This window comes from Streptomyces tatrensis (assembly GCF_049310065.1).
Lineage (GTDB): Bacteria > Actinomycetota > Actinomycetes > Streptomycetales > Streptomycetaceae > Streptomyces.
Genome location: NZ_JBMDLB010000007.1, coordinates 1,646,316 through 1,703,986, shown reverse-complemented (window position 1 = coordinate 1,703,986; position 57,671 = coordinate 1,646,316). Strand labels below are relative to the sequence as shown.

At 72.5% G+C, this 57,671-nt stretch carries 43 protein-coding genes (2 of these 43 cut by a window edge); 21 read left to right on the top strand and 22 right to left on the bottom strand.

Annotation, left to right across the window (positions count from 1 at the left end; genetic code table 11):
* The 7 genes from ACODT5_RS11385 to ACODT5_RS11355 all read right to left on the bottom strand — a co-directional run.
* Positions 1-375, bottom strand: partial view of a class I SAM-dependent methyltransferase gene (locus ACODT5_RS11385; RefSeq protein WP_422519047.1) — the beginning only. 390 nt of this gene lie to the left of the window's left edge; only the first 375 of its 765 coding nucleotides appear in the window; it begins with the start codon at positions 373-375; the stop codon falls past the left edge of the window.
* A 130-nt stretch (positions 376-505) separates the two neighbouring features.
* Entirely contained in the window at positions 506-1,288 is a 783-nt protein-coding gene (locus tag ACODT5_RS11380; RefSeq protein WP_422519046.1) for a hypothetical protein, read from the bottom strand.
* A complete protein-coding gene (locus ACODT5_RS11375; protein WP_422519045.1) occupies positions 1,288-2,550 on the bottom strand; it encodes a VWA domain-containing protein in 1,263 nt (420 codons plus the stop codon). The genes ACODT5_RS11380 and ACODT5_RS11375 overlap by 1 nt, the downstream gene beginning before the upstream one ends.
* Before the next feature lie 101 nt (positions 2,551-2,651).
* Complete coding sequence (locus tag ACODT5_RS11370) at positions 2,652-4,829, bottom strand: bifunctional polysaccharide deacetylase/glycosyltransferase family 2 protein (protein ID WP_422519044.1); 2,178 nt, start codon at positions 4,827-4,829, stop codon at positions 2,652-2,654.
* Between the two features lie 60 nt (positions 4,830-4,889).
* Positions 4,890-5,831: a hypothetical protein gene (locus ACODT5_RS11365; protein ID WP_422519043.1), complete on the bottom strand. Its 942-nt coding sequence runs from the start codon at positions 5,829-5,831 to the stop codon at positions 4,890-4,892.
* Between the two features lie 98 nt (positions 5,832-5,929).
* The gene (locus ACODT5_RS11360) at positions 5,930-6,829 is read right to left on the bottom strand and encodes a hypothetical protein (protein WP_422519042.1); all 900 of its coding nucleotides are present in this window, start codon (positions 6,827-6,829) and stop codon (positions 5,930-5,932) included.
* On the bottom strand, positions 6,826-7,647 hold the full coding sequence (locus tag ACODT5_RS11355) for an RNA polymerase sigma factor (RefSeq protein ID WP_422519628.1): 822 nt from the start codon (positions 7,645-7,647) through the stop codon (positions 6,826-6,828). The genes ACODT5_RS11360 and ACODT5_RS11355 overlap by 4 nt, the downstream gene beginning before the upstream one ends.
* A gap of 231 nt (positions 7,648-7,878) precedes the next feature.
* Here ACODT5_RS11355 and ACODT5_RS11350 point away from each other — a divergent pair, with 231 nt between their 5' ends.
* Positions 7,879-8,925 carry a M4 family metallopeptidase gene (locus ACODT5_RS11350; RefSeq protein ID WP_422519041.1) on the top strand — a complete coding sequence of 349 codons (1,047 nt, stop codon included), beginning with the start codon at positions 7,879-7,881 and terminating at the stop codon, positions 8,923-8,925.
* A gap of 252 nt (positions 8,926-9,177) precedes the next feature.
* On the opposite strand, the gene ACODT5_RS11345 is transcribed toward ACODT5_RS11350, so the two are convergent.
* The 5 genes from ACODT5_RS11345 to ACODT5_RS11325 all read right to left on the bottom strand — a co-directional run bounded on the left by ACODT5_RS11345 (position 9,178) and on the right by ACODT5_RS11325 (position 15,547).
* Complete coding sequence (locus ACODT5_RS11345) at positions 9,178-11,676, bottom strand: protein kinase domain-containing protein (protein WP_422519040.1); 2,499 nt, start codon at positions 11,674-11,676, stop codon at positions 9,178-9,180.
* 100 nt (positions 11,677-11,776) lie between these two features.
* Positions 11,777-13,039: an ABC transporter permease gene (locus ACODT5_RS11340; protein ID WP_422519039.1), complete on the bottom strand. Its 1,263-nt coding sequence runs from the start codon at positions 13,037-13,039 to the stop codon at positions 11,777-11,779.
* Positions 13,036-13,773, bottom strand: coding sequence for an ABC transporter ATP-binding protein (locus ACODT5_RS11335; protein ID WP_422519038.1), 738 nt, complete (start codon positions 13,771-13,773; stop codon positions 13,036-13,038). Before ACODT5_RS11335 ends, ACODT5_RS11340 begins: the two co-directional genes overlap by 4 nt.
* Positions 13,770-14,969, bottom strand: a complete 1,200-nt coding sequence (locus ACODT5_RS11330) for a peptidoglycan-binding protein (protein WP_422519037.1) — start codon at positions 14,967-14,969, stop codon at positions 13,770-13,772. The genes ACODT5_RS11335 and ACODT5_RS11330 overlap by 4 nt, the downstream gene beginning before the upstream one ends.
* Positions 14,970-14,971: 2 nt before the next feature.
* Entirely contained in the window at positions 14,972-15,547 is a 576-nt protein-coding gene (locus tag ACODT5_RS11325; RefSeq protein WP_422519036.1) for a hypothetical protein, read from the bottom strand.
* Positions 15,548-15,715: 168 nt separating this feature from the next.
* On the opposite strand from ACODT5_RS11325, the gene ACODT5_RS11320 reads away from it, so the two are divergent.
* Together ACODT5_RS11320 and ACODT5_RS11315 are read left to right on the top strand one after the other, a co-directional pair.
* The gene (locus tag ACODT5_RS11320) at positions 15,716-16,372 is read left to right on the top strand and encodes a response regulator transcription factor (RefSeq protein WP_422519035.1); all 657 of its coding nucleotides are present in this window, start codon (positions 15,716-15,718) and stop codon (positions 16,370-16,372) included.
* Positions 16,369-17,571, top strand: coding sequence for a sensor histidine kinase (locus ACODT5_RS11315; RefSeq protein ID WP_422519034.1), 1,203 nt, complete (start codon positions 16,369-16,371; stop codon positions 17,569-17,571). The genes ACODT5_RS11320 and ACODT5_RS11315 overlap by 4 nt, the downstream gene beginning before the upstream one ends.
* 14 nt (positions 17,572-17,585) lie before the next feature.
* On the opposite strand, the gene ACODT5_RS11310 is transcribed toward ACODT5_RS11315, so the two are convergent.
* Together ACODT5_RS11310 and ACODT5_RS11305 are read right to left on the bottom strand one after the other, a co-directional pair.
* On the bottom strand, positions 17,586-18,833 hold the full coding sequence (locus tag ACODT5_RS11310) for an NAD(P)/FAD-dependent oxidoreductase (RefSeq protein WP_422519033.1): 1,248 nt from the start codon (positions 18,831-18,833) through the stop codon (positions 17,586-17,588).
* Positions 18,834-18,976: 143 nt separating this feature from the next.
* Positions 18,977-23,269: a S8 family serine peptidase gene (locus ACODT5_RS11305; protein ID WP_422519032.1), complete on the bottom strand. Its 4,293-nt coding sequence runs from the start codon at positions 23,267-23,269 to the stop codon at positions 18,977-18,979.
* Between the two features lie 112 nt (positions 23,270-23,381).
* Here ACODT5_RS11305 and ACODT5_RS11300 point away from each other — a divergent pair, with 112 nt between their 5' ends.
* Both ACODT5_RS11300 and ACODT5_RS11295 read left to right on the top strand, forming a co-directional pair.
* The gene (locus tag ACODT5_RS11300) at positions 23,382-24,362 is read left to right on the top strand and encodes a helix-turn-helix domain-containing protein (protein ID WP_422519031.1); all 981 of its coding nucleotides are present in this window, start codon (positions 23,382-23,384) and stop codon (positions 24,360-24,362) included.
* 139 nt (positions 24,363-24,501) lie between these two features.
* Complete coding sequence (locus tag ACODT5_RS11295; protein ID WP_422519030.1) at positions 24,502-29,223, top strand: HEAT repeat domain-containing protein; 4,722 nt, start codon at positions 24,502-24,504, stop codon at positions 29,221-29,223.
* 11 nt (positions 29,224-29,234) lie between these two features.
* Here ACODT5_RS11295 and ACODT5_RS11290 read toward each other — a convergent pair whose 3' ends face one another.
* Genes ACODT5_RS11290 through ACODT5_RS11270 form a run of 5 tightly spaced genes read right to left on the bottom strand, consistent with a single transcriptional unit; the run spans position 29,235 to position 33,673 of the window.
* Positions 29,235-30,632, bottom strand: a complete 1,398-nt coding sequence (locus ACODT5_RS11290; protein ID WP_422519029.1) for a cytochrome P450 family protein — start codon at positions 30,630-30,632, stop codon at positions 29,235-29,237.
* A gap of 10 nt (positions 30,633-30,642) precedes the next feature.
* Positions 30,643-31,203, bottom strand: coding sequence for a GTP-binding protein (locus tag ACODT5_RS11285; protein ID WP_422519028.1), 561 nt, complete (start codon positions 31,201-31,203; stop codon positions 30,643-30,645).
* A gap of 4 nt (positions 31,204-31,207) precedes the next feature.
* Positions 31,208-31,600, bottom strand: a complete 393-nt coding sequence (locus ACODT5_RS11280; protein WP_422519027.1) for a DUF742 domain-containing protein — start codon at positions 31,598-31,600, stop codon at positions 31,208-31,210.
* Positions 31,593-32,441: a roadblock/LC7 domain-containing protein gene (locus ACODT5_RS11275; RefSeq protein ID WP_422519026.1), complete on the bottom strand. Its 849-nt coding sequence runs from the start codon at positions 32,439-32,441 to the stop codon at positions 31,593-31,595. The genes ACODT5_RS11280 and ACODT5_RS11275 overlap by 8 nt, the downstream gene beginning before the upstream one ends.
* Positions 32,438-33,673 (bottom strand): ATP-binding protein, encoded by a 1,236-nt coding sequence (locus ACODT5_RS11270; protein ID WP_422519025.1) that lies wholly within the window; start codon positions 33,671-33,673, stop codon positions 32,438-32,440. The genes ACODT5_RS11275 and ACODT5_RS11270 overlap by 4 nt, the downstream gene beginning before the upstream one ends.
* Before the next feature lie 588 nt (positions 33,674-34,261).
* On the opposite strand from ACODT5_RS11270, the gene ACODT5_RS11265 reads away from it, so the two are divergent.
* From ACODT5_RS11265 to ACODT5_RS11255, 3 genes are all read left to right on the top strand, one after another.
* Complete coding sequence (locus ACODT5_RS11265) at positions 34,262-34,882, top strand: lipase family protein (RefSeq protein WP_422519024.1); 621 nt, start codon at positions 34,262-34,264, stop codon at positions 34,880-34,882.
* 91 nt (positions 34,883-34,973) lie between these two features.
* Complete coding sequence (locus tag ACODT5_RS11260; RefSeq protein WP_422519023.1) at positions 34,974-36,185, top strand: IS4 family transposase; 1,212 nt, start codon at positions 34,974-34,976, stop codon at positions 36,183-36,185.
* Positions 36,186-36,403: 218 nt separating this feature from the next.
* Positions 36,404-36,898, top strand: a complete 495-nt coding sequence (locus ACODT5_RS11255; protein ID WP_422519022.1) for a barstar family protein — start codon at positions 36,404-36,406, stop codon at positions 36,896-36,898.
* 67 nt (positions 36,899-36,965) lie between these two features.
* On the opposite strand, the gene ACODT5_RS11250 is transcribed toward ACODT5_RS11255, so the two are convergent.
* The gene (locus ACODT5_RS11250; RefSeq protein WP_422519021.1) at positions 36,966-37,766 is read right to left on the bottom strand and encodes a bestrophin-like domain; all 801 of its coding nucleotides are present in this window, start codon (positions 37,764-37,766) and stop codon (positions 36,966-36,968) included.
* Between the two features lie 268 nt (positions 37,767-38,034).
* Between ACODT5_RS11250 and ACODT5_RS11245 the strand changes: the two genes are divergently transcribed.
* Complete coding sequence (locus ACODT5_RS11245) at positions 38,035-38,547, top strand: hypothetical protein (RefSeq protein WP_422519020.1); 513 nt, start codon at positions 38,035-38,037, stop codon at positions 38,545-38,547.
* A 60-nt stretch (positions 38,548-38,607) separates the two neighbouring features.
* On the opposite strand, the gene ACODT5_RS11240 is transcribed toward ACODT5_RS11245, so the two are convergent.
* Complete coding sequence (locus ACODT5_RS11240; protein WP_422519019.1) at positions 38,608-38,949, bottom strand: HopJ type III effector protein; 342 nt, start codon at positions 38,947-38,949, stop codon at positions 38,608-38,610.
* 978 nt (positions 38,950-39,927) lie between these two features.
* On the opposite strand from ACODT5_RS11240, the gene ACODT5_RS11235 reads away from it, so the two are divergent.
* The 6 genes from ACODT5_RS11235 to ACODT5_RS11210 all read left to right on the top strand — a co-directional run bounded on the left by ACODT5_RS11235 (position 39,928) and on the right by ACODT5_RS11210 (position 46,882).
* Complete coding sequence (locus ACODT5_RS11235; protein ID WP_422519018.1) at positions 39,928-40,581, top strand: thermostable hemolysin; 654 nt, start codon at positions 39,928-39,930, stop codon at positions 40,579-40,581.
* Complete coding sequence (locus ACODT5_RS11230; protein ID WP_422519017.1) at positions 40,571-42,193, top strand: AMP-binding protein; 1,623 nt, start codon at positions 40,571-40,573, stop codon at positions 42,191-42,193. The genes ACODT5_RS11235 and ACODT5_RS11230 overlap by 11 nt, the downstream gene beginning before the upstream one ends.
* The gene (locus ACODT5_RS11225; protein ID WP_422519016.1) at positions 42,190-43,116 is read left to right on the top strand and encodes a TauD/TfdA family dioxygenase; all 927 of its coding nucleotides are present in this window, start codon (positions 42,190-42,192) and stop codon (positions 43,114-43,116) included. Before ACODT5_RS11230 ends, ACODT5_RS11225 begins: the two co-directional genes overlap by 4 nt.
* 23 nt (positions 43,117-43,139) lie before the next feature.
* The gene (locus ACODT5_RS11220) at positions 43,140-45,335 is read left to right on the top strand and encodes an MMPL family transporter (protein ID WP_422519015.1); all 2,196 of its coding nucleotides are present in this window, start codon (positions 43,140-43,142) and stop codon (positions 45,333-45,335) included.
* 318 nt (positions 45,336-45,653) lie between these two features.
* Complete coding sequence (locus ACODT5_RS11215; protein ID WP_422519014.1) at positions 45,654-46,328, top strand: hemerythrin domain-containing protein; 675 nt, start codon at positions 45,654-45,656, stop codon at positions 46,326-46,328.
* Positions 46,329-46,357: 29 nt separating this feature from the next.
* Positions 46,358-46,882, top strand: a complete 525-nt coding sequence (locus ACODT5_RS11210; protein ID WP_422519013.1) for a hypothetical protein — start codon at positions 46,358-46,360, stop codon at positions 46,880-46,882.
* Positions 46,883-47,036: 154 nt separating this feature from the next.
* On the opposite strand, the gene ACODT5_RS11205 is transcribed toward ACODT5_RS11210, so the two are convergent.
* Positions 47,037-47,666, bottom strand: coding sequence for an LmbU family transcriptional regulator (locus tag ACODT5_RS11205; protein WP_422519012.1), 630 nt, complete (start codon positions 47,664-47,666; stop codon positions 47,037-47,039).
* Between the two features lie 730 nt (positions 47,667-48,396).
* Here ACODT5_RS11205 and ACODT5_RS11200 point away from each other — a divergent pair.
* The 6 genes from ACODT5_RS11200 to ACODT5_RS11175 form a co-directional block, all read left to right on the top strand.
* The gene (locus ACODT5_RS11200; RefSeq protein WP_422519011.1) at positions 48,397-49,305 is read left to right on the top strand and encodes a helix-turn-helix transcriptional regulator; all 909 of its coding nucleotides are present in this window, start codon (positions 48,397-48,399) and stop codon (positions 49,303-49,305) included.
* A 606-nt stretch (positions 49,306-49,911) separates the two neighbouring features.
* Positions 49,912-50,721 carry a thioesterase II family protein gene (locus ACODT5_RS11195; protein WP_422519010.1) on the top strand — a complete coding sequence of 270 codons (810 nt, stop codon included), beginning with the start codon at positions 49,912-49,914 and terminating at the stop codon, positions 50,719-50,721.
* Position 50,722: 1 nt separating this feature from the next.
* Positions 50,723-51,547, top strand: a complete 825-nt coding sequence (locus ACODT5_RS11190) for a mycofactocin-coupled SDR family oxidoreductase (protein ID WP_422519009.1) — start codon at positions 50,723-50,725, stop codon at positions 51,545-51,547.
* Positions 51,544-54,525 (top strand): amino acid adenylation domain-containing protein, encoded by a 2,982-nt coding sequence (locus ACODT5_RS11185; RefSeq protein ID WP_422519008.1) that lies wholly within the window; start codon positions 51,544-51,546, stop codon positions 54,523-54,525. Before ACODT5_RS11190 ends, ACODT5_RS11185 begins: the two co-directional genes overlap by 4 nt.
* A complete protein-coding gene (locus tag ACODT5_RS11180) occupies positions 54,522-55,778 on the top strand; it encodes an ATP-grasp domain-containing protein (RefSeq protein ID WP_422519007.1) in 1,257 nt (418 codons plus the stop codon). Before ACODT5_RS11185 ends, ACODT5_RS11180 begins: the two co-directional genes overlap by 4 nt.
* A gap of 29 nt (positions 55,779-55,807) precedes the next feature.
* Positions 55,808-57,671, top strand: the 5' portion of a protein-coding gene (locus ACODT5_RS11175; protein ID WP_422519006.1) for an amino acid adenylation domain-containing protein. The gene runs 1,313 nt beyond the window's last position; 1,864 of the gene's 3,177 nt are visible here — the first part of the coding sequence; it begins with the start codon at positions 55,808-55,810; the stop codon falls past the right edge of the window.

The following is a 57,671-nucleotide window of genomic DNA, read 5'->3' as shown; positions in this document are numbered from 1 at the left end:
GCCGGGGTAGGGCAGGTGGTGCATGACGCGGATCATCGAGACGAGATCGGCCGAGCCGTCGTCCACCGTGAGGTGGCCGGGGAGCATGTGGTGCGCGGTGATCCCGGGCTGGTCGGCCAGCAGCCGTCCGGCGATGGCCACGTGCTTGGCGCTCGGGTCGAACATCATGACCCGGTCCGCGTACTCCTTGAGGACCGGGCTCAACCGGCCGAAACCGCCGCCCACTTCGCAGGCGAGCCCGTAACGGCGGCCGCCGATCAGCCGTTTGACCGCGGCTATCTCCGCCGCGTGCTCGTAGTCGCGCCCCTGCCAGTAGGCGACGTAGTCCTCCGACTCGTCGTCGTACTGATCGGCCCGTGTTTCACCGCTGTCCATGTGCATCCCCCCGGTGTGCGTGTGTGGCGCATCATCTCGGCGGATCTCGGGGGGAAGCAACGGCTCCGGTGTGTGGATACTGCACGCATTCCCGGGTGCGGGGCCCGCCGGCCCCGCACCCGGGCCGGGATCAGGCGGTGGGCGGTACCCGTCCCGGGCGGCCCGCGCCGCGGGTCAGGCGGTAGCCGCCGATGCCCGCGAGGGCGGCGAGCAGGCCGCCGGCCGCCGTCCAGAGCCAGCGGTCCGACCACCAGGTGCCCGACCAGCCGTCGGCCGGTGCGACGCCGGACGCCGTGCCGGCACCGGGGACGAGCGGCGCGGCCAGGGCGTTGTCGGCGGCGTAGGCGCCGCCGACGTCCCTGGCCTCGGCCCGCAGGCGTGCCCGTACGGGCTGGCCGAGGTCCTCCTGCGCGAGGTCGGTGACCGTGAGCCGGACGTAATAGGCCCCCGGCAGCGGGTCGTTGGCCCACTGGTCGGCGCCCGAGCGGACCGGGCGCAGGGTGCAGGACAGGTCGACGGTCGCGGCGTCCTTGGCGGCCGTGCCGGTCTGCGTGCCGTACATGCAGGGCTGGCGGCGGCGCAGACCGTCGTACACGTCGAGCTGCCACGTGGAGGCGGAGTGCCGGCCGGTCGCGGCGGGCAGGGTGACCGAGGCGCGCACGGTGGCGCGCTGGCCCGAGTCCAGGGGGAGCACCCAGTAGAGGTAGTCGCCGGTGGACGCGTCGGCCGTGGCCTCCTGGTCCAACTGGAGCGGGGTGGCGGTACGGAAGGCCGTGCCGGCCTCGGTCGGACCCGCCCCGGCGCCGCTCGGGCTCGGCGACGGCGAGGCCGCCACCCCGAGCAGGCCGCCGCCCACGAGGAGGGCGGCGGTCAGCGTGCGCCGCACGCTTCGGTCACGTCTCAGGGCAGTCATCAGTTGGTCCTCCAGACCGCGATACGCCAGCGGGAGACCCAGCCCCACACCAGTCCGGCGAGCAGGCCGGTGAGCGCCAGTGCGCCGAGCAGCCACCAGCCGCGGCCGAGGCCGAAGGAGGCCACGTCGGACGCCCCGTCCGGGCCGTCGACCACGTCGATGGTCAGCTCGACCGGCATGCCCGGGGTGGTCTTGACCGAGGCGGGCGCCGAGAAGGAGTTGCTGACCTGGAGACACACGGTCTCGGCCGGCTCCTCGTCGTCGGCGCTCCCGGCCTTGGGATAGCGCAGACCGGACGAGATCAGGTCGGTCCGCCCGTCACCGGCCTCCTGGCCGCGTACGATCTCCCGGCCGCTCTGCGTCGTGGCGCGCAGCAGCACGCCGTAGTCGTTGTTCACGGCGCGGTCGGCCCCGATGCTGACCGAGGCCCGCAGTTCCTGGCCCGGGGCCACGGAGACCCGGTACCAGCGGTGTTCCGCGAAGCTCTCGCGGTCGCTGTAGAGGCCGGGCTTCAACTCCGGTGCTCCCGCACACTGCTTGGCGCCTTCGGTGGCCACCGGATTGACCACCGGTGTGGCCGCCCGGCCCACCAACTGCCGCACTCTGCCCGACAGTTCGGCGGTGTGCTGCACGGAGGTGTAAGTGCCGCCGGTGGCTTCGGCGATGCAGATCAGCTGGTCGCGGGTCTTGGCGTCGGGGACGAGCCCGAGCGTGTCGATGACCAGGTGGATCCCCTTGGCCGCGATGTCCCGTGCCACTTCGCAGGGGTCGAGCGGGGCGCAGGTGTCCTCGCCGTCGGTGATGAGCACGATCCGCCGGGTGGCGTCGCCGCCCTTCAGGTCCTCGGCCGCACCGAGGAGCGCCGGTCCGATGGGAGTCCACCCGGTGGGGGCCAGCGTGGCCACCGCGGTCTTGGCCTCGGTGCGGTCCAGGGGGCCCACCGGGTAGAGCTGCTTGGTGTCCTTGCAGCCGAGGTTCTTGTCGGGGCCGGGGTAGTTGGCGCCCAGGGTCCGTATGCCGAGCTGTACTTCGTCGGGCACGGCGTCCAGTACCTCGTTGAACGCCTGTTTCGCGGCGGACATCCGGGTCTGCCCGTCGATGTCCCGCGCGCGCATCGAGCCGCTGACGTCCAGCACCAACTCGACCTTGGGAGCTTCCTTCGCCACCGGTTCATCGGCGGCGGCACCTGACGGGAACAACCCGACAGCGAGGGTGAGGAACAGGCCGTACGCACTGGCCCTCACCCGTCTTCTAGTGATCATCGCCGGATCGTATTGAGATTCCCCGCACCCGCCAAACCGAGCACCTGTTCCCGGCCCGGTCCGGGAGCGCGCGGCCGTACGTCAACGGTGACCGGCCGCGCTCACCCCGACCAGTCGGCGTCCTGCCGGCCGGGGTTGCGGGGCGCCGGCGGGGCGACGGGGACCTGGAGGCTTCCGTAGCGCTCCATGCGCTGCCAGCGCAGGCGCGATCCCGCGATGGCGGTGAACACGGACTGGATGACGACCAGGTACATCAACTGGCGGTAGACGAACTGCTGGAGCGGCAGGCTCCACAGCGTGCCGGGGTGTTCCTTGTCGAGGCGGAAGGCGTAGAGGCCCATCAGGAGTTGGAGCAGCAGGAAGGCGCTCCACAGGCCCAGGATCCGGAGCGGGTCGAGGAAGATCAGGCCGAAGACCGCGGTGACGTCGACCACGGGGGCGAGCAGCGGCAGCAACACCTGGAACATCAGCAGGTACAGCAGGCCCCGGCGGCCGAGCTTTCCGGCCTGGCCCCGCTGGGTGAGGGCGCCGCGGTGCTTCCACATGGCCTGCAGGGTCCCGTAACACCAGCGGTAGCGCTGCTTCCACAGGGCGCCGAGGGTGGCCGGGGCCTCGGTCCAGGCCTTGGCCCGCTCCTCGTAGACGACGCGCCAGCCGTCACGGCACAGGGCCATGGTGAGGTCGGTGTCCTCGGCGAGGGTGGTGTCGCTGACACCGCCGACGCGCAGGAGGGCCTCGCGGCGGAAGGCTCCCACCGCGCCCGGCACGGTGGGCATGCATTCGGCGAGGTCGAAGAGACGGCGGTCGAGGTTGAAGCCGACGACGTACTCGATGTGCTGCCAGCGGCCCAGCAGTCCACCGCGGTTGACGACCTTGGCATTGCCGGAGACGGCGCCGACGCGGCGGTGGGCGAACGGCTGGATGATCATGCGGACGGCGTCCGGTTCGAAGACGGTGTCGCCGTCGACCATGACGAGCAGGTTGCAGGAGGCCGCGGCGATACCGGTGTTGAGGGCCGCGGGCTTGCCGGCGTTGCGCTGGCGGATGACGCGTACGCCCGGCAGCCGCAGGCGCTCGACGATGTCGGCGGTGCCGTCGGTGGACCCGTCGTCCACGACGATGATCTCCACCGGATGGTCCGAGGCCAGCAGGGACCGGACGGCCGCTTCGATGCCCGCGCTCTCGTTGTAGGCGGGGACGATGATGCTGACCGGTTCGGTGACGGGGGCTCCCCACGGCACCCGGCGCTTGCGCACGTGGCGGCGTGCCGCGGTGAAGACGGCCACGGCGCGCAGCACGCTGATGGCGCCCGCCGCCCACAGCAGCCAGGACAGCGCGCTCAGGATCCAGTCGCCGGCACGCAGGGCGTAGATGAGGGAGACGCCCTGCCACTCGTCCACCGTCGCCGCCCCGTGCGTGGCGGCGGGCAGGCCGGTCGCCTCGGTGACGGTGGTGAGCCGGAAGCCCGCGGCCTTCAGCCGGGGGACGAGGCGTTCGAGGGCGGCGACGGTCTGCGAGCGGTCGCCGCCCGCGTCGTGCAGGAGCAGGATCTGGCCGTCGGTGCCCTCGGGCAGGGAATTGGCCACGATCCGGTCGACGCCGGGGCGGCGCCAGTCCTCGCTGTCCTGGGTGCTGAGGACGGTGAGGTACTCCTCGGTGCCGGCCTGGACGACGGAGTCCCAGGCACTGTCGTTCAGCGCCGCGTTGGTCGAGGAGTAGGGCGGACGCAGCAGGGGGGTGGTGACTCCGGTGGCACCGGCGATGACCAGCTGGCTCTCGCGCAGCTCCAGGGAGCGGCGCCAGGGGGAGGCCGCGCCGAGATCGGTGTGGGTGAAGGTGTGGACCCCGATCTGGTGGCCCTCCTCGACGATCCGGCGCGCCAGGTCGGGGTGGGCGGCGACCTGCGCGCCGACGGTGAAGAAGGTGGCGCGGACGTCGTTGCGCCGCAGGACGTCCAGGACCTGCGGGGTCCAGCGGGGGTCCGGACCGTCGTCGAAGGTCAGGGCGATGGTGCGGGGCTTGACCGCCGCGGTCCGGCCCACGGACCCCTCGATCACCGGGCCGCCCGTCCGGATCTGCTCCGGGACGGTGCCCGACGGACCCGGATCGCGGTGGGCCCCGTCGGCGGTGGAGTCGAACATGTGCGTGGCGTAGCCCTGGAGCAGCAGGGCCGCCGAGAGGGTCAGGACCAGGGTGGTCAGCAGCAGCCAGTGGGTGCGCAGGGGGACGTTGCGCACGGTGCTGTGCCGGCCGCGGGGGAGGCGGCGGTTCTTCGACAAGGGGAGGTGCTTCCTGCTGGTGCTGGTGCTGGTGCGGGGCGGGGCGGGGGTGGGGGCCGGTCACGGGTGAGCGGTCGGTTTGCCGCCCTGGCCGGGCGCGGACGTGGACCGGCCGCGGTTGGTCTGGCCGGGGGACGGGGTGGCCCCGGTGGTGGCGGAGGGGGCCGGGTTCGCGGAAGGCGTGGAGGTGGCGTCCGCCGTGGTCCTCGGAGTGGGGCCGCGGCCGGGACTCGCTGCGGACGGGGCCGCCGGTGCCTGGGTGGCGCCGCTCACGGGGCCGCCGGTGCGCTTCGGGGAGGCGCCGGGGGTCGGGGATGTGCCCGGCGCCTTGGTCTGTGCGGAGTCCGGGGCCTTCGAGACGTGGGGGAGCGGCAGGAGCGGGGAGGAGAGCGTGGGCCCGCCGAAGAGGGAGCTCAGCAGGAGGGCGATGTAGCCGACGGCCGGAACGACGAGCAGCCACCCCAGACGCCGTACGCGGCGCTGCCGCCGGCCCGAGGAGTCGACGAAGACGGGACTCGGGTCGGGGGTGGGGGCGGCCGCCGCCGCAGCAGCAGCGGGTTCGGGGGAGGCTGCGGCCCAGGGGGCGGCGGCTTCGGCGGCGTCCGCGGGCCAGGCTGCGGGGGGTTCGCCGGCGGGGGCGGGCCAGGGAGCGGTGGGTTCGGAGGAGGGCGCGGTCCAGGGAGCGGCGGCCGGTTCGGTAGAGGTCGCGGTCCAGGGAGCGGCGGGGGCTTCGACGGAGGGTGCGGGCCAGGGCGTGGTCGCGGTCGCGGGCGAGGGCCAGGGAGTGGCGGCTTCGGCGGCGTGCGCGGGCCAGGCGGCGGCGGGTTCGCCGGCGGGGGCGGGCCAGGCGGCGGCGGGGGCGGAGGAGGGCGTGGTCCAGGGAGCGGTGGCGGGGTCGGAGGGCGGCGCGGGCGCCGGCCAGGGCGCGGCAGGGGGCACGGGCGCGTACGCGGCGTGCGGATACGGTTCCGGTTCCGCCGTGGAACCCGGTGGTCGGTGCATCGGTGGACAGCCTCTACAGGTGGTGGACGGGACCCGGGCGGAGGTACGTACGGACACGGGGACGACCCGCACTCCGCCGGACCGGATCCCGTCCGGGGTCAGGGGTTCGCCCCCGGGGGGCGCCCGGTCGGGACGTCCCGGCGGGGCGGGGACGGGACGGTGCTCGGGGAGCCCGGCGGACGGGTGCCGGGCCCGTGCTCTCCGGCGCTCGGCCCGGGGGTGACGGGACGCCGGCTCGGATCGGGCTTGCCGGGATGCGTGGGGTTGCCGCCCCGCGGGTTGCGCGTCGGTGTGGCGGCCGGCGCGGAGGCGCTCGGTTCCGGCTCGCCGCTCCGGACGGGAGCGCAGTAGCCCGGAACACCGGACCGGCCCCCCGCAGCGGCGACCAGCGCGGCGAACCGCTGCTCGTCGAGGACCTCTTCGGGGCGGGGGCCAGGGGCGCGGCTGAAGGCCCGGCACAGCTCGGCCAGGTCGGCGGGGACCGCCGCGGACGAGCGCCCGGACGCCGAGGGGGACGGCGCGGCCGCGACCAGGGTGCCGGGCGTGGGGGAGGCGGTCGGGCGGTCGTCCGCGGGGGCGCCGCCGAGGACGGTGGGGAGGTTGCCGGTGCCGGCCGCGACGGCCACACCGCCGAGGGCGGCCGCCAGTACGGCGGCTGCGACCTTCGCGCCGAGGAGCGTCGCCGGGGTGAGCAGCGACCGCCCCGGGGAGGCCGGTACGGGAACGGCCGCGGAATCGGGTGCGGCCGAGGGGGCGAGGCGAGCGGCCCGGAACATGGCGAGGGCTTCCGGCTCGCCGGACAGTTCGCTCTTCCCCGCCGGAGCGGCGGCGGCGGCGAGCAGGTCCGCCAGGGCCTCGTGACGGTCCGGGGTGCCGTGCAAATCCGTCAACTCGGATGTATCGGACGCACCCGGCGTGCCCGAGGCCTGCGACCGGGCGCCGGCGAGCAACTGCTCGGCCGTGGCGCGGTCGATCCGGCGGGATCGGTGGGTGCTCATTTCGTGCCCTTCAGCGTCGGAGCCGTCGTCGGTGTCACTCCTGGGGCAGAAGTTTTTTCGGACGGCCCTGGATCAACCGTTTCGCCCGGTATGCCCCCGCTCTTCGCGACTCCGGCGACTCCGGCGACTCCGGCGACTCCGGCGACTCCGGCGCTCCCCGTGACCTCCGCGCCCCCCGCGCCCTCCGCCCCCTGCTGTTCGAGGAGCTTGGCGAGCTTGCGCAGCCCGCGGTGCGATGCCATCCGTACGGCCCCGGCCCGTTTACCCAGCACCCGTGCGGCGCCTGCCGCGTCCAGGTCCATGACCACCCGCAGGAGCACGGCCTCGGCCTGATCGCGGGGCAGGAGGGAGATCAGGGCGAGCGCCGCACCGGTCCCCATCGTGGTCAGCGCGGCCCCCTCGGTGTCCTCCGCGGCCGGCCGGTCGTGGAGGTACTCGACCGGTACGCTCACGGCCGGCCTGCGGCGACGCCGCCGCAGCAGGTCCATGGCCCGGTTCCGGCCGATCGTCGACACCCAGCCGCGGAACCCGTCGAAGTCCCCGGTGAACGAGCCCAGGTCCCGGGATATCTGGAGCCACGACTCGGAAGCCACGTCCTCCGCGTCCTCGCCGACCAGGACGGTCAGGTAGCGCAGGAGTACGGGCTGCACCGCGCGGAACAGCGCCTGGAAGGCCGCCTCGTCCCCCTGTTGCGCCGCCTGGACGGCGTCCGTCATGTCTCCCGGGGCGCCCTGGGTCCAGGGGGCACCCCGGGTCCCCGGTATGTCCGCTCCGCTGTCGGCTCCGCCGAACTCCTCCGCACTGTGCACGCGGGACATCATGCGCCACCGGGGCCCGAGGGCTCACCCCGGCCGACGTCCGGGCCGTCGCCCGGCTGCCGTACCGGCCGTCGCACCAGCCGTCGTCGCGGCCGTCGTCGCGCGGAGCCCCCGCAGCTCAGTTGCTTCGCTCCGGGGCTGGTCAAACGCGGGCATGTTGAGCAAAGATCGCGTCCGCACCTCACCGCGCACGTTCTTCCGGCACCACACGTCCCTCACAGGAGGATGTCCATGCCCCGCCGTACCTCCCGCGGCCGTACCGCTGCCGTGATCGCGTCCCTGACCCTGCTCGGCCTGGCCGTACCGGCCGCGGCCGAGGCCTCGGCGCCCGCGCCCGGCCTGCCCCAGGGCCGCGTCTTCATGGTCAACCCCGTTCAGTCCACCGGTGACCAGACGCTCGTCGACGCCAAGGACTCGGCCGGCGCCGTACCCGACTCCGCCTACGCCTCGGTCGCGCTCCGCAACCTGGACGGCAGTGGCGGCCTTTCCGGCCGGTGGGCGTACATCCGGTCGGAGACCGGCGCACCCGCGGCCGCCGCGGACGCCGCCCGCTACACCCGCGCCGACGACCAGTTCGAGCAGGTCATGGCCTACTTCTGGGTCAACGAGGCGCAGGAGTACCTGCAAGGCCTCGGCTTCGGCAGCGAACTGCCCGGGGTCAACGACCGCCCCCAGTCCGTCCGCATCAACCAGTGGGGCGCCGACAACTCCTTCTTCACCGACAAGAAGCCCGAGATCCGCTTCGGCAAGGGCGGCGTCGACGACGCCGAGGACGCGGAGGTCATCGTCCACGAGTACGGGCACGCGGTGCACCACGCGCAGGTCCCCGGCTTCGGCACCTCCCCGGAGGCCGGGTCGATAGGCGAGGCCTTCGGCGACTACCTGGCCGTCTCGGTCGGCGACCACGCCGCCGCCACCCGCGGCTGGCCGCGCGGGACGGACCCCGCGTGCGTGGCCGACTGGGACTCGGTCGGCTACAGCGCGGCCCCGCACTGCCTGCGCCGCATCGACGGGACCAAGGTCTACGCGGACCGCACCGGCGAGGTGCACGCGGACGGCGAGATCTGGTCCCGCGCCCTCCTCGACATCCGCGGGGCCCTGGGCGCGAGGACGGCCGACCGCATCATCGTCAACGCACAGTTCGACTTCGCCCCCGACACCAGCTTCCGGGACGCGGCGCTCGCCACGATCGCCACCGCCCGCAGCATGTACGGCGCGAGCGCCGCGGACGCGGTCCGAACGGCGTTCAAGGCCCGCCAGATCCCCGGCATCGACTAGAGGGTCTCGGGGAACCGCGCCCCGGGTACCGCCTCGCCCCGTGCCGCTCCCGGCGCGGGGCGACCCGGCTCACCGTGAGGCTTCGTAGGCCTCACGGATGGCCGCGGGGACGCGGCCCCGGCTGCGCCGATGGCAGCCCGGCTCCCCGGGCCGCCGAGGCCGGCGGACACGTCGGGGGCGTGCTGCTCGATCCAGGCGGTCACCCGGCGCCAGGCCTGCCGTACGTCTTCTGCTTCGGGCATGGAACGGGCCCTATACCGGGGTGGGTTCGACGGAGGACCAGCCCTTGGCGGTCGGGGTGAAGACGATGCCGCCCACCACCAGGAAGCCGGACGGGCCGTCCGTCCCGGGGCGGACGCCGCCCGGGACGGTGAACCGGGCCGTCTGCTTGCGGGAGGCCAGGTCGATGACCACGCCCGAGGTGCGGCACCGTACGTACGCCAGCCCGTCGGTCACCACCACCGCGTTCGCGGCCTCCGGGCGCTCCGGGTCGGTGCACTCCTTCGCCAGCGGAATCCGCCACACGGCGCCGCCGGACTCCTGGTTGAGCTCCATGAAGCCCGGTTCGCCGCCCGAGGCGGTCGCCATCAGGTACACCTTGTCGCCGGCCGCGGCGGGCCCGGACAGGGTGGTTCCGGCGTACGGCAGGTCGGCGCTCCGCTGCTGGGACGGCTCGCCGCGCAGTACGCCCGCCCCGTTCTCCTTGCTGCACAGGAAGACGGTCGCCTCGTACAAGTCCCTGGCCAGCGTCAGTCCGCGGGTCTCGCAGGTCCCGGGCATCGCGAAGCGGGTGCCGTCCTGGGGGGTCCCGAACGGCTGCTTCTTGCCCGTGGCCCCGTCGAGGGCGGTCACGAAGGTCTGGAACCCCATGTCGGCCTTCTGGGTGCGCCCTTGTACGTACACCCGGTCCCCGTCGACCCGCAGCGCCGGGTAGCCGTCCTCGGAGCCCGACACCTCCTGCTGCCACAGGAGCTTCCCGTACCGGGTCTCCAGGGCGGTGACCGTGCCGGACGCGGAGACCGCGAACACCCGGCTGCCGGCCTGGTCCAGGACCGCCCGCTTCAGCTTCTCCTTGGTGGGGAACTCCCAGCGGGGGATGCCCTCGTCGAGGTCCAGCGCGGTGAACCCCTTGCTGCCGGGCACGATCACCGTGTGGGTTCCCGCGGCCGTTCCGGGGACCACCAGCGGGGCCTGCCCGTCCACGACGTCCTCCAGCAGCTGCCCCCACAGCATCTCGCCGGTCGCCGCGTCGAAGCGGCTGAGGCCGTCGCCCGAAGAGCCCCTGTCGGTGCACACCAGCGAGGAGTCCGCGTACACGCAGGCACCCATGTCCGCCCCGCCGTCCCAGGCCTTCCACCCGGCCGGGCGCCGGGCGGGGGAGTCCGCGTAGGCGCGGCTGCCGCCCGGGCTGCCGCCTTCGGTGGCCAGGTACGGGGCGAGGGTCCCGGTGGCCGTCGGCCGGGAGGGCGTACGCGTGGCGGCGCCGGAGGAGCCGGGGGTCACGGAGGGCCCGGTGGACGACGCGGGGGCCTTGGTGTCGTCCCGAGTACCGCCGACCCGCGGGGCGAACCCCAGGAAGTAGCCGCCGCCGACCAGCAGCGAAGCCACGAGCACCCCGGTGAGCAGGGTGCGTCTGCGCGGCCCGGACATCCGCCGGGGCCGCAGGCCCGCCAGGTCCCCGGCGGGGCCGGTCGGCGGCCCCGACGGCCGGGTGGGCAGTCCTTCGACGTCCTCGGCCCCGTCCGCCCCTTCCCGGGACGGGGCGGTCGGGCCCGCAGGGCCCCCGGTGCCGTCCGCGTCTGCCCGTGGGTCCGCATGCGCGCCGGCACCGGCCGTCGGCTCCGCTCCGGCGCCGGCCCGCGAGCCGGTCCAGGTCCCGGCTCCGAGGGGTTTACGGTCCTCCCCGCCCGGGTCCCCGTCCTCGCGGAGCGGGTTCTCCCAGTCGGCCGCCGGGATCCGCGCCAGCGCGGCCAACAGCTCGTCCGGTCCCGGCCGGGCGGCCGCCTCCTTGGCCAGGCACGCCCCGACCACGGCCCGTAGCGAATCGGCCAGCCCCGCGATGTCCGGGGCCTCCGAGACCACGCGGTAGGCCGTCATGTAGTGGGACTCCGCGTCGAAGGGCCCCCGCCCGGTCGCCGCGAACGCCAGCACCGACCCCAGCGAGAACACGTCCGAGGAGGCCCGCACCCGCGCCGGAGCCGACAGCTGCTCCGGCGACATGTACGGCGGAGTCCCCAGGATCTGCCCCGTCGAGGTCAGCGTCTGCTGGCCCGCCGCCCGGGAGATCCCGAAGTCGATGACCCGCGGCCCGTCGTCGGTCAGCATGACGTTGTTGGGCTTCAGGTCGCGGTGGATCACCCCGGTGGTGTGCAGCTCGCGCAGCGCCTCCACCAGCCCCAGCGCGAGCACGCGCAGCGCGCTGCCGCGCAGCGGCCCGTCCGACTTCACCCGCGCGCCCAGGGTCCACCCCGGCACCAGTTGGGTGGCCATCCAGGGCCGCTCCGCGTCCGGGTCGGCATCCACCACCGCGGCGGTGAAGGCCCCGCTCACCCGCCGGGCGGCCGCCACCTCCTGCCGGAACCGGGTCCGGAACTCCGGGTCGTCCGCGAACTGCTGGTGCACCAGCTTCACCGCGACGAGCCGCCCCGAAGCGGCCCGCCCCGAGTACACCGTCCCCATCCCGCCGGAACCCAGCCGGGCGATCAGGACATACCCGCCGATCGCGCGCGGATCCCCGTCCCGCAGTGTCATGTCCCGCCCCGCCCACCCGAGTACGTCCGTCGGCGGCACCCTATCCCGGACCTGCGCCGTCACGAGGCGAAGGCCACGGGCCCCCGCCGAACCGCGGGCGTCACGCCGAGCGCAGAGCGTCCGTCGGGGAGGCCCGGGCGGCCCGCAGCGCCGGATAGAGCCCGGCGAGCGCGGCCACCACCACCGAGACCGAGGGTCCGGCGACCAGGGTGTGGAGCGGGATGGCCGCCGGCCAGCCCTGGACCAGTGCGTAGCCGTACACGGTGAGGCCGCCGAGGACCAGTCCGCCCATCCCGCCGATGAAGCCCATCAGCACGGCCTCCAGCAGGAACTGCGCCGAGATCTGGCCGCCCCGGGCACCCAGGGCGCGGCGCAGCCCGATCTCGCCGCGGCGTTCCATCACGCCGACGACCATGGTGTTGGCGATTCCGACGCCGCCCACCAGCAACGCCACGCCGGCCAGGGCGAGTACGAGTGCGGTGAGGCTGTTCTCCGTCTCGGTGCGGGCCAGGAGGAGGTCGGAGGGCCGGCTCACCGCGACCATGGTCGGGCTGCCGGGGTTCGCACTGGCCGCGGCCACCGACTGGACCTGGGGCACGCGTTCGGAGTACGACCGCAGGTAGACGGTCGCGGCGCTCCCGTCGGCCCCCAGGTGGGCGACCGCCCGGGGCCAGCCGACCAGGGCCGCGGTGCCCAGTTCCGGGGCGAGTTCGTTCGGGGCGAGGATGCCGAGGACCTGGTACCACTGTCCGCCCAGCCACACCCGCTCGCCCGGTCCGGTGACGCCGAGGCGCTGAGCGGCCTGGCCGCCGAGGACGGTCACCGGGAGGTTCTCGCTCGCGGCGTCCAGCCACCGGCCGCCGTGCAGTTCGGCGCGCAGCACCTCCAGCAGGTTGAGGCGCGCGGCCAGCACGGTCAGGCTGCCGGTCTGCTGCACCGGCACCAGGTCGTTGCGGTACACCTGGGCCTTGGTGGCCCCGGTGGCGGTGGTCCGCTGCACGGGTGCGATGGCGGAGAGCATCTTCTCCGCGGTGAGCGGGAGCGGCACCGGCTGCTGGTCGGGCCCCTTGCCGGGGGCCACGGTGATCAGGTTGGAGCCGAGCTGGTCCAGCCGTGCCAGCAGGTGCTGCTGGTTGGAGTTCGAGATGCCGGTGACCGCGACCACGGCGGCGATGCCCAGCGAGATGCCGAGCGCGGACAGTGCGGTACGCATGGTGCGGGTACGCGGCCCGATCATGCCCAGGCGCAGCAGGTCCATGGGGCGCAGCCGGGTACGAGGTGCCTTCATCGGACGGCCCTTCATCGGCCGGCTGTCCACCATGCGGCTGTCCACCATGCGGCTCTCCACCGTGCGGCCCTTCATCGACGGGCTCCCGCAGGCTCCGGGAGACGTTCGTCGAACTCGATGCGGCCGTCCTGGATGCCGACCCGCCGGGGGAACGAGGAGGCCAGCGCACGGTCGTGAGTGATGACCACCACCGTGGTGCCGTCCGCGTTCAGGGTGCGCAGCAGCTCGACCACGGAGGCGCCGGAAACACTGTCCAGTGCTCCGGTGGGCTCGTCGGCGAGCAGCAGCGCCGGGCGGCCGATCAGCGCGCGGGCGATCGCCACGCGCTGCTTCTCGCCGCCGGAGAGCTGGTCGGGACGGTGGTCCAGCCGGTGCCCGAGACCCACGGACCGCAGCGCTTCGACGGCCCGGGCGCGCCGCTCGGAGACCGGCGACCCTGCGTACAGCAACCCGGTCGCGACGTTCTCGACGGTGGTGAGTCCGGACAGCAGGAAGAACTGCTGGAACACGAAACCGATCCGGTGCGCCCGCAGCGCGGCCAGCTCCCGGTCGGACAGACCGGCCAGATCGCGGCCCTCGAAGCGGAGCCGGCCCGAGGTGGCGCGGTCGAGCGAGCCGAGCAGGGCGAGGAGGGTGGACTTGCCGGAGCCGGACGGCCCGACGACGGCGAGGAGTTCACCGGCTTCGACGGTGAGGTCGATGTCGTGCAGGATACGCAGCGGGGGCGCGCCGGGCGCGCCCGGATACTCCTTGACGACGGCGGACAACTCCAGGACGGGTGCGGCGTTCGCCGCCGGGGGAGCCGTCACTTGGGGACCACCACGTGCGCGCCGGGCCGCACGTCGCCGGTGATCTGCGCCTTGGCGTCGGCGATCAGGCCGAGCCGGACCTTGACCAGCCGTGGGGTGGGTCCGTCGGAGACCCGCACGCCGTAGCCGCCGCCGTCCAGGGCGAGCAGCGCGGTGACCGGAACGATGAGCGCGTGCTCGGCGGTGTCGCCCACCACGGCGACGGTCACGGCGGACTGCCCCGCCCGTCGGGCCTGGTCCTGGCCGTCCAGCACGATCGTCACGGTGGTCCTGGCTCCACCCGGGCCCTCGCCGGAGCCGCCGCCCGGTCCGCCGGACCCGTCCTCCCCGCCGGAGCCGGAGCCGGAGCCGCGGATCAGCGAACGGATGTGTCCCTCGACGGCGGAGCCGTCGGCCAGCTTGATCCGGACCCGCCCGTCCGGCTTGAACCGGGAGAGCTGGTTCTCGGCGGGCTTCGCGGTGACCACGAGGTCCTCGCGGGTGACGGTCATGACCGGGGAACCGCCCAGGGCCGCGCCGAGCTGCGCGCCGACCTGCTGCACGCGTACGGACTCCTGCGGCAGCATGGTCACGGAGCCCAGGGGTACCGAGCCGGTCTCCTTCAGACCCAGGGACTTCTGCCAGCGCTTCACGGCGGTGGCGGTGTCCGGGGTGAACCTCCGGTCGGCGGTCAGGCCGAGTCCCTTGGCGTGGCCGAGCCGGAGCAGGTTGCGCTCGAGCTGCTCCACGTCGGGGCCGGCGGGAACACCAGGGCCCAGGTCGCGCCACATCGGGCGGTCGCCGACCATCAGCACCACCGGCTGTCCGTCCACCTCGTAGAGCTTCTGCCCGGTCCTGACGACGGCGCCGACGGCCGGGAGCCCCGTGAGGGTGCCCCTGCCGGAAGCGACGACGGGGGTGGGCGCGTCGTACACGAGCGAGCCGGTGAGCTGGATGCTGCTGGACAGCGAGCCCTGTTCCACCGGGGCGAGGCCGTACTCCACGCCCTCCCGCTCGGTCCCCCCGGTGCCGCGGTCCCACGGGCGGGCGACGGCGGCGGTCCCGGCCCCGGCCACCACGGCGACCAGCAGCAGCGGGACGAGCACCCTGCGGCGCTTCTTCCCGCCCGTCCGGCCGCCCTCCTCGGCGAGGGGTCCTACGGGTCCTGCGGGTGCTTCGGGTGCTTCGGTTCCTGTGGGTTCCACGGTGCGGGTCACGCTCACTCACCGATCCGGTAGCCGGGCAGCGGGAACCGGGCTTCGCAGGCACTCGAAGCGGCATCCCACTTGGCCGCGTCGAACAGGGCGCGCGGGACGACGACCGTGCCCTCCTCGGGGTCCGGGTCCGGCATGTCGGGGTAGCCGTTCTTGCGCGCGCATTCGACCCACTTGCGGGCCATCTCCGTGAACTTGGCGCTGTCGGCCCGCTGGACCTGGTGGATGCCCGGCACCTTCTCGTCGCACAGCCGGGCGGCCGTCTCGTACCCGGACGGCATGCCGGAGTCCGTGCTCGCCGCCGGGAAGCCGATGTTGCCGTCCTTGTCCTGCTCGACGCTCGTCTGCCCCTGCTTGTGCATGCAGTCCACCCAGGCCCGGCGGACCGCGTTGTCGTCCTGCGGCTTGACCTGCCCCCCGCCCCCGCCCCCGGCGACCTCGGGCGCCGGGGTGGCTGCCGAGCAGCCGGCCAGGGCCAGGACCGCCGCCGCCGAGGCCGCGGAGGCCGCGGCGGGCAGTGCGCGCAGGCTCCGTAGACCTCGTACGGACCGTTCGCGTATCGCGGCGGATGAGCTTCGCATGTCCCACACTCCCTGTGGCGTTGCCGGTGAACGCCCAAGTTCTACGGTCCGCGCGGTGAGCCACCGGTGATCGCGCGCCTAACCACCGGCTAACCCGCCTGCGGGCAGGCTGGTCCCCGGCGCCGGCCCGCGGGGAAGCGGCGGCACGGGCGAACGGAGCGGGACGCGATGCGGGTGCTGATTGTCGAAGACGAGCGGGAACTGGCGGTGATGCTCGCCGAGGGGCTCCACGACGAGGGGATGCTCTGCGACCTCGCCCACGACGGCCTGGAGGCGCTGCGTCGGACCGGCGAGGCCGACTACGACGTGGTGATCCTGGACCGGGACCTGCCCGGACTGGGCGGCGATGCCGTGTGCCGCGCGCTCGTCGCGATGGGCCATCCCGCCCGGATCCTGATGCTCACCGCCGCGGACACCCTGTCCGACCTCGTCGACGGCCTCGGGCAGGGCGCCGACGACTACATGACCAAGCCCTTCTCCTACCTGGAGCTCGTCGCCCGGCTGCGCGCGCTCGGCCGCCGCTCCGCGGCCGGCCGGGCCGACGTCGTGCTCAGCCGGCACGGAATCAGCCTCGACACGGTGCGCCGCGTCGCCGAACGCGACGGCCGCCCGCTGCACCTGACGCCGAAGGAACTGGGCGTCCTGGAACTGCTGCTGGCCGCGGACGGCGCCCCGGTCACCACCGAGGAACTGCGGGAGCGGCTGTGGGACACGGGGCTCGACCCGGCCACCACGGCGGTCCGGGTCACCGTGCACGCGCTGCGCCGCAAGATCGGCGACCCGCCGCTCATCGTGCACGACACCGGCTACGGATACCGGCTGTGAGCCGCCCCGGCCCCGGCCGCCTGCCCCTGCGCGGCCGGCTGACCCTGGTGACCACGGCCGTCTTCGCCGTACTCGGCTGCGGGGTGCTGGCGCTGAACTGGCTCAGCTCGCGCCAGCTCATCGAAGCCAACCGAGACCTCATCACGCGGGCCGCCGCCGGGACCCCGGAGCCACCGCTCCCCGACCCGGCGCCCGCCGACCTGCCCCCGGGCTCCACCGAGGCCGTGCTCACGACCCCGGCCCGGGCCTTCGACCACTTCCAGAACGCCATCCTGGGCGACCTGCTGACCCGCTCCGTGCTGCTGCTCACCGTCTTCACGGCGCTCGCCGCCCTGCTGGCCTGGTGGGCGGGCAACCGCTCCCTGCGCCGGCTCCACCAGGTGACCGCGGCCGCACGGCGGATCAGCACCGGCAGCAGCCTGGACGAGCGGCTCGCGCTGGACGGTCCGTACGACGAGATCCGCGAACTCGGCGACACCTTCGACGCCATGCTGGACCGGCTCGACCGCAGCTTCACGGCCCAGCGCAGCTTCACCGCGCACGCCTCGCACGAGCTGCGCACCCCGCTGACCGTACTGCGCACCGCGCTGGAGATTCCCCTGGCCCGGGGCCGGGTCCCGGACGACCTGCGGCCCTCGGTCCTGCGCGCGCTGGACGCCAACGCACGGATCGAGCGGCTGATCACGGCCCTGCTGACCCTGGCGCGCGCGGAGACCGCCGCGCTGGCGCTGCGGCCGGCGGACCTGGCGGACGCCGCCCGGGCAGCGGCGCAGGAGCTGGCCGAGGAGGCCGGTGACTGCGGGGTCCGGGTCACGCTCGACGTGGCGCCCGCGCCGCTGGACGGGGATCCCGCACTGCTCCGGCAGATCGCGCTCAACCTGCTGGCCAACGCGGTACGCCACAACCACCGCGACGGCACCGCCGTGATCACGACCGGGGCCGCGGGTGCCGCGGTGTTCCTGGAGGTCTCCAACACCGGCCCCGTCCTGCCGCCGGAGGAGGTTCCCGCCCTGTTCGCGCCGTTCCACCGGGGCCGGGGCCGGGAGCGCGGCAGTGGGTTCGGGCTCGGGCTCGCCGTGGTCCAGGCGATCACCGCCACGCACCACGGCGAGGTCGTGGCCACGCCCCGCGCGGGCGGGGGACTCACGGTCCGCGTCCTGCTACCCGGCCGCAACGGCGGCGCGGACCGATCGGGTTGATCCGGCCGAGCGCGTCAGACCTCGCGGTGTCTGATGTTGATGACCGCCGCCCTGGCCATCACCACGGGGTTCAGGAACCGCCCGGGGCCGATCAGGCGGGACGCGAACCGGTGCATGTGCCGCGCCATCCGCGCATCGCGGGCCGCCGCCGAGAACACGAGCTCCTCCACGGGGTTGAACGGACGGGCCTTGGCGAAGTCGATGGCCAGCTGCTGGTGACCGCGAAGCCGCCACTGGTGCCGCTGCTTGTACCGCCAGAGGGACCTGTCGAGGCTGCCCCGCCCGGTCAGGGCCGGGGCGACCGCTTCGGCCAGCCACTGCGCGGACTGCAGGGCCCACCCGCACCCCACGCCCCACAGGGGGTCGCCGGTGAGGGCGGCGTCGCCGATGAGCGCGATGCCGGGTGCGGTCGGCTTGCGGCTGAGGAGGGGGTAGTCGACCGTGCCGATGATCTTCGAAACGCGCTCGGCGGAGTCGATGGGCGGGGCTTCGGGCAGGGCGCGGACGAACGCGGAGAAGCTGCCCTCCAGGTCCTCCCGGAAGGCCGGGAGCCGCTTCTTGTCCGGGAGCACGGCGAGGACCGTCACCCCGTCGTCGTTCGGGAACGCGTAGGCCATGTCGGGTTCGAGGAACCAGGTCTGGCCGATGCCGTCGGGCAGCGGGAGGTTGCGGTAGTGGGCGAGGTAGCCGAAGCGCGTGTTCTCGTGCTTCCAGGTGCGCATCCCGGCGAGCTCCGCGACGGACGAGTCCTTGCCGTCGGCGCCGACCACCAGGCGGGCCCGGACCTCGCGTTCGCCGTGCGGGGTCGACGCGCGGACCCCGACGGTGCGCCCGGCTTCCCGGACCACCCCGGTCACGCGGTGGCCGGGCAGCAGGTCGACGCCGGGGGTCTGCTCCGCGCGGGACCTGATCAACGGGTCGAGGGTGCTGCGCCGGACGTTGTACCCGTGGGGCAACTCGGGCCCGCCCGGAGCCGACTTCGGCTCGATCCATCCCCAACGGGTGTACCAGCGGGCCGTGTTGTGCAGGGCTCCCGTCTCCTCCAGGGCGGGTACGAGGCCGAGCTCGTCCAGCACCGGGTGGGCGTTGGCGGTGATGGAGTGGGTGCACAGCACCTTGTACGCCTCGGGGTCCGAGCGGCGTTCCAGCAGTGCGACGCGGACGCCGCGCCGGGCGAGCAGGATCGCCGCGGCGCTGCCTGCGAGGCCGGCTCCGCTGATGGCCACGTCGTAGTCGTGTTCCGTGCTCTCAGGGCTGGGCATGCGCTGATCGCCCCCTTCGGGGTGGGGTGCCGCTGGCGGGAGTGGGTGTGGTGCGGCCTCCACTGGTGTCATGCTCATGAAGACTTGTCAAGATCGCGCCGACCGCGGAGTCCGGGCCGGCCCGGACTCCGCGGAGCCTGACCTCAGTCGTCCAGCTCCAGGCGGTGGACGCCGCCCTGGTCGACGCCGGCGAAGAGGTACCGGCCGTCGGGCGAGGCCGCCAGGGACAGCACGTCCTTGTTCGGCATCGAGCGGGAGATGTTGTGCCAGCTCATCCCGCCGTCGGTGGAGCGCAGTACGCCGCGCCCGCCGGTGGGGGTGAAGTCCATCCAGCGGGTGTTGGTGCCCGCGTAGAGGGTGTCGCCGACCCGGAGGAGGTCGGAGACGCTGATCCGCAGGGCGCCGGTGTCGGCCTTGGTGAAGGTCTTGCCGCCGTCCTTGCTGACCCGGATCGCCTGGCCGCCCGTGACCATGGCGCCCGCCGTGAACTCGATGGCGTGCACCTCGGCTTCGGACACCCGCGTCATGGTGGCCCCGAAGTCGTCCGAGTAGGACAGCCCCCACCAGCCGCCGAACCAGATCCGCCCCGGCTTGCCGGGATCGGCCACGATGGTGTCGTAGTAGCGGCCCTGGTCGAAGGTCTTCCAGTGGGCGCCGCCGTCGGTCGTGGTGGAGAGCCCGGCCGTGCTGGATCCCTTGTACGAGACCATCATCCGGTCCGGGTTCACGGGGTCGACCAGGAACGCCGTCCCGTTCGCCTCGCGCCGGGCGACGTCCGACCAGGTCCGGCCGGCGTCCGTGGTCTTCTGCAGCACCAGGTCGTACAGGTAATTGACCAGCTGCCAACCGGACTTCGGGTCGGCCGCGGACGGCTGGAAACCGACGACACCGGTACCCGTCGTGCCCTCGCGCTCCGCCGCACCCCACTCGGGGCTCGCGGCGGGCACCGTGGTGCGGTAGGTGCCGACCGAGGTCCCGGCGAGGAGCTGGTCCCCGAAGGTCGCCAGCGCCGGCACGGACTCGCCCTGGACGCCGATCCGCCGGTAGCCGCCCTCCCGGGTGGAGCGGAAGAGGCCCGCGGCGCCGGAGCCGATCGTGTGGGAACCGTCGGCCCAGCGGTCGTAGTCGTAGACCACCGAACCCGGCACCGGCTGCGCCGCCGTGGTCCACGTACGGCCGCCGTCGCGGCTCAGGGCGCCGTTGCCGGTCAGGTCGTCCTGGTAGATGTCGCCGCCGGAGACGTCGACCAGACCGCTGAAGGTGCGGCTGGTCTTCTCCACGCTGCGCCCGCCGTCACGGCTCACGTACAGGCCCGAGTTCTGGCCCTGCACCTTGATGGCGAGCAGGGAGCCGTCGGCGTCGAAGCCGCCGAGGATCTGCACGCGCGGCGTGGCCTGGAAGACCTTCTGCGCGGGCTTGGGGGAGCCGGTGACGAAGTCGCGGATCACCCAGATCGCCTGGCCGGCCCAGAGGTACAGGTCGTCCCCGCCGATCACGCTCTTGGCGACGTACCCGGTGATCCCCGTGAGGTCGACCGGCGTCCAGGTGGCACCCCGGTCCCGGCTGACGAACCGCTCGCCGGTGTAGTCGGACGTGGCGAGGAGTACGCGCGTGCGTGCGTCGGCGCTCAGCGCGGTGATCGGGACCGGCGGACCGGCCATCCGCTCCCAGCTGCGGCCGCTGTCCTCGGTGCGCATCAGCGCGCCGCCCTGCGGGAACGCGGAGGGGTGCGCGCTGACCACGGCCTCCCACCAGCGGCTCGGATCGCGGGAGTCGATGACCAGGGAGGGCTCGGTCAGCGCGTTGCTGACCGGGGTGTGGCCGCGCTGCTGCCAGTTCTTGCCGCCGTCGGTGGTGAGCCAGGCGCCCGGGCGGGTGCCCAGGGTCATCACGGCCTGCTCCGGTGCGCCCGGGGCCAACTGGGTGGTGCCCACCGCGCTGTTGGGGCCGGCGGCCTTCCAGTTCCTGGCCTTGGAAGCCGTGAGGGTCACCTCGAAGGCGCCCGTACCGTACTGGCGCACCGCGGCGGACGTGCCGGACGCGGCGGAGGTGGTGGTGGCGCGGGCGGTCATCGTGTGGACGCCCGAGCCGAGCCCGGTGAAATCGGCCCGGTAGTAGGACGGGTCCGAGGTGGGCGCCGTCGCCTTGGTGTAGGCCTTGCCCTTGGGCGGGGTGACCGTCAGTACCGGCGGGCCGGTGAGGGGCGTCGGGCTGTAGACGTACACGGTGGTGGAGCCGTCGTTGGACGGGTCCTCGGCCGGGTCCACGTACAGCGGGATCGCCGCCATGAGGTACGGGACGGTGAGCGCCCGGCCCTCCCCGGGGGTGAGGGTGACGCGGCCGCTCAGGTAGTTGGTGGCGTAGTCCGTGATGTCCGGCCGGTCGCGCTCGACGGTCAGCGTGACCTTCGCGGTGCCGCCCGCCGGGATCTCGACGTGGTCCGGCGTGACGGTGGCGGGGCCGGTGACGGTCACCTTGCCGCCGACCGGCGCGCTGCCGGTGTTGTGGAAGGTGACCTCGCGGCTGCCGGTGACCTCTCGCTGGTCCATGTGGGCCAGGCCGAAGGAGACGGTGGCGGGGGAGGCGTACAGCCCGGTCCGGGCCGCCGCGGCGGTGTCGAGCCGGCCGCTGCCCTGCGCCTGCAGGTCGGGGCCGTCGAGCGGCTTGGCGGAACCGATCACCTCGGCGCGCAGCCGGTCCGCGGGGCGGTCCGGGTGCAGCTGGCGCAGCAGCGCCGCGGAGCCCGCGGCGAGCGGCGAGGCCATCGAGGTGCCGGACATCCGCCGGTAGCCCGTGGGCTCGATGCCGCGGGGGACCGTGGAGAGGATCTCCACGCCGGGGGCGACGATCTCGGGCTTCAGGCCGAGCCGTTCGGAGTCCGGACCGCGCGAGGAGAACGAGGCCATCTCGTCGGTGGAGTCGCGGCCGCCGAGCACCAGCTCGCCGCCCGCCTCGGCCAGCGAGGCGAGCCGCTGCCCCGTCTCGTGGTCCACGCCGGTCACCACCAGCCGGTCCAGGCGCAGGGAGTCGCCGGACTCCGCGGGCGTGGCGCCGAGCAGCACCTCGCTCCGGGCGGCGGCCCCGGTGCGGGCGGGTGCCTGCTCGCGCTGCGGCTGGAGCGGGTTCGCGCGGCTCTTGCCGCCGAACACGACCGGGCCGCCGCCCCCGCCGCCGACGCCGCCCACCAGGGCGGCGGCGCCCCGGCGTTCGGCCTCGCGCCAGGTCTCCAGCTCCTCGGGCCACACGTCGTACGGGTTCACGGCCGGCGGGATCGCGTACAGCACGACCTTGCCGCCGACGTCGCCCGCCTTCGCCCACTCCTCCGCGGTGCCCATGCCGATGCTGACGACCCCGGCGGTCACCGGCGCGGCCGGCGGGTTCGCGGATCGTCCGCCGCGGTAGCTCTGCAGGGTGTCGCCCGCCACCGTGAGCACGGGCAGCCGGATCCCGCTGGTGGAGGCGCCGACGGCGATGACGCCGGGAGCGGCGGCCGGGGAGCCGACGGTCCAGTAGCCGGGACCGGAGTTGCCGGCCGCGGCGAAGACCAGGGCGCCGGCGTCCACGGCCGCGGACGCGGCCCGGGAGAGCGGGTCGCTCGCGGTGCCCGCGGCGTTGCCGAGACTCATGTTGATGATGTCGGCGCGGTGCGGATTGGCCGGGTCCACCGCCGCCTCGATGGCCGCGATGATGCCCGAGTCGTCGCCGCTGCCGTTCGCGCCGAGCACCTTGTACGCGAGCAGTTCGGCGTCCGGCGCGGCGCCGGTGACGCCTGTGGCGGCGGCCGCCCTGCCCGCGACGATGCCCGCGACATGGGTGCCGTGGCCGTTGTCGTCCATGGGGTTGGCATCGTTGTCAACGAAGTCCCAGCCACCGACGACCTTGTGGCCCTCACCGAAGCCGCCGCCCAGATCGGGGTGGGTGTAGTCGACCCCGGTGTCGATCACGGCGACCGTGACGCCCTTGCCGGTGACCTTGACGCCTTCGGGATCCTCCTGGGCCCACAGGGCCGGATTGCCCACGACCCTGTTGGCATCGGTGTCCAGGGCGCGCGAGGTGCCGGCGGGGCTGACGGATTTCACGCCCGGCAGCTTCCGCAGCTTCGCCAGGTCGTCGGCGCCGACGGTCATGGCCACGGCGTTGAGCAGCAGCGTGTGCCGGCGTACGGACCGGGCGTTGATGCCGGCGCCCTTCGCCCCGGCCAGGAACGCGTCGTGCCTGCCGGTCAGGTTCTTGCGGGCGGCCGTCACCTCGGCGGCCTTCGCGTTCCTGGCGTTCTCGGCGGAGCCGGCCGCGGCTTCCAGCCCCGCGGCGCCCTCGAACTCGACGATGACCCGTTGCGCGGCGCGGCTCGCGGGATCGGGATCGGAATCGGGGGCGGCTACGGCCGGCGGGACCGAGGCGAGCAGTCCGCCGAGCACCGCGGCCACCAGGCCCATGTGCGCAGTTCTTCGGTGTGAGTGACCCATAGGCGGTACCTAATGCGGCCCGGTCCGGATAGGGCAACGATTCCCTGTGGCCCATTGCTGCCGCTGGCACAGGTGGGCCACGATGACCCGCATGTCCCAGGAACTGGCAGCCGTCGGGATCGACGCCTTCGACGAACAGGTCTACCGCGCGCTGCTCGCCCGGCAGGCGGCCGCGCCCGCCGAGCTGGCGGGCGAGCTCGGCGCGTCCGCGGACCGGGTGGCACGGGCCCTCGACCGGATGCACGACCGAGGGCTGGTCGGGCGGCTGTCCGGCCCCCGGCGGCGCTATGCGGCCATCGACCCGCAGCATGCCGTGGAGGCGCTGATCCAGGAGCGCACCGTGGAACTGGGCCGGGTACGGTCGGCCGCGGGCGAGCTGGCCGGACTCTTCGAGGCAGCCCGGCGCGGCGACGCCAAGGAGGTCGAGATCGTCTCCGGCCGGGAGGCGCTGGGCCGTTGGTTCGTACGGCTCCAGCAGGAGGCGAAGCAGCAGGTCCGCACCCTGGACCGGCCGCCCTACGCCCTGACCACCGCCAACCCGGTGGAGGAGACGGCGATGCGCGGCGGGCTGACGTACCGCGCGGTGTACGCCCCGGAGGCGCTGGAATGGCCGGGCGTACTGGACGACATCCGGCGGCTGGTGGCCCAGGGGGAGCAGGCGCGGGTGCTGCCCGGCCTGCGCATCAAGCTGGCGATCGCGGACGACGCGCTGGCACTGATGCCCCTGTCGCTGGACCTGACGGACGTACGGGCGGCGGTGATCCGCCCGTCCTCCCTGCTCGACGCGCTGACGGACTACTGGCGGCTGTGCTGGACCCTGGCGACCCCGCTGCTCGCCCCGCCGGAGCCGGCGGGCCCCGGCGAGGAGTCCGCGGAGCCCGGCGAGGAGGACCGGCTGTTGCTCGCCCTGCTGGTCAGCGGCTTGAAGGACGAGGCGATAGCCCGCCAGCTGGGCTGGTCGGTACGGACCATGCGCCGCCGCATGAGCCGCCTGCACGACCAACTGGGCGCGGCGAACCGCTTCCAGGCGGGAGCGATCGCGGCACGGCGGGGCTGGATCTGACCGCCCCGGGCTCGGGGGCGTCGTCTGCGTGCCCGCCGTAGTCGGAGTCGGAGTCGGAGTCGTAGTGCGGCCTCGGCGCCGGCGCCCGAAATCACGTTGGTGGCGCCGGGAACGTCCCGGTTAGAGTCCGATGGTGACGGTGACGACAGCGACGACCACGACGATTCCGGCGGACCAGTCCTTCCTCGACGCGGTGCGTCGGGCCGACGTCGGCGGGCTCGCCGACCTTCTCGACGCGCAGTTCTGCCCGCCGGCCGTCTTCGGGCTCCTCGTCCGGCACGAGGATTCCCGCGTGCGGTACCTGGGGCTGGTCCTGCTGTCCGAGCGCGTCACCGCGGGCCGGACCGGCGACGAGCAGGAGATGGCCGAACTCGCCCGGCTGCTGCCGGTATCGGTGGCGGGGACCCCGGAGGAGGCACTCGTCCTGGCACGGCTCCACGAACGACTGGGGCCCTACCTCCGGGGGTCCCACCGGCCGTCGTGGCGTACGGCCGCGCTGCCGGTACGAGTACGGATCGCCTGGCTGCGCGCCGAGCTCCTGAACGATCCGGCAGTGCTCCGTCGGGAGCCTCCGGGTGAACTGCTGTACCAGGCCGTGCGGGAAACGACCGCCGGCTCCGCGCACCGGCCCGAGCACCTCGTGAAGGAGCTGGCGGACAGCGGCGACCCGGTGCTCCAGGCCGATGCGCTGCGGCTGGCCAGGGAGGGGCTGCACGCCGGCCTGCTGGCTCCCGTACTGGTCCGCGCACATGTGATCGGCCTGCTCGGCGCCGACAGCGCGGACGTCGTCACCGCCGCCCTGGGTGAACTCGCCGAACCCTGGGCGGCCTTGGAGCCCCTCCCCTCGGGGCGGCTCGCGCCCTTCCTCACCGCGGGGTCGGTGACCGCACGGCCCGGGGCCGCCGGTGCCGCACTCGCGGCCGCGGCCCAGCACGGACACCACGGGCTGCTGCGGCAGGTCATCGGCGATCCGGACCTGCCGCCGGGTCTTCGCCGGCGCGCGATGGAACTGCTCGGTGAGCTGGCCGACCGCGGGGACGTCGGCGCGTTGACGGCCGTCGCCGCGCGCGACCCGCTGCTGTTCGGCGGTCCGGCGGTGACCTGCCTGCGCGCGCTCCACCGGCGCGGACACTTCCCGGACGGTGCGCACGTCCCGTCCCTCATCGGCCTGGCGCTGGCCGACCACACGATCGCACCCCACGAGGTCGCGACGATCCTGTTCACCTGCCGACAGGAGATGCTCCGCGTCCTGGTGGACGCGCCCGCCGACGATCCGAGCTGGCCGCGCCGGCTCGCGCTGCTGGTCGCCCTGGCCGGACAAGGAGCGGGGGAGCTTCCGATCGGGGCCGCGATCACCCGGATCCTTCCCGAGGCCCGGGTGCCGGGGCCGTTCCTCGACGCGATCCGCGCGGTGCGCCACGCGGATGCCGAGGACGCGGTGATCGCCCTCCTGCCATCGGCGCCCGCGGCGGCCCTGGACGCTCTGGAGGCCATCGGCGGGCACCGGACGAGGACGGCGCTGCGGGAAGGGCTCGGTCTCGCCGCGGACCAGGGGCAGGAGCAGGAGACCGGGGGAGGGATCGCGCCGCACCTGCGCGCGGTGCGGAACCGGGCCCTCGAGGTGCTGTGGCATCTGACCGACGATCCGGCGCAGCGGCGCGGCCTCCTCGTGCGCCTCGATCCCGCCGACCTGCCGGCGCGCATCGCGACGGACCTTGGTGGGCCGGACGAGCGGGAACTGGCCCTGCTGAGTTCCCACCTGGACCCGGACCAGCCGGTGGCGGCCCTGTGCAGACTGGCCGCCCACGGCGGCCCCGGCACGCTGCCGGTGATCGCGGACCTGCTGCTGCGCGTCGTGGCCGAGCTGGCGGCGCCCCGGGAGCCGGGCGCAGCCGCCCCGCGGCCCGACGGCGGACAGCCGGCCGGGGAGCCCGTGGTGCCCCAGGAGATCCTGGACGCCGTACACGGCCTGGGCCGCCGGCTCCACGAGCGGGGCCGGATCAGGCCGTCCTGCCTGCTCGACGCGCGGAGCGCACAGGAGGCGGGGCACACCCTCGTCGCGACCATGGCGCTGGACCTGCTGGAGCGGCCCGGACTGTCGAACGCCGAGCAGGTGATCCTCCTCGAACTCCTGCTCCGAGCCCCCTACGCGGGCACCCGTGCGCGAGCGCACCGCCTGCTGCGCCACCGCGACCGGCACGTGCGCAAGCACGTGATCGCGCTGCTCGCCCGGGACGCCACGGGGGACGACGCGCAGGCGCTGTCGGCGACGCTGATCACGCTGACGACCGCCCAGGACATCCAGACCGTCCGGCAGGCGTTGCTCGCCCTCGGTCACGCGCGGGCCCGCTGGGCCTCCCGCGCGATCGCCGCATGTCTCGGCCATCCGAACATGAACGTCAAGAAGACCGCCGCAGCGGTCCTGGTCGGTGCGGGCACCTCCGCGGCGGTACCGGAGCTGCTCCGCCAACTCGGGCGCCACGACAATCCGGGGCTGCGCGGCACGCTCGTCGAAGCGCTGCGCGCGATCCTCGGCGACGCCTACCCGGCGACCGTCCTCGCAGCCGCCGAACACACCGAGGACGGCCGCGCCCGCGCACTGCTGCTGGAAGGCCTCGACGGCATGCTGCCCGCGCGCTCGGTCCTCGCCCTGGACGACCAGGCCTCACGGGTCGCGCCGACCCTGCTCGCGCTGGTGGCGACCGGTCGGGTCGGCTTCGCTTCCGGGACGGCCGAGGACCTGTCGGCGGCCATGGCCCGGCACGGGATCACCCCACCCGCCGTACCGCGGTCGGCGGTGGACACCGGAGCGGGCCTCGACGTCAGCTCGCTGGCGACGCGGGGCTGGCACGCGCCGACCGCCCTGCGCCTCGCCGCCCGGCACGAACTGCCGCATCCCACCCGGCTGCGGGAGCTCCGGCCCATGCTGCCGGACTGGCTGGGCCTGGCCGCCACGGAGGGACCCGCAGGGCGGGCCCGCGTCCTGCGGCTCACGCTCCGGCTCTGCCCCGCACCGCGGACGCCCGAGGAACTGACGGCCTTCGCCCGGTGCACCGGAGTCCTGCTCGACGGCCTCGCCGAGGCCTCCGCGGAAGACCGGCACGGGCTCATGGCGGTACTCGAAGCGGTCGCGCCGAGCCTGCCCGAGGCCGGGGGGCAGGGCGTCGCCGAGGCGGTACGCGCACTGCCCCGCGCCCCCTCGGACAGCCCGTCCACACTGACGCTGCTCCGCAGCCTCGGCGCGGTGCTGGTCCGCGCCGACCTCGACCGCGCACTGGCCTCGGCCCGGCTGGCGACGAGCCCCGGGCAGGCCGAAACCGCCGTACTGCGGGCCGCCTTCGCTCCTCCGCCGGCCCCTGAGGCCACCACGCCATCGACTGCGTCGACCACCGCGTCGGCCACGGCGTCGGCCGAGGCCGAGGAGTGGCGGGCCGCGCTGGACGCCGCGGTGCGCACACCGGGCGCCCTGGAGGAACTCCGCCGACGCGACCGGCCAGGCCGGCCCGATCTGCCCGATCTGCCCGATCTGCAGTACGACGGCACCGTCCCGGACTCCCGGGACCGCCTGGCCGCGCTGATCGACGCATACCCCTCGACCGGCACGGAGGTCCGCGCCGCCCTCGTCGACTGGATGACGGACATCCAGCCCCTCGACGCACCACCCTGGACCCTCGCCGAAACCGCCCGCACGCCGGCGCCGCGGCCGAGGACCGTACGCATCGACGACCTCGACCAGCCCCGGTCGACCGCACTGCGGGACCGCCTGCTGGCCATGTTGCGGGCACCCGCCGAGGACCGCCGGCACACCGCGGCCCTCGCACTCCTGGAATGGCCCGAGCCCGAGTGCCGGCTTCCCGTGCTCCGAGCATTCCTACGGGGCCGCATCGACGTACCCGTCGGCGACGACCTGGCCCGCGCACTGAGCGCCATCGACGAGAGGGAACTGCGCGGGGACGACATCCAGCACGACAGGGTCGCCCTCACGGCAAGCCGACTCGAGCCGTGGGACCTGCAACCGCTGGTCCCGCTGCTGCTGGAATGGTGGGAACACGACCCGCCGTCCGACAGGGCCGCCGTCGGGCGGGCACTGTTCCGGGTCCCCGCCGACGTACTGGCGCAGCGCCTCGGGGACCGCCTCCACGCCGGTACCTGGGGGTTCCTCGACCTGCTGCGCGGGCGTCCCCTGCTGCGCACCCCCGCGCTCACGGAGACCTGCCGCCGGCTGCGAGCCGAAGGACGCGACGGCCTCGCGGACTGCCTGCTCCTCGTGGAAGGCCCGCTGCGCCGGCCGGACGCCGTGGACCAGGACGCCGCCGCGCTGGCAGCGCTCCGCGACCGTGGCCCGGCCGCGTCGGCAGGAGCCCAGCAACCCCGTTCCCGGCAGGAGCTGTTGGACCTGGCCCGTACGGGTGACCCGGTGCGGATACGCCAAGCACTCACGCGACTGTCCGAGGGACACACCGGCCCGGACGCCGACCAGGACCCCGGCCTGCGGGACCTGATCGGAGAGTTGCTGCGTCACCCCAGGCCCAAGGTCCGCCTGCACGCCCACCGCACCTCGCGGGCCATGCTGGACCGGCAGACCCACCTGCACCACACGTCGATCCTGCTGGACGACCCCCAGCCGGACCTGGTGCGCACGGCGATCCGTACGCTCTGCCGCGCGGGCTGGGTCCCCGCGATCCCCACGGTGACGGGACTGCTGGAACACCCGCACCCCGTCGTCCGCAGGGCCGCGGCCGAAGGACTCGTCACCCTGGGCGCAGGGGCGGTCCAGGCACTCACACACGCCGCGGACCACGCCCGCCCCGACAAGCGGTCCCTCTACTCGGAGATCCTCGAACAGATCACGCTCCACTAGGCGGGGTGCGTCTACTCGCCCCTGGTCCAGGCCAGGAAGCGGCTGAACAGCCCGCCCTTGGACTGCGGTGCGGCACCGGAACCCGTATGCGAGGGACCGGAGTTGGCGGGAGCGGCGGGGGCCGTCTGCTGCTGGGGTGCCCAGCCCGCGGTCGATCCGGCCGCCGCGGCCGCCCCGGCCGAGCCCGCCGCCTGGGGAACGCTCCTCGGGGTGAAGCGGATCGGGAGGGTGACCAGCGAGCGGCTCCACGGAATCGGCGCCCAGGTGAGCGACTTGAACGGGACGCGCAGCTCGACGTCGTGCAGCTGGTTGAGCAGCGTCTCGACCGCGGTCACGGCCATCATGAAGGCCGGGTCCTTGGCGGGGCAGGCGTGCGGGCCCGCTCCGAACGCCAAGTGGGCCTTGGAGCTGAGCTGTTCGCTGTGCGCCGTCAACTTCGGGTCGGTGTTGGCCGCGGCGAACGAGATCAGGACCGGGTCGTTGGCCCGGACCATCCTGCCGCCGAGCTCCACGTCGTGCGTCGGGTAGTGCGCGGCGTAGTTGGCGATCGGAGCGAAGTTCCAGAGCGTCTGGGAGACCGCGTCCTCGACGGGAAGGCCGGCCTGCCAGTCCTCGCCGAGGTACAGGGCACTACTGGTGCCGATGGCCGCGGCCAGCGGCGCGGTGCCGCCGGAGAGCAGGGTCACCAGCTGGTGCAGCACCTCCTCGTCGGTCAGCTGGGCCGAGTGCTCCATCAGGCGCGTCGTCAGGTCGTCCGTCGGGCGCCGCCGCTTGAGGGCGATCAGCTCGGTGAGCGCCCCGCCGAGCACCTCGTCGGCGCCGGGGGTTCCCTCGAAGAGGCCGCTGATGCCGGCGATCACGCGGTCGCCGATCTCGGGCGGGCAGCCGAACAGGTCGCTGAAGACCAGCAGGGGCAGCGGCTGGGCGTACTCGGCCATCAGCTCCGCCTGCCCGCGGATGTCCGTGCTGAACTGACTGATCAGGTAGTTGGCGGACTGCTGGGTCTGCCTGATGAGCTGGTGCTCGTCGACCGTGGCGAGACTGTCCGTGACGGCCAGCCGCAGTCGGGCGTGTGCCGCGCCGTCGCTGAGGAGCGCGTTGGGGCGGTATCCCATCATGGGCAGTGCCGGGCTGTCGGCCGGGACGCGGCCCTCGTTGAGGGCGTTCCAGCGGCGCGAGTCGCGCACGAAGGAGGCGGGGTTCTGCAGGACGTACAGAGCTGCGTCGTAGCTCGTGACGAGCTCGACCTGGACGTCCGGCGCGATGTCCACGGGCGCGCTGGGACCGTAGTGGCGCAGCTCCGCGTAGTGGCTTTCGGGGTCGGCTCCGAACGAGGGGCCGTACATCTGGACGTTCCCGTGCGCAGGGCAGCCGGGGGGTATCTCGTGCGGGTCGTGTGGCTGTTGCATTCCTGCGCTCCTAGCCGAGTTGGGACATGAGGTGTTTCACGAGGGTGATGAGGGCCCGCGCGGAGGAGTTCTCGTCCCGCACGTCGCATTCCACGACAGGGGTCTCGGGGGTGAGGTTGAGGGCCTCGTGGATCTCGTCGAGCGGGTAGTGCGTGGTGCCCTCGAAGTGGTTCACGGCGATGGCGTACGTCAGGCCGAAACGTTCGACGAGGTCCAGGACGGGGAAGGACTCGTGCAGCCGCTCCGGGTCGACGAGCACCAGCGCGCCCAGAGCGCCCCGCGAGAGTTCCTCCCACATCTCCTTGAAGCGCTCCTGGCCGGGCGTTCCGAAGAGGTAGAGCACCAGGGTGTCGCTCAGGGTGAGCCGGCCGAAGTCCATGGCGACGGTGGTGGTCGTCTTGTCGGGCGTGCCCGACAAGTCGTCGAAGCCCACGCTGGCTTCGGTGATCTCTTCCTCGGTCCTCAGGGGCTCGATCTCGGAGAGACTGCCGATGCAGGTGGTCTTGCCGACCCCGAAGTGACCCACTATGAGGATCTTCACCGCGTGGGAGACGTCTGGATCCAGGTACACGCGTTTACGCTCCGAATCGATTCTTCAGGCCCTCGAGGACGGCGCTGACCAGTTCTCTGTCGACACGTTCGGCGCGCGGTATCGGTGTCCTCGCGAGGATGAGGCCGTCATCCTCCAACTGCGCCAGCAGGATGCGGACGATGCCCAGGGGCAGGTGCGTGTGCCCTGCCACCTCGGCCACGGACAGGAAGCCCTTCGCGATCAGGTCCATGACCTGCCCGGCTTCCGGCGACAGCGTGCGCGCCGCGACCTGTCCGTTCTCCACCGCCGCCGTCACGAGCGTCGTGTGCTCGTACTCGTGCTCCGGGGGCAGTGCTCGTCCGTTCGTGATCACGAACAGGGGGACTAACGGGGAAGTCAGTTCAAGCTCGTCGTCCTGTTCGAACCCATCAGGCACGGCCTGTCCCCTTCCCTGTTGTCGCCGTCGCCGTCGCCGTCAGCCGGGGAACCACCTCGTGCAGACGCGTCGTGAACTGCTCGATGTCGCAGTCGTGTTCGGCTGCGGCGGCGAGGAAGGCATCGGGGCCGGCCGCCATCAGGAAGATCCATCCGTGCTGGAACTCGATGACCGTCTGGCGCCATTGCGCGTCCTCGGCGGTCCCCGCGAACTGGGAGGTGACCCGGCTGTAGGCGTGGATGCCCGTCATGGCCGCGGAGATCGTGTCCGCGAGGTCGCGGCTCATCCCGTCGGTCGCTCCGCGGGGAAGGCCGTCCGACCCCAGCAGCACGGCGTGGCGGGCGCCCTTGACCTCCGACATCACCCGGTCGAGCTCGCCGAGGACGAATCCCGCGTCACCGGCGCTCTGCTTCCGCGGGGCGCTCCCGCGCGGACCTCCGGCGTCCTCGCTGCTCACCCGGGGAGGCGAGGTGAGGTTGTTGCCCAGGCGGGCGACGAGACGGTGCATGCGGAAGGAGATCTGCTGCATGTCCACATCGGGCGCTGCCGCGGCGGCGAGGTAGGAGCCCTGCCCCGCCCCGATCAGGAAGCTCCAGCCGTGCGAGAACTCGATGATGGTCTGGTTCCACTGCCGGTCCTCCTCCGGACCGGCGAAGTGGGCCGTCGCCCGGCTGAGCGACTGCATCCCGGCCATGGCCGCGGAGATGGTGCGTACGTCCTTCTCGGCCAGGCCTTCGGTCGCGCCGCGAGGAAGGCCGTCAGCGGAGAGCAGGACGGCGTGCCGTGCGCGGGGCACGTTGTGCACGATGTCCTCGAGCATCCACGAGAGGTCTGCGGTCATGCCTCTTCGGGCCCTTCGAACGAGGTGGCGTCAAGGTTGCGACCGGACAGCGTGCCCCGCTGGAAGGCGCCCAGACTGCGTCCGGAAGCGCGGCCCGATTCCCCCGAGGTCCGCGGCGCCGGTGCGGCGGCGTCCGGATCGGGGACGCTCGCGATGGGCGCCTGGCGTGCGCCGCGCTTGGGCAGACCGTGCATCGTGCGCGACGTCGCGCTCTGCGACAGCGTGGGCTCGGGCGTGGTGGGCTGCGGCGCGACGGGCTGTGGCGGCCGGCTCTCGGTGGCGCGCCGGATCTCACTGACCGGAGCCTCCTGGACGGGCGCCGTCTCCTCCATGGTCCACAGCTCCTCGGGCAGGAGGACGACGGCCCTGACGCCGCCGTACCGGGAGACTCCGGTGACGTCGACCTTGAAGCCGTGCTGACGTGCGATCAGGCCGACGACGGGGAAGCCGAACTTCGGCTGGGTCCCGAGCTGCGACAGGCGGGGGGCGACTTCCCCGGAGAGCAGCGCGGTCGCCCGCTGCCGCTCCTCGTCGTTCATGCTGACACCGGCGTCGTCGATGACGATGCACAGGTTGTTCTGGACGCGCTGGAACGTCACCTCGATCGGCGCGTCGTGCTGCGAGAAGCTGGCAGCGTTGTCAAGCAGCTCCGCCACGGCGAGGGCCACGGGCGCGACCGCGGACGCCTTCAGGGCGAGGCTGGTCTGCTGCATGATGGCGACCCGGTGGAAGTTGCGGATCTGGCCCTGGGCACTGCGCACCACGTCGTAGACGCTGGCGGGCCTGCTGCGGCGGCCGAGCGGCGCACCGCACATGACGGCGATGCCCTGAGCCTTGCGCGCCATCTGGGCGTTGGCGTGGTTCACGTCCAACAGGTCGCTCAGGACGTTGTGTCCGCCGTACTTGCGCTGGATGCCGTCCAGGAGCGTCGTCTGCTCGGCCGCGAGGCTCTGCAGGAGACTGGCGGCACCCTTGAGGACGGCCTTGGTGTTCTCCTCCGCCGCTTCCTTGGCCTGGCGGAGCGTGGCGTCCTGCTCGCTGCGGAACCTCTGCAGCTCGGCGTGCGACGCGTGCAGGTAACTGTCCGCCGCGAGCAGCTGATGCCTCAACTCGGCCTCGGTGTGCTCCTTCTTCGCCCCCAGTGCTCTGTTGCGGGCGACGAGTGCCACGACCGCGGCGACGGCTATCGCCGCCACCACGACCAGGCACCACACAAGTGCGTCTCGATTCATGGAAACCTTTCCCGGCGCGTGCCATGCGGACGGCTGCAGATACACCTCGCGAGGCCCCGCAACACAGCTGATCGGCACGGTTCACCTGCTGTTACGCGGAGAGCATGCCGCCGATCCAAATCAGCATCTGCGTCGAAACGGAACAAGATCACAGATGCCGGGATGCTATCACCGGATGTTCGGCCCGCCGGACGCCCACTATCGCACCGCATCCCCCCAACCAAGGCGCCACGACGGCGGGTTGACATGGACTTTCGACCCCCTGTACCGGTCGCCGGCCCGCCCGTACCGCAATCGATCTGTTAAGCAGTTCTTCACGAGAGGAGCGGTGATCTCTCACATCTATCTGACGCACCGCCAACCGAGCGCCGGACGGGCGGGCCCCGCCGGCAGGTTGTGGCGCCCGTCTCATTGGGGGGAGTTCGAGCGGGGCGCGGCGGATCCGGCGCGATCGACTCGGCGTTCACGATCGACTCTCGGCCTGGCGGCGGAATTTCGCTCTTTCGCCGGCCGCGGCCGGGCAGCTTCTCTTGGTCAGTGCGCCGACGCGGCGGACCGCACCGCCAAAGCCAGCCCCCTGGAGGACTCGTGACTGCACATCAGGAGTGGAGACTCGACGCCGGAACGGCACGGATACTTCCCGCGAGCGACAAGGGAATCGTCAAGCCGCTCATTCTGGCCAGCAAGGCGGGGCCGGGCGAGACGAACCTCGAGGCACTCCAAGCCCGCCTCTACACCACCACGTACTCCTTCGGTGACGCACTGCACGCCCGGGGCCACGATCTGATCCTGGTCGGCTTCGACGATGGCGCCGCCCCCCTGGCCGACCTGGCGGACACGGTCACGGAAGCCCTCCGGCGAGCGGCGGCCGAGCAGATCGGCGGCGCACCCCTGGCGGTGGGCGGCATCGGCAGGGGAGCCCTGGTGGTCCGCTACGCCCTCGCCCGGATGGAGTCCCGGCAGGAAGACCACCGAGCCGCCGGCTACTTCTCCTTCAACGGAACGGCGCCGTCCCCGGAGGAGAACGCCGAGCTGGACAGGCTGGGCAGTTGGCCGCGGAGGCCGAAGAAGGTCAAGCTGGTCGTCGGCGACCACACCAGCGGCCTGAGCGACGACGACTTCGACGACAGCGCCACCGCCCCCGCGGACCCGGAAGGCCTGCTGATCCCCAGCGCGGAAGGCTCCTGGCTGCTGGACCACCTCGCCTAGGTCCCACCCCCGCGTAGAGGGTGGGTTAAAGTCAATGCCGTTGACATAGAGGTGATTTGGCGGTTCAACGGATACCAGGGGGTGGCGTCCGATGACTGCTCGACTGGTGGACCGGATCGGGCTGGGGGATCTGACCGAGGTGTTCCCGCCGGAGCTGGTGGACGCGGTGCTTGCGAAGTCCCGGAGCCGTGAGGTGCGGGTGCGGCTGCTGCCGCCGAGGCTGATGGTGTACTTCGTGCTCGCGCGGGCGTTGTTCTCCGGTGAGCCGTACCGGGAGGTCCTGCGGACGCTGGCCGAGGCGGTCCGGCGTGAGGATGGGTGGGGTGCCTGGCGGGTCCCGGACAAGGCGGCCGTTTTCCGTGCCCGCCAGAATCTCGGGGTGGAGGTGCTGCGTGAGCTGCTGGTTCATGCCGGGGCGGCGGTGGCCGACGAGCGGACGCCGGGGGCGTTCTGGCGGGGTTTCCGGCTGATGGCGATGGACGGGACGACGCTGCAGGCTGCGGACACGGAGGCCAATGAGGCCGGGCTGGGGCGACTTCGGACCAAGGCCGGCAAGGGACCCACCGGATATCCGCTGGCCCGGGTCATGGTTCTGGTCGAGTCCGGAACCCACGTGGTCTGCGACGCCGCGGTCGATTCCTACCGGGTCAAGGAACGGGTCCTGGCCGAACGGCTTGCCGGCTCGCTCCGGCCGGGCATGCTGGTCCTGGCCGATCGAGGCCTGCCCGGAGCCCATATCTGGCAGCACCTGGCCGCCACCGGAGCTGACCTGCTGTGGCGGATCCCCGGTATCTGGAAACTGCCCGTCGAGGAGGTTCTTCCCGACGGTTCGTGGACCTCCACCGTCCGCGGCGGGCGGGGGCGAAGCGTCCGGCTGCCCCAGGACATCCGAGTCCGCGTGATCGAGTACAGCCTGGACATCCCGGGCCGTGACCAGGCTGAACGCTACCGGCTCATCACCACCCTCATGGATCCCGAAACGGCGCCCGCCGCCGAACTGGCCGCCCTCTACGGCGAGCGGTGGGAGGTGGAGAACACCCTCGCCGAACTGAAAACCACCCAGATCGGCACCCGCACCGTCATGCCGAGCAAGAGCCCTGACCTGGTGTTCCAGGAGATCTACGCACACCTGGTGCTCTACACCGGCCTGAGAGTCCTGATGCACAGAGCAGCGGTGAACCGCAGTGAACCACTTGATCCGGACCGGCTCTCCTTCTCCGCGGCCCTGCGGGCAGCCCGCCGGAGCATCACCTCGCTGAACAGGGATTTTTCCCCCTCAGTACCTGTCCACGGTGGCCCGTGAACTCGAGGAAGAGATCAACCCGCCCCGCAGACTCCGGGCCGTGATCCGTCAGGCGAAGCGCAAGATGTCCCGCTTCCTTTCCTGGAACCCCGACCGGCCACGACCGCTACAGCCAACCCGTCGTCCGGCAGAAACACTGCAGGTCATCGCGGCCGTCACACCTCCACCAGACCCCTAAATCAACGGCATTGGGGTTAAAGTCCCAGCTGGGTGAACTGATGACAGAAGCAGAAGCAGAAGCAGAATCGGTGCCCGGCATCGCCCCGTGGATGCACGTCATCACAGCAGGCGGCGGTGTGGGTCTGGACGAACTCCTGCCCACGTCCGGCAGCGTCTACGTGGCACGCCTGGACGGTCGGCGAATGACCGACGAGCTCTCGACGTTCCAGCACTTCGACGAACTGCTGAAGTTCCCCGCGTATTTCGGATGGAACTGGAATTCGTTCCACGATTGCCTCCGCGACCTCCAATGGCTTTCGTCGGACCGCCACGTCCTCATCGTCGACGCCGCCGAGAGCGTCCTTTCCGAGGACGACGTCGCGCGCGCGGAGCTTTTCAGGACCCTATGGCGCGCCGGCCGGCGGTGGTCCTACACCAAGAGGCCCGAGGGCGTCACGCTCAGCAGGCTCTCCGTCGTCCTGTCCTGCGGCAAGGAGACCGCGTCCGAGGTCGCGAGACAGCTCGAAGCGCTTCACGCCCCACCGCGCGCCTAGCCGACATGTCACGTGCCGTCCGCCCCGCCGGCCACGCCTTCCGTGTCCGTTCGGGTCGTCATGGGGCTCACACCTTGGCCCGGGTCCTGTTCCCCTGAGCGTCGCAGGGCAGGACGGCCTGGGGATGCGAGGCGCGCAGGGTGCGCAGGGTCTGCGACTCGACGGCCGCGATCGCCTTGGGCGGTACGTTGATCAGCCAGCCGAAGGGGCGGTCCACGTCGCGGATGATGAACAGCGCGCTGCCCAGCAGGACCGTGATGACGACCAGGGCGGCGAGCTGTCCGCGGTTGTCCCGGTGCGGAACGGCGATGCCGAGGGAGATCACGGTCACCGTCAGCGCGCACAGCAGGAACCAGAACATGGGCGCCGGGATGCTGGGGGAGGCCTGGGCCACCCGCTCCTCACGGGCCAGCGCCCGCTGGTCGTCGGCGGCGATCAGCATTCCGAAGGCCTGCTCGGCACGCAACTGCCGGAACACCTCGGGGAAATCGCCGCTCCACTCGTCGGAGGCGGAGGAGGCGCGGACCTCGGCCATGGCCGGCCACTCCGCGAACCGCACCGTCCGCGCGTAGCAGACGGTGTCCTCGAGCAGCCGAGTCCGCTGGGGCTCGGGGGCGTACCCCGCCATCGACGCGAGGTGGCCCAGCTCGTGCGCCTCGCGCCGGGCGGCGCTGTCGGCCAGCCCGTACGAGGACGAGGCGGTCACCAGCACGAAGGCCAGCAGCAGGATGGTCAGGGTCTGCATCGGGCCGATCAGGTCCTGGACGCCCATCCCCGGCTCGCTGTCGCGGACCAGCCGCGGGCGCAGGTACCGGTTCGCGGCGAAGGACGCCACCAGCGCGAGCACCAGCACCACGATGATCACCACCGGCCACACCTCCCGTCAGGGCATCCTCCAGCCCTGCCCCGCCCCCACTCCCGCCGCCGCGCCCGGCCCGCCACCCGAACGGCCCCCGCACGGCTCCGGGCCCCGTTCCAGAGCCCGGAGCGGACCCCGACGGCGCACGGAGACGGCCCCGGCCGAAGGGGGGAGTACGCGGATGGACTTTGGCGAACCGGCCGACGCCCTTCGGTGAACCAGGGCTCCGGGAACGTACGCTCGTACGTGCAGACCTGCTGACATGGGAGAACCGGCCGTGACCGGCACCGAATTCCTCGCTTCCGTCATCGCGACCGGACGCCTGCACGGCATCGGCATCGGCTCCACCCTCGACGAGGTCGACCGAGCCTTCGCACACCACTTCGTCGATGTCGTCGATGTCGTCGGCGAGGGCGGCGCATCACTGCGCCGTGATTACGGATTCGTGGAGTTCTACTTCAACCGCGGCGAGGAGTGGGTGGCGTCCGGCGGGTCGATCGAGCTGCACCGGCTCGCATCCGACCACGGCACGGGAGAGGAATGGGCCCGGAACACGGGTGTCGGGTTCCCCCGCTACGTGGCCTGGGAGGACGTGCGGAACGCGCTCGCCCGCGTCCCCGGAGGCCCGGAATTCAAGGTGACCGACCAGGGCGGCTTCCTCGAATACCGGGCGGCCGCGTCCAGCGTCTCCGTCCTCGTCGTGGACGACGAGGAGGAGGAGCGGGGCTGCCACCCGGGGCACGAGGACATCTGGAGCGTCAGCCTGTGGGCGCCGGTACGCGCGAGGTGACGGCCGGCCGCGCACTTCCCGGAGTGGCGGCTTCCCGGGGTCCGGATCCGTCGGCCGGGTTCAGCTCTTGCGGGCCAACGGCTGCCCGGCGAAGCTCACCCCTGCCAGGCCGTGGGCCATGAGGTTGCGAATGTTGGCGTGATCAGTGCCGTTCGGCGTCGCCACCACACTGCGGTAGTGCTCACCGAACGCCAGCAGCGCCTCTTGGTCGCTCAGCCCTTCCAGCACGGCCAGTCCCAGCGTCTTGCAGGAGCCCTCGTTCTCGCCTGCGGCGTTCTCCACGTCCCCGTTGCGGAACGCCTGCGGCTGGTACGCGTAGTGCGCGGCGACGAAGGCCAAGGTGTCGGCGAACTCGTGCCCACCCGACGCAAGGCTCGCCCGCAGCGAGTTCAGATCAGTCATGTTGCTTCCCCGGGGTATGACGGACGATCCGATCGCCGTCCGTGACCGGACGACATTACCCCCTCGCGGCCGGCCCCCCGGAATCGCGCGACACGTCCGAAGGATCGGCATCTCAGCAGGTCACGAGGGCGCCGGCCCCGGCCGGAGGTGTCGACGGGCGCCCTGTGACGGCGGCCCGCGCAGGAGCTCCGGAGCGGGTTGGCCCCACGTCGCGTTCCGCACTTCGATCAACCGTCCCTCAAGGGGGGCGCTACCGGTCCCGGCCACAGTGTTTGGCGTAGGAACCACTTGCGGTCAGGCCCGGTGTGTCCCCCGGAAGGGAGATCCGAATGAATGCTGCACCACACATGGCCGACGTGTGGAAGCGAAGCGGGACCGATCAGAACACCGCAAGGATCTCCCGGGTTTCCATGCGGCGGCACCCTCGTGCCGCGCTGGGCCGGGAAGTCGGCAGCGGTTCTTAGCTCACTGCCCGGGACGACGTGCCGGGCCGTCAACGGGGTACGGGGATGGGACTTCTACGCATGAACATCGGCCAGGCCATGCTCGACCGGCCTTTACGCCGGCTGCCCTGAGGGGTCGGGAGCCAGGTCATGACGCGCCATCTGCCGCAGCCGGCCCTGTTCGGCTGCGAGCGACCTGTTCTGTCCGCCCTGCGCCGGCAGCGCCGTGGCACCCGGCTGCCAGAGGCGCTGATCCCGAGCTCCCGGGCTCCCACCGCGATCCCGAGCTCCCACCGCGCCCCGCACATTGCGCCGAACCGGATCCTCGACCCGAGGTGGACGACGAGAAGCCGGCCGTGGGCCCGGCCGAGCCCCTGCGATGTCCGGCGGGCATCTCCCCGTGCGCTCCGGCGAGAGCGAGACAGCTGCCGCGACCGGCAGCGGCAACCGGCAGCGGCAACCGGCTGCGGCGACCTGCAGCGGTGACTTCCCCATACAGCGCCCTACCAACGGAGTACGGCCGATTCGAGAGGACATGAACGTGAAGATTGTGCTCGCCCGACGCGGAACCCAGGACTGGCAGGAATCGGCAGACCTGGTCAGCAAGGTGTTCGCACGCAGCTTCGGGGCCGAAATCACCCCGGATCCAGAAGAGTTCATCGCCTATGTGGCGCCCGGCGACGACGGCCGGGACGCGGTCCAGGCCTGCATCGGTGTCTCCTTTCCGGAGAACGGACCCGTCTTCCTCGAGAGATACCTGGAGGGTTCCCTCGAGGAGACGCTGTCCCGCGAGACCGGCCGGCCCATCGAGCGCCACCAGATAGTCCAGCTCGGCAGCGTCGCCTCGGTCCAGCCGCTGGCCGGCGCGGAGATCTACCGGGCCTTCCCGCTGATCTCGACGTGCCTGGGCCGCTCGTACGCGGTGATGACCATGACGGACCGGTCCGCGCGGCTCGCCGCCCGGATCGGCCTGATCACCCACCGCCTCTGCGAGGCCGACGGCTCCCGGCTGGAGCCCGAGGAACTGGCCACCTGGGGCACCTTCTACGACCAGAAGCCCGCCGTGCGCTGGGGCACCCTGGCCGACCACACCCAGCAGCTGTTCACCGGCTTCGAGCGGTACGCGCTCGACTCGGTGGACATCCGGCTGCTCTCCATCAAGCGGGAGGAACTCAACCGTGCTGCCTGACATCGCGTCCGCGACCACGCGGAGCTCGCTGCCCGCCGCTCTGCTGGCGCAGGCCGAGAGCGACCGTCCGATGGTCAAGGTCCTGACCTCCAACGGCGCCCCGGGCGCCGAACACAGCTACCGGACGATCATCCGGGCCGCCCGCGTGCTGGCCGCGCGCCTGCGCCGGCGCAGCGCCGAGCTCGGCCGCCCGGTCCGGGTGGGGCTGCTCGCCGAGAACTCCGCCGAGTGGGTCGTCGCCGACCTGGCCGCGCTGTTCGCACGGGCGGTGGAGATCCCGGTCCCCACCGCCTTCACACCGGACCAGGCCGCCTCGCTGCTCGCGGGGGCCGACGTATGCCTGGTCGATCCCCAGGGCGCGCACTGGCTGGATGCCGCCGGCAGCACCTCGGTGCTGCCCGCGGGCTGCCCGGTGCAGGACATCGACATGGACGCACTGGGCCGGGCCGCCGACAGCACCCTGCTGGCGCCGCTCGCCGAGGAGATCGCCGAGGCCGAGGCCGCCGCGGACACCGTCGTCAAGGTGGTGCACACCTCGGGAACCACCTCCGCGCCCAAGGGCGTGAAGATCCGGCTGCACGGGATGGAGGCGCTGCTGGCCTCGCTGGGCGGCCGCGTCGACGAAGCCGCCTTCGCCCGCTACCTGTCCGTGGTGCCCCTCAGCCTGCTCATCGAGCAGGTCGCGGGGCTGTACATGCCCTTCCTCAACGGCGGCAGCGTCACCTTCCTGCCGCCGGGCACGGCCCTGATCGGCACCTCCGCCTCGGCGGGCCCGCGCATGCTCTCGCTGCTGCGCCAGGCACGGCCCACGGCCATGGTCGTCCCTCCCACCGTCGCCGGGCTGCTGCTGTCCCTGTGCGAGCAGAACCCGGACGAGGACCGTGACCAGCGCAGCATGCGGCTCTTCGGCCACACCGACCCGGTCTTCATCGCCTGCGGAGGGGCACCGGTCTCGCCGGAGGTGCTGGACCGGCTGACGGACTTCGGGATCACCCTGTACGAGGGCTACGGGCTGAGCGAGAACAGCTCGGTGGTCGCCTGGAACTTCCCGGGCCGGCAGCGGCTGGGCACGGTGGGCCGCCCGCTGGACCACGTCCACGTGGAGCTGGCCGAGGACGGTGAACTGCTCATCCGCAGCAGCTCGCTGTTCGCCGGCTACACCCAGGAGGACCCCTCCAGCGTCCACGTGGACGAGAACGGGCTGCTGCACACCGGCGACCTGGCCACCATCGACGAGGACGGCTACATCCGGATCACGGGCCGCAAGAAGAGCCTGGTCATCACGGCCGGCGGCCGCAACCTGTCGCCCGAGTGGGTCGAGGCCCGCTACCGCGAGCTGGTCTTCGTACGCGAGGCCGCCATCGTCGCGGACGGCCTCGACGAGGTGCTCGGCCTCTTCGTGATCGACTCCGGCACCGACCGGGACCAGGCCCGCGCCCTGATCGAGGAGTTCGGTCCCGGCCGGCTCTCCGACATCGAACGGGTCACCTCGATCAGCCTGCTGGCCGAGGACGACCCCGAGTACGCCTCCTGCTTCACCGTGACCGGCCGTCCGCGCCGGGACGCCGTCCGCACCTTCCTGACCCGTACCCGCGAGGAGATCACCGTATGACCACGGCCCAGCTCACCAGCACCCTGCGCACCACGTCCTACGGCACCGGCAGCGGGCTGCTGGTGGAGCCCGGAGAAGGGCAGGACCTGACCGCGATCGACCCGGCGGAGCTGCGGGAACTGCTCTCCGGGGCGGGATTCCTGCTGCTGCGCGGATTCGGCGCGGACATGGCCTCCTTCACCACCCTCGTGCAGAACACCTCCTCCTCCACGACGCTCGACCCGGCCCGCGACTTCTACTCGGAAGTGGCCCAGAAGGTCGACGCGGGTCTGGACGAGGTCGGCCTGCACACGGAGAACGGGAACAGCCCGTTCCGGGCCCATCTCGCCTGGTTCTTCTGCGAGAAGGCCGCCGCGACCGGTTCGCAGACCACCGTGTGCGACGGCTACCGGGTCTGGGACGCCCTGTCGGACGAGGCGCGGACCGCCTTCGGCTCCGAGGACCTGGTCTACAGCCGCTACGTGGCCGAGCCCCAGTGGCGGGCCATGGCCCACCACCTGACCGGCAAGCCCGCCGAGGACATCCACGTCTCGGAGCTGGAGGCGCTCGCCACCTCGGTTCCGGGCACGGTGGTGACACCGGACCCGGACGGCGGGGTGCACTACGCCTTCCGTACGCCGGCCGTCGACTCCACCCTCTTCGGCGAGCGGCTCTCCTTCGCCAACAGCATCCTCGGCCCCTCCTTCAACTACGAGAAGCCGCGCATCACCTTCGCCGACAGCGGCGAGATCCCGGCGGACCTGCTCGACGAGATCACCCGCACCACCGCGTCCCTCACCGAGAACCTCGACTGGCGAGACGGCGACGTGGCGGTCATAGACAACACCCGCGTGATGCACGGCCGCAGGGCGATCACCGACCCGGACCGAACCATCTACAACGCGCTCAGCTTCATCGAGCCCGCCCGGCCCGCAGTTGCCTGACTCCTCTCGAAGGTAGATCCCTGATGTTCACCACCCTGGGTTCCGTGCTGCACGCGAAGCGGAAACTCGCCCTCCTGGTCGCCGTCGTCTGCGCGGTCCTCGCCGCCGTCTTCGGCGGCGCCGTCCAGACCATGGTCACCAACGGCCTCTCCGACTACGACGACCCGACCGGCCCGCACACCGTGGCCCGCTCGGTCATCCAGGACGCCACCGGCGTCGATCCGCAGCAGGGCTACGCCCTGCTGATCCGCACCGACGAGCCGATCCGGGCCGGCCTCGAACCGCCGCGGGCGGTCTCCGCGGGCATCGCCCTGCTGAAGGAGCGGCCCGAGGTGCAGCGGGTGGTGGACTACGCCACCGACCGGAACCCGGCGCTCATCTCCAAGGACGGCCGGAGCACGGTCGTCCTCGGCGCGGTCCGGCCGATGACGGAGAAGGAGACCAAGGAGGCCGAGAAGGCACTGATGGCGGCGATCGACGCCGATCCCGTCCTGAAGGGCCACGCGCACCTGGGCGGGCCGACCATCGGCATGGTCCAGGTCGGCCAGGTCACCGCCAAGGACCTGGCGATGGCCGAGGGCCTGGCCATGCCGGTCATCCTGATCCTGCTGTTCCTCGTCTTCCGGGGCCTGGTCGCGGCGCTGTTGCCGTTGGTCGGCGCGATCTTCACGCTCCTGTTCACACTGGCCGGGCTGCGCCTCGCCATGCTGTTCGGCAACGTGTCCTCCGGGGCGCTCAACCTGGCCTTCGCGCTCGCGCTGGGTCTGGCCGTCGACTTCGGGCTGCTGATCATTTCCCGGTACCGGGACGAGATCGCCGTGCACGGCGCCGGAGTCCTCGCCCTGCGCCGGACCATGGAGACGGCCGGGCGCACCGTGCTGTTCAGTGGTCTGACGGTGGCGGCGGCACTGGCCGCGCTGCTGGTCTTCCCCCAGCCGTACCTGCGGTCCATGGGCCTGGCCGGGGTGATCACCTCGCTGGCCGCCGTGCTCTTCGCGGTCCTCGGGCTCCCGGCGATCCTCGCCCTGCTGGGCGAGCGGGTCAACTCGCTGGCCCCGCGCCGCCGGCAGCGGGACACCCGGGTCGAGGACCCGGCCGTACGGCGCTGGCGCGCCATCGCCTCCGGCGTGATGCGCCGGCCCGTCACGGTGGCCGTCGCGGCGATCGTGGTACTGCTGGCCGTCGCCTCGCCGGTGCTCGGCATCCGCTTCACCGGGGCCGACGCCTCCGCCCTGCCTTCGGACATCAGCGCCGGCAAGGTCGCCGCCGCGATGGCCGAGGACTTCGAGAAGCCGCCGTCCTCGCCGCTGCGGATCGTCGTGGAGGACGCTGCGGGCGCCGGTCTCCAGGCCTACGCCGACGAGGTCGCCCGGATTCCCGGAGTGGTGGCGGTGGCTCCGCCGGCCCGCCTGGACGCCGGGCACTGGGAGATCGACGCGGTGCTCGCGGGCAAGCCGCTGGACGGCGCGGCCCGGGACGCCGTCGAGGGAGTGCGGGCCCTGGAAGCGCCCGCACCCGTCAAGTTCACCGGCCAGACCGCGGACTTCCTGTCCCAGAAGGACGGGATCCGCGACCGGCTGCCGCTGGCCATCGGGGTGCTGGCCGTGGTGACACTGCTGCTGCTGTTCGCCTTCACCGGCTCGGTGGTGCTGCCCTTCAAGGCGCTGCTGATGAACACCCTGTCCACCGGGGCCGCGCTCGGCTTCCTGGTCTGGGTCTTCCAGGACGGCAACCTCGGCTTCGAGGCACAGAGCGGGATCGAGAGCACCACCCCGGTGCTGGTCTTCGCGCTCGCCTTCGGCCTGTCCACCGACTACAACGTCTTCCTGCTCGGCCGGATCAAGGAGGCCAAGGCCTCCGGCCTGGACGACCGCGACGCCGTCACCGAGGGACTGGCCCGCACCGGCCGCACCGTCACCTCGGCGGCGCTGCTGTTCTGCGTGGCGGTCGGCGCGCTGGCACTGTCGCGGCTCGTCTTCGTCAAGGAACTGGGACTCGGCACCGCCTTCGCCGTCATCCTCGACGCCACCCTGGTACGAGCCCTGCTCGTACCCGCGCTCATGGTCCTGCTCGGCAGCGCCAACTGGTGGGCCCCCGCTCCGCTGCGCAGGCTGCACCGAGCACTGCGACTGGACCGCATGGAGGCAACGGAACCAACGGAACCAACGGAACCCACCCCCGCCCCCCGCACCCAGGAGCTGGTCAAGCCCTCGGCGTGAGCCCGCGCCCGGCACCGTAGAAAAGGAGCTGCTGACAGGACCGCGTTCGAGCGTGCGCCCCGGGGACCGTCCCACCAGCCCCGGGGCGGCCCCCGCCGGATGCCCGCCCGAGTTCCACTCGACCCGGAATCCACCCGGCCTGGATTCCATGCGGGCAGGATTGCCACAGCCAGCCAGCCAGCCAGCCAGCCAGCCAGCCAGCCAGCCAGCCAGCCAGCCAGCCAGCAGGCTGGCTGGCTGGCCAGTTCTTCGCCCGGGGAGGTACTTCCGTTGCGCGCCGCACCCCGCCGCGACCGAGCCGTTTCCCGAGGAGTCCTGATGAATCCGTCCGCCACCACGCCGCTGCTGCCGGCGCACCAGACGATGCTCCTGGCCCACCGAGCCATGGTGCACGACCTGGGCCGGATAGCCCGTACCGCAGAACAGCTCGCCACGACCCCGGACCCCGAGCGGGCGGCCGCGCTGCGGGCCTACGTCGACAAGCTCTTCCAGGTCATCGAACACCACCACGAGGGCGAGGACGATTTCCTCTGGCCCCGGCTGCGCGAACTCGGCGCGGACGAGGCGGCGCTGGACCTGATGACCGAGGAACACGAGATGCTCGCCAAGCTGCTCCACGCCTGGCACGTGGCGAGCACGAGGCTGGGCACGGCCGACGATTCCGCCGCCGAACTGGCACAGCTCACCGCGGGCGTACACGATCACCTCGCCGAGCACGCCGGTGACGAGGAGCGGGAGCTGCTGGGCCGGCTCTCCCCGGCCCTCGGCGAGCAGATCTGGAAGGAGCACGCCACGCACATGCGCAAGACCGCCCCCGGCTGGACGATGAGCTTCCTGCCGTCCTGGTTGCTGTCCGTGGCCGCGCCGGGCGAGCAGCACGGCGTACCCGCCGTCCTCATCGCACGCCTGTTCAGCGCCCGCCTGAAGAGGACCCGGCGAGCAGCCTTCGGCGAGAACTACTCCCTTCCCATCGACAAGCCCCAGCACCCGTAGCGCGCACGTGGAGAACCGAGGTCAGGCCCGTGATTCAGATGGACGCCACCTCGTGGAAAAGTTCCCTGCGGGCCCTTTTCGGAGAGGGAATGTTCGCGGCCGTGGGGCCGCGGCGGCGCGATGACTGGCGCCTGGACGCCCTCGACGTCATGCAGCATCGGACGGACGATCCGCGTGCCTGGCCGAAGGCTGTCGCGGACAGCCCGTTCCTTACTGTCACGCCAGGAGACTTCAGCACGGCCTTCCCTATATCCAGGAGGGGCGCCGAACAAATCCTGGTCACTCTCCAGGGTGAGTGGTTCCAAACCGAGGACATTCCGGATTTTGACGAGCGAGAGGCCGAGCTGACCTCGCAGGCGAGAACGATCCTGGAAAGATTCGGAGAAGACGCGCTGCTTTTCACCAACGCGTCAACGGCGCGAGAGAACCCCCACGCCGATATGTTCCGCCGCGAGGGCGCCTATGAGGGCTTCACGGGCCACGCGATGGATTGCGGTGTAATCGCCGTCTCCACCAAAGAAGTCGGCATCTTCTGGGCCTTCACCATCGACTGAGGACTTCACTCGTCCTCACGGCCTTCGCGCTGGACGTGTGTGTTCCTTGGTCGGAGAACAGGATCCAGGCGAAGGCCGCTTCTGTGTGCGGCGATTGTCGAACCGGGTGGTCACGTTCGATCCGACCCTTCGGCGCCGAACGTTGAGGATCAGGCTAACCGCGCGCAGGATCCGTATCCCGCTTCGCGGCACGGTCGAGGCTGTTGATGATCCACTCGGCCAGATCGCGGCCGTCGCGCTCGGCGGCGCCCGCCCACAGGGTCTCCCGTTCCGCGGTCGTGCGCACCTGGAGTTGGACCTGCTTGTCCTCGCGCTCGTCGGCCGTGTCGGCCGGTCCTGTCAGGGCCGCCTGCCGCAGGTGCTGTCGGAGCGTGTTGCGGGACCATCCCTCCTGAGCGGCGCGTTCCAGCCACATCGCACGCTTCGCCGGCTCCAGCGAGGCGACCTCGGCATGGTGCTGGAAGCTGACCTTCGGGTGCCGTTCGGCGGCCGGGAACCGCCTGGCGATCCAGGCGTAGTTCCGCAATGTCTTGTAGTCCAGGGATGTTTCTTCCATGGCCTGCCGGTAGCGTCCGGGGTACATGTCCTGGCCGAAAATGAGCCAGTCGCCGAGCCACCAGCTCGAAGAGTCCGCTATCAGGTAGAGGTGCTTGCCGAACCGCTTCCACTCGGCCAGGGGGAAGTCTGGTGGCAGGGACAGGCCTGTGCGGCGTGTGAGGGCCGCCGCACCGGGAGAGGATCGGGGCGCGGTGCGCAGGGTGGTCGTGCTGGCGGACGTCTCCATGCTGATCGCTTCTCTGGTCAAGGTCGGTCGGTGGAGGGAAAGCCGGTGAAAGCCGGAGGAGAGCCGTCGGTGTGCCGACCGCTCCGCCCCGTAACGCATCGTCGAACGCGGTTCAGCGCCCTGGTCATGGGGCGAAGAGCCGTAGTGGTGCGGGTACATGGGTCGAAGCTGACGGGGTGGGGAGTTTCCGTCGAGGGGTTCGTGCGCTTCTCGCCACGAGAGGGGCGTGGCGGGTCGTGAACGAGTCACCGGGAGTTCATGAGGGTCCTCTTGGTGGTCAGGTGCTACGGTCCGGCCGCAGTGCCTGACCACCGTCCCGGGAGTAGCTGATGAACCGTGCCGCGCGCGGCACTTTGGCGCGAAAGTGTCGCCGGCTCGACGAGTGACGGCGGCTCGACGAGTGACGGCGGTCGGCCACGCCGAGTCCTGGAGCACGGGTGGCCGGTATGTGGAGTTTCACGTGGATCTACCGCTTCCCGGGCGGTGAGCAACTGCGCTGGTCAACAGGGAGTCTGGCATCGCATTCGGGCCGTGGTCCAGATCAATCGACTGGCATTAATCAGCCTGGCAGCGGGAGGCCAAGGCTGGGGGCGGGTGGTACCCGTATCAAAGGGTGCAGCCATGGCGCTATCGGGCAATCGACCATCCCGCGATGGAACCTGCTGCAAACAGGACGATGATCTGGGTGATCTGAAGACCGGACCATTGGGGGGAGACCTTGCAAGACAGGGTGAACGGTACGGGGCAGGCGTGGCGCGGCCCTTCGGGGCTGCCGTGGGACGCGCAGACTGCGGCGGAGCCCGGGGCGGTGGCCGAATGGTCGCCGTCAGGCTCGGACGCGCACATGGCGCTGGGCCAGGAAGCCGCCATGCGCCGCATGATCGAGCAGGCCGCCAAGGCGCTGCGCGAGATGGCCGGGGGGTTCGAGAGTCTCGGCGATTCCGTCGGCCGCCACCCGGCCCGGCCGGAGGACGGCAGTGGGCCCCGCCGGGCCGTGTACACCGCCGAGTTCCTGACCGATCCGGCGGAGATCGTGGAGGCGCTGCTCGATGCCGGGGCGGTCGCGACGAACCAGATCCTGAGCATGTTCCCCGGGCCCGTGGCCAAGAGTGCGGAGCTCGCCGAGGAAGTGGCCCGTACGGGCCACGTGCGCTCGCGGGGCGTCGCCGTGCGCAGCATCTACGCGGAGTCGTTCTTCAGATCGCCCAACGGGGCCAAGCACTTGCGCGAACTGACCGAGCTCGGCGTGGAGATCCGGCTCCTGGGATCCGTGCCGTTCCGGCTGATCGTGAGCGACACGGTGACCATCATGTCGGGGCCACAGCAGGAAGGCGCCCCCTCGCTGGCCGTCCTGCGTCCCGAATTCCTGGCCAGGGCCGCGCGGCAGGCCTTGGAGTACTGGTGGATCACCGCCACTCCGCTGGAGGACCTCGTCCGGGACCTGGACAACGGGCCCACTCCTCAAGAGCGGGCGATTCTGCGGCTGATGCTGGCCGGAGTGCGGGATGAGGCGATCGCGCGCGATATGGGCGTCTCGATTCGCACGTTCCGCCGGAACCTCGCGACGCTCATGAGCAAACTCGGCGCGGAGAACCGCTTCCAGGCGGGCGTCAAAGCATCCGCAAAAGGCTGGCTCTAGCTTTCCTTCTGCCTTTGGCCTTCTGTCTTTGGCCAATTCCCCTGGCAGTTCCCCTGGTAATTCCCCGTTTTTCGCGCCCTGTTCGAGTGATCCTGTGGGCGGGGATGGCCCCTGTCAAGTGCGATCCGGGGCCTCCATGAAACCTTCGCAGTTTTGGCCGAAAGGATTCACCTCACGCAGGCGGCGGGCGGGTCCGCGTGTCCCGCCGGCGGGACACGCGGACCCGCCCGCAAGGCGGAACCGGCCCCGGCTTCACGGGCATTCGGTGGCCGGTTCCCGATGCGGTCGATGGCTGGAAACCTCGCGAATCCGTCAGGGAGCCTCGGTGTAGGCGGTGCTCTGCGGCTGATTTCGCCTGGTCCGCCCGATTCGGCAGCCGAAGGGATTTCCGTTGCTGCGGCTTTGCGTCAGGGGGCCGTCACGTCTCTGGGCCATCGGAATCGCGGCTCGACAACCGTTGCGGCCTGCTGCATGATCCGGATCGTCGAGCGGCACGGGGGCTGAGTGATGGCGCCGCTGTCTTCTTTTGTGTGAGGCGAACTTGACGCTCTGTCCAATTTCCTGCCCTTGTGGTTCGGGCTGCCTGCCGTCCTAAGGCATTCACCCATGCCGGCGGCTTCTGTCAGCGGCCCGCGCACATCCCTCGTGACGGACCGATCCCGTCCTTGTTCGAACTTCCTTCACGGAGCCATGAGCCCCATGTTTCATGCCATACCTCTGCTGTGCCTGCCCTTCGCCGGAGCCGGCGCCAGCTTCTACATGCCCTGGCGTTCCCTCGGCGTCGAGGGCGTCGAGGTCAAGCCGATCCAACTGCCCGGCCGTGAGCGCCTGGTCGACCAGGACCCGTACACCAACGTGCAGGCCGCGGCCGACGGACTGCTCGACGCCGCCCTCGCAGCGACCGGAGAAGGGCCGGTGGCCGTCTTCGGCCACAGCCTCGGCGCGATCCTCGCGTACGAGCTGGCCCACCGGATCGCCGACCACGGTGCCCATGAGCTGGTTCACCTGTTCGTGAGCGGATCGCAGGGGCCGTGGAACGGACGTACGGAGCGGGCGACCGGACTGGACGACGACGCGTTCCTCGCCAGGGTCCAGGAGTTCGCCGGCTACACGCACCCGGCCTTCGACATCCCGGAGATGCGCGAGCTGCTGCTCCCCACGCTCCGCGCCGACGTGGAGATGCACGAGGCCTACGCGCCCACCTCCGAGCGCAAGCTCGCGGCGCCCATCACCTCGATCCGCGGCGTCGACGACCACCTCGTCTCGGCCGACGCGGCCGATCACTGGCGCGACGCGACCAGCGCGACGTTCACCGCCGTGGATGTATCCGGTGACCACATGTACCTCGACGCGGATGCCAAGTCGCTGCTCGAGCTGATCGCCTCGCGGCTGCGGTCCGGGCGTACGGAGAACTGACGTGCGACTTTCCCAGAAGACCGTCCTCATCACCGGCGCGGCCCGCGGCCTCGGCCGTGCCTGCGCCCTGAGGTTCGCCGAGGAGGGCGCCGACCTCGCGCTGCTCGACGTGGCCGCGGACATCGCCGACGTGCCGTACCCGCTCGGCACGGCCGACCAGTTGGAGGCCACCGCCCGGATGTGCCGCGAGCGCGGTGCCTCCGTGCTGACCGCCCGGGCGGACGTGCGGCAGCAGAAGGAGATCGACGCCGCCGTCGCCGATGCCCTCGACCGGTTCGGCCGGATCGACGTCCTGGTCAACAACGCCGGCATCGCCTCCCCTTCCGGCAAGGCCAGCCACGAGATCACCGAGGACGAGTGGCGCGTCATGCTGGACGTCGACCTGTCCGGCGCCTGGCGGATGATCAAGGCCGTGGCGCCCTCCATGGCGAAGCAGCGGTCCGGCAGCATCGTGAACGTCTCCTCCACGGCGGGGCTCGTGGGCTACCGCTACTTCGCCGGCTACGTCGCCGCGAAGCACGGCCTGATCGGGCTGACCAAGGCGGCGGCGCTCGACTACGCGGCCCTGCACATCCGCGTCAACGCCCTGTGCCCCGGACAGGTCCGCGAGGAGCCCGCCCTCGAAGGCCGGATGCTCTCGGAGGTCGCCCGCTCGCTCGGTGTCGCACCGGAGGACCAGGAGACCGCGTTCCTGGAGTCCCAGCCGATGAACGCCCTGGTCAACCCCGAGGACGTCTCCTCGGCGGCCCTGTGGCTCGCCAGTGACGACACCCGACAGGTGACCGGAAGCGTCGTCACCGTCGACGGCGGATTCAGCACGCGATGAGCGGACCCGACCACACGACCGCGCCCACCGCCCGCACCAGCCAGGAGACCAGCATGTCAACCCGGATCAGCCCGCCCCCGACGGCCGGACCCATGGGCAGCGCTGCCGACTTCTTCGCGGGGACGGCCTTCGACGCGCGGCCCGCGCGTGCGTGCCACAGCCTCGTCCGCCGGATGCCCGAAGGCCTCACCGCAGACCGCATCACCGGGCTGCTGACCGCCGCCCAGGAGGCCGGCGCGCTGCCCGCGGACCTCCGGCTGTGGGTCGAGGACGTGGTCACCGCCGCCGCCGACCCCGCCTCCGAGGCGCTGCGCGCCCGTGAGGGCTCCCGGACCGTCGGCCACGGCGCCCGGCTGCGCATGGTCCTGCTCTCCTACGCCGACGGCCCGGCCGACCTGGTCCTGGTGGCACACCGCCGCGCCGCGGACAGCGCCGGACTCGACCTCGTCGGCCGGATCCTGTCCGGCGCCGCGGACGATGCGGCCCGGCTCGCCGCCCCCGGCGAACCGACGCGCCACAGCGCCGTGGACGCCGCGCCGCCGGCCTGGGGTCTGGGCAACGCGCGCCGCGCCGGCGCCACGGGCGTCGTGCGGATCGGCCCCGTGGAGGTCGCCCCGGAGCCCGTCACCCCCGTCCTGATCGCCGCCACCGCCCTGGTGCTGTCCCGCTACGCGGACCGCGGGCGGACGGTCGGCCTGCTCACCGCCGACCGCGCGGGCCGTGACCGGTTCGCCGCGGTGAGCCTGACCGTCGACGAGAACACCCCGGTCACCGACCTGGTCCAGCAGGCCGAGCGCGCCATCGCCTCCGCCACGCCCGTCGGCGCCGACCAGCCCGTCCCCGCCGTGGGAATCGTGGAGCTGTCGGGCCAGGACGAGGCGTACCGGCCCTTCCTGGAGCTGCCGTTCCCGGTGACCTTCACCTGGGAGCCGCGACGCGACGGCTCCCTCGGCGGCCGCCTCGACTACGACGAGTCGGTGCTGGACCCCGAGGTGGCCGAGCAACTGGCCCGGCACGTCGGCCGCCTGGCGGCGCTCGTCGGTGCCAAGCCGGACGACGCCCGGATCCTGCTGGGCGCGGACGTCGAGCTGATCGCCGAGGAGGAGCGCGCGGCCCTGCTGGACCTCGGACGCTCGCAGCCCGCCCCCGCGCGGCAGGCCACGACCGCGCAGCCGGCCACCACCCTGCACGCCGCCTTCACCCGGCTCGCCGCCGAACGGCCCGGCGCGACCGCGCTGTCCGACGCCGAGCGCGAGCTGACGTACGCGCAGCTCGACGAGGCGGCGACGCGGATGTCCGCCGCACTGGGCGAACGGGGCGTCGGCCCGGGCGACTTCGTGGGTGTCTGCCTGGACCGCGACACCGACCTGGTGGTCACCCTCCTCGCGGTGCTCAAGACCGGGGCCGCCTACGTCCCGATGGACCCGCGCTACCCCGTCGAGCGGCTGCGCTACACCACCGAGGACGCGGGGCTGCGCCTCGTGGTCACGACCCTCGGCGGGTTCCCCGCCATCGACGGCGTCACCGTGGTCCACCCGAGCGCGCTGGCCGGATCCACGGCCGCGGCGCCCGAGCCCGCGGACGACCCCGACGCGCCGGCCTACGTCATCTACACCTCCGGATCCACCGGTAAGCCCAAGGGCGTCGTCGTCCCCCACCGCAACGTCGGTGCGCTCATGGCGGCGACCACCCGGGACATGCGGCTGGGCCCGGACGACGTGTGGACGCTGTTCCACTCCAGCTCCTTCGACTTCTCCGTATGGGAGATCTGGGGCTGCCTGCTCACCGGCGGCCACCTCGTCGTGGTCCCGTACTGGGTCTCGCGCTCCCCGGAGGAGTTCCACGCGCTGCTCGTCCAGCGCCGGGTCACCGTGCTGAGCCAGACCCCTTCCGCGTTCGCGTCGCTGCGCGACGTGCACCTGAACCAGCAGCAGTCGCTCGCCCTGCGGCTCGTGGTCTTCGGCGGTGAGCCGCTGGACGTGCGCTCCCTCGATCTGTGGTTCCGGCGCGAGCCGCACGACCGGTGCCGGCTGGTGAACATGTTCGGCATCACCGAGACCACCGTGCACGTCACCACCCAGACGGTCACCCCCGTCGAGGTGGCCGCCGGGTCCCGCTCGGTGGGAACGGCCCTGCCCGGATGGACCCTCTCCGTGCGCGACGACCGGGGCCGCGTCCAGCCCCTCGGCGTCCCCGGCGAGATCTACGTCGGCGGCGCGGGCGTGGCCGACCGCTACCTGAACCGTCCGGAGCTCACCGCCGAACGCTTCGTCGACGATCCGCTGACCGGCGAACGCGTCTACCGCAGCGGCGACCTGGGACGGCTGCGTCCGGGCGGACGGCTCGACCACCTGGGCCGGATCGACGACCAGGTCAAGGTACGGGGCTTCCGCATCGAGCTCGGCGAGGTCAGGTCCGTCCTGCTCGACGACCCCACCGTCTCGGCGGGCGCCGTCGTACTGAACCAGGGCGACGGCGACGCGGCCGGCGTGCGCCTCGACGCCTACGTGGTGCTGCGGCCGTCCGGCTCGGTGACCGAGGTCCGGCGCCGGCTGCGCGAGGTCCTCCCGGAGCACATGGTGCCGGCCACCATCACCGCGGTGTCCGAGATCCCGCTCACCGTGAACGGCAAGGTCGACGCGGCCAAGCTGCCCAAGCCCGACCAGCTTCCCGCGGTGGAGGCCGCCGCCGACGCCGCTGCTGCGACCGAGGTGGAAGCCCCCGCGGAGCGGGAGAGCCTGGCCGACGTGGTCCTGCGCGCCTGGCGGGCCACCCTCGGTCCCGAGGTGGAGCCGGACGACGACTTCTTCGAGCTCGGCGGCAACTCGCTGCTCGCGGTGCGGCTTTCCGCGGCGCTGCGCCGGGAAGGCCTGCCGCCCGTACCCCTGCGCGACCTCTACCTGCAGCCGACGGCGGTGCTCCTCGTGGAACACCTCACGGCGCGGCAGGCGGCCGAGGCCGGGGCGGAGCAGTCATGACCGCCGGCATACGGAAGACGCCTCGAGTCGCGGTCGTCTACGACCTGGGCTCCGCCACGGCGAACGACATCCTGGCCGCCGCCCACCGGCTCTGCGAAGTGGTCTTCGTCGCGGACTTCGACCGGCCCGGGGCCGCTGCCGCCCGGCAGTCCATGCTCGCCCTCGGCGAGGTCGTCGACGTCACCGGACGGGATCCCCGGGAGCGGCTGCGACTGCTCCGGGAGGCCGGGGTCGACGGCGTCGTGACCTACAGCGAGTACCAGCTCGCCGAGACGGCCCGGTTGGCGCACGGTCTCGGGCTGCCCTACCACGCGGTCGAACTGATCCCGGCGCTGGTGGACAAGCTGGTGCAACGCCGGATCCTGGCCGAGGCCGGGGTCCAGGCCACCCGCTGCGCGGTGATCGGCGACGATCCGGCGCAGGCGCTCGACCTGGTCGGCGTACCGGCCGTGATCAAGCCGCGGATCGGTGCCGGAAGCCTGCACACCACCCGGGTGGACTCCGCCGAGGAGTTCCTCGCCACGGCGGCCGCCCGCCCGGCCGGCATCGAGTTCGTCGCCGAGCAGATGCTGGAGGGAGACCCCCGGGTGGCCGGCGGGTTCTGGGGGGACTACGTCTCCGTGGAGTCCGTCCACACCGGTTCCGCCTCCCGGCAGGTCTGCGTCACCGGGAAGTTCGCCCTCGCCGAACCCTTCCGCGAGACCGGGATGCTGCTGCCGGCCACGCTGTCGCAGGAAGCCGCCGCCGAGGTCCTGGCCCTGGAGGCCGCCGCCGTGCGGGCCCTGGGCGTCCGCCACGGCATCACCCACACCGAGATCAAGCTGACCCCGGACGGCCCCCGCATCATCGAGGTCAACGGCCGACTGGGCGGATACGTCCCGGAGATCCTGCGCCGGGCCACCGGGATCAACCTGGTGCGCATCGCGCTGGACGTCGCCCTCGGCGGGGAGCCCCGTATCCCGGCGGCCCGCCACCGGGGCGTCACCTACCAGTACTTCCTCACCCCGCCGGTGGTGGCGGGCACGCTCGCCTCGGTCAGCGGGCTGTCCGAGCTCGCCGGGCTGCCCGGCGTGCGCAACGTCGAGGCGAACGCGGAGCCGGGGCGGCTCGTGGACTGGCGCGAGGGCACCCAGAGCCACTTGGGCGTGGTCTTCGGCTCCGCTCCGGACCACGACACCCTGCGGACGGTCGCGGAGTCGATCACCGCCACCTTCCGCCCCGCCTTCGCGCCGCCGGCCGGCGCGGGCGCGTGAGGCGAGAGCACGAAGAGATGGAACGAACGATGAAAGCAACACAGGGCTACCCGCGCGACGCGACGATCCACGCGCTGTTCCTCCGGCAGGCCGCGGCGACCCCCGACGCGCCCGCGGTGGTCGGTGAGCACGGCACGCTGACCTACCGCGACCTGGCGGAACGCTCGGCCCGGCTCGCCGCCCGCGTCCTCGCGTACGGGATCCGCCCCGGGGAGCTCGTGGCGGTGCGCGCCGAGCGGAGCCCCGAGTGGGTGATCGCCAACCTGGCCGTGCTGCGCGCCGGAGCCGCGTACCTGCCGATCAGCCCCTCCGAACCCGACCGGCGGGTGGAGTACCTGCTCGACGACGGCGGGGTGCGGCTGCTGCTCGGGGACCGCGAGGGCGGGGCGCCCGGCGGCCGCGCGACCGAGATGGCGATCCGGGACGACCTGGCCCCGGACGCGGGGGCCCCGGACGCAGGGGACCCGCAGGCCGGGGACCCGCAGACCGGGGACCCGCAGGCCGGCGAGCCCGACGGAGTCGGGGCCGAGAGCCTCGCGTACGTGATGTACACCTCGGGCAGCACCGGACGGCCCAAGGGCGTCATGGTGTGCCACCGCAACGTGGTCCGGCTGGTCCGCGGTACGGATTTCGTCGCGTTCTCCGAGAGGATGCGGGTCCTGCAGACCGGTGCGGTCTCCTTCGACGCGAGCACCTTCGAGCTCTGGGGCCCGCTCCTGAACGGCGGCGCGCTGGTGCTGCCCGAGGAGGACGCCGTTCTGGACGCCGGTCGCCTCGGGGCCGCGCTGAGGGACCACGGGGTCACCACGCTGTGGCTCACCTCGCCCCTCTTCAGCCGGATCGCCCGGCAGGACCCCTCCGTCTTCGCCCCGCTGGACGACCTCGTGGTCGGCGGCGACGTGGTCGCCGGCGAGCACGTCGCCGCGGTCCTGGGCGCCTGCCCCGGGGTGCGCGTCGTCAACGGCTACGGCCCCACGGAGAACACCACCTTCTCCACCACCCACCGCATCGGCCCGGAGGAGACCGGCGGGCCGCTGCCTGTCGGGCGGCCCATCGCCCACTCGACCGCCTACGTGCTGGACCCGTCGGGCGCTCCGGTGGCGCCGGGCACCGAGGGCGAGCTGTACGTCGGCGGCGACGGCGTGGCGCTCGGCTACCTGGGCCGCCCCGAGCTCACCGGGCAGGTCTTCCTGTCCGACCCCTTCCTGCCCGGCGGACGCATGTACCGCACGGGCGACCTCGCACGACAGCGCCCGGACGGGATCTTCGAGTTCCTCGGCCGCGCCGACGGCCAGGTGAAGATCCGGGGCTACCGCATCGAGCCGGGGGAGATCGAGTCCGTGCTGCGCGGACACCCGTCCGTCGGCGAGGCCGTCGTCGTACCGCTGGTGCGCGAGGGCGGGGAGGCGAGCGACCGCTACCTCGCCGCCTACTTCACGGAGGCCGAACCGCTCGACGTGCGCGAGGTGCGCGAGCACCTGGCGGACCGGCTGCCGCGCCACCTGATCCCCGGGCACCTCGTCCTGCTCGACTCCATCCCGTTGACCGCCCACGGCAAGGTCGACCGCTCGGCGCTACCCGATCCGGCCGATCTCCACGACCTGCCGGCGGAGCACGTGCCGCCGCGGGACGCCGTCGAGGAGCGGCTGGTGGCGATCTGGGAGAGCGTGCTGCCCGGCGCCACCGTAGGGGTGCTCGACTCGGCGTTCGACCACGGCGTCGACTCGCTGATGGCCGCCGGTCTCGCGACCGCCATCGGCACGGAATTCCGCGTTCCCGTGACCGTCGCGGACATCTTCCGCAACCCGACCGTCGAGGACCTCGCCGTCCTGCTCGGCACCCGGGCGCCCGAGCCCCGGGGGCCCGCCGAACTGCCCGCCGCCCCGCCGGCCG

Excerpts from the sequence above, each read along its gene's own strand:
- ACODT5_RS11380 (WP_422519046.1), bottom strand. The coding sequence starts at position 1,288 with ATGACTGCCCTGAGACGTGACCGAAGCGTGCGGCGCACGCTGACCGCC.
- ACODT5_RS11375 (WP_422519045.1), bottom strand. The coding sequence starts at position 2,550 with ATGATCACTAGAAGACGGGTGAGGGCCAGTGCGTACGGCCTGTTCCTC.
- ACODT5_RS11365 (WP_422519043.1), bottom strand. The coding sequence starts at position 5,831 with ATGCACCGACCACCGGGTTCCACGGCGGAACCGGAACCGTATCCGCAC.
- ACODT5_RS11360 (WP_422519042.1), bottom strand. The coding sequence starts at position 6,829 with ATGAGCACCCACCGATCCCGCCGGATCGACCGCGCCACGGCCGAGCAG.
- ACODT5_RS11355 (WP_422519628.1), bottom strand. The coding sequence starts at position 7,647 with ATGTCCCGCGTGCACAGTGCGGAGGAGTTCGGCGGAGCCGACAGCGGA.
- ACODT5_RS11350 (WP_422519041.1), top strand. The coding sequence starts at position 7,879 with ATGCCCCGCCGTACCTCCCGCGGCCGTACCGCTGCCGTGATCGCGTCC.
- ACODT5_RS11345 (WP_422519040.1), bottom strand. The coding sequence starts at position 11,676 with ATGACACTGCGGGACGGGGATCCGCGCGCGATCGGCGGGTATGTCCTG.
- ACODT5_RS11340 (WP_422519039.1), bottom strand. The coding sequence starts at position 13,039 with ATGAAGGGCCGCACGGTGGAGAGCCGCATGGTGGACAGCCGCATGGTG.
- ACODT5_RS11325 (WP_422519036.1), bottom strand. The coding sequence starts at position 15,547 with ATGCGAAGCTCATCCGCCGCGATACGCGAACGGTCCGTACGAGGTCTA.
- ACODT5_RS11320 (WP_422519035.1), top strand. The coding sequence starts at position 15,716 with ATGCGGGTGCTGATTGTCGAAGACGAGCGGGAACTGGCGGTGATGCTC.
- ACODT5_RS11310 (WP_422519033.1), bottom strand. The coding sequence starts at position 18,833 with ATGCCCAGCCCTGAGAGCACGGAACACGACTACGACGTGGCCATCAGC.
- ACODT5_RS11305 (WP_422519032.1), bottom strand. The coding sequence starts at position 23,269 with ATGGGCCTGGTGGCCGCGGTGCTCGGCGGACTGCTCGCCTCGGTCCCG.
- ACODT5_RS11300 (WP_422519031.1), top strand. The coding sequence starts at position 23,382 with ATGACCCGCATGTCCCAGGAACTGGCAGCCGTCGGGATCGACGCCTTC.
- ACODT5_RS11290 (WP_422519029.1), bottom strand. The coding sequence starts at position 30,632 with ATGCAACAGCCACACGACCCGCACGAGATACCCCCCGGCTGCCCTGCG.
- ACODT5_RS11275 (WP_422519026.1), bottom strand. The coding sequence starts at position 32,441 with ATGACCGCAGACCTCTCGTGGATGCTCGAGGACATCGTGCACAACGTG.
- ACODT5_RS11270 (WP_422519025.1), bottom strand. The coding sequence starts at position 33,673 with ATGAATCGAGACGCACTTGTGTGGTGCCTGGTCGTGGTGGCGGCGATA.
- ACODT5_RS11260 (WP_422519023.1), top strand. The coding sequence starts at position 34,974 with ATGACTGCTCGACTGGTGGACCGGATCGGGCTGGGGGATCTGACCGAG.
- ACODT5_RS11255 (WP_422519022.1), top strand. The coding sequence starts at position 36,404 with ATGACAGAAGCAGAAGCAGAAGCAGAATCGGTGCCCGGCATCGCCCCG.
- ACODT5_RS11240 (WP_422519019.1), bottom strand. The coding sequence starts at position 38,949 with ATGACTGATCTGAACTCGCTGCGGGCGAGCCTTGCGTCGGGTGGGCAC.
- ACODT5_RS11235 (WP_422519018.1), top strand. The coding sequence starts at position 39,928 with ATGAACGTGAAGATTGTGCTCGCCCGACGCGGAACCCAGGACTGGCAG.
- ACODT5_RS11225 (WP_422519016.1), top strand. The coding sequence starts at position 42,190 with ATGACCACGGCCCAGCTCACCAGCACCCTGCGCACCACGTCCTACGGC.
- ACODT5_RS11220 (WP_422519015.1), top strand. The coding sequence starts at position 43,140 with ATGTTCACCACCCTGGGTTCCGTGCTGCACGCGAAGCGGAAACTCGCC.
- ACODT5_RS11215 (WP_422519014.1), top strand. The coding sequence starts at position 45,654 with ATGAATCCGTCCGCCACCACGCCGCTGCTGCCGGCGCACCAGACGATG.
- ACODT5_RS11205 (WP_422519012.1), bottom strand. The coding sequence starts at position 47,666 with ATGGAGACGTCCGCCAGCACGACCACCCTGCGCACCGCGCCCCGATCC.
- ACODT5_RS11195 (WP_422519010.1), top strand. The coding sequence starts at position 49,912 with ATGCCGGCGGCTTCTGTCAGCGGCCCGCGCACATCCCTCGTGACGGAC.
- ACODT5_RS11185 (WP_422519008.1), top strand. The coding sequence starts at position 51,544 with ATGAGCGGACCCGACCACACGACCGCGCCCACCGCCCGCACCAGCCAG.
- ACODT5_RS11180 (WP_422519007.1), top strand. The coding sequence starts at position 54,522 with ATGACCGCCGGCATACGGAAGACGCCTCGAGTCGCGGTCGTCTACGAC.